Raw genomic sequence first — 54,772 nt, 5'->3', positions numbered from 1 at the left:
CGGAAGCCGATGGCGTCGCCGTCCGCGGGGCGGGCCGTGGCCGGACCCTGGGTGGCGTACGCCCAGCCGCCGCCGGAGCCGTCCCAGAAGGACCAGTAGCGGTAGCCGACGGCGTGGGCGGGCGCGGTGGTGAGCACGGCGAGGAGCCCGGCGAGCAGCAGGGCGGTCAGGGCCCCGGCCGCCGGGCGCACCCGGCGGCGGTGTCCCGGACGACCGGCCCTCACAGCTGGTTCTTCTTCTTGCGGCCGCTCAGGAGGAAGCCCGCGCCGACGCTCGCGACGAAGAAGACGCCGACGACCCACCAGACGCCCAGCCCCTTGTTGTCCTTCGCCTTCTTCTCTTCCTGCTTCTCGTCCTTCTTCTCCGACGGGGAAGCCGCGGCCTCCGCCTTCGGGCCCGTCGCGCCGAGCTGGGACACCAGGTCCGCGCCGCCGAAGTCGCGCGGGTCCGCGCCCGCCGCGTGGGCGGCGAGTACGAGCTGGGCGTACGCGGCGGGGCCCGCCTGCTTGGCCCAGGCGGCGGAGTTCTGCTGCAGCCACTTCAGCGGCTTCGCGGCGGCGTCGCGGTGACCGCCCGCGGCGAGGGCGATGACGGTCTCGGCGGTGTTGCCGAAGTCGGGGGCGGGCTTGTCGGCGCCGGGCTGGACGGCGGCCAGGTGCGGGCCGTCCTTCTCCTTGTCCATGATCCGCGCGAGGTACGCGGACGCGGCACCCGCGGCGGCCTTCGGGTCGGACGTCCCGGCCTCGTCGCCCTTGCAGGGCAGCGGCTTCGCGTCCACGTTGTCCTTGCCCGCGGGCTGTGCCGCGTAGCCCTTGCCGAGCCCGGCGAGGGCGACCGCGGCCGTGGCGTCGGCGTTGGCGGCGAGCTTGCCGGACTTGTCGGGCTGGTAGGCGAACGCGCCCCGGTCCGCCTCGTCGACGTCGCAGCCCAGCTGGAAGGCGACGAGACCGTCGTAGGCCGACGTGCCCCTCTTGGAGGTGACCTTCGCGGGGTCCTCGCCCGCGGCCGCCAGCGCGCCGATCACGATCGACGTGGAGTTGGCGTCGCTCGGGCCGCCGGGGCTGTAGCCCCAGCCGCCGTCCTCGTTCTGCGTGGACTTCAGCCACCCCACGGCCTTGGTCACGGCGGGGCCGTGCCCGCCGAGCGCGGCGAGCGCCTGGACGGCGGCGGCCGTCGCGTTGCTGTCGAGCGGGGTCTTCGCGTCGCACGCCTTGCCGGTGTCGGCGCGGTAGGCGGTGAAGCCGCCGTCCGCGCACTGCTGCCCGGCCAGCCAGCCGACGGCCGGCTCGGGCGACGCGACGCCCGCCGTGTGCTGGGCGAGGAGGGCCAGGGACTGCCGGAAGACACCGTCGAACTTCGGGTCCGAGGCGCCGAACAGGCCGGGGGCCGCCGGGGACGGGGAGGCGGCGGACGCTGCCGGTGCCAGGCCCGCGCCGAGTACGGCGGCGGTGGCCAGGGCCGCGGCGCCGCGGCGCGCGTGGACGGCGAAGGAGGGGGCCATGGGGTCGGTGCCTCTCGGTGGGTGTCACTGCGGTGGTCCGGCGACGCCGGGATACGGGGTGGTACGGGCGGTCACAGCCGCGCACGGCAGCCCCTCCGCGCCTGTCACCGCGCGGTGGCACCGGGCTCGGCTCCGTATACCTCGACGGTGCCGGTGGACCGGGCCGTGCCGTGGTCGGCGCGACCGGATCCGGGAGCCTGCCGCCTGGGCCCGGGTGGTCCGGCTCGTACGGCCGCGCCGGGGCGGGGCCGTACTTCACGGTTGCGGGTCAGCGCCGGATTCGCACCGGCTTTCCCCGTTCCGAGGCGGGATGAAGTTGTCACGGACACTTTAGCCGCCGGTCCGGCCGCGGCCCGTACCCCCGCACGCCCCGGTCACACGGCGACGTAGGTCACCGGCGGGCCGCCCGGCACGGCCTCCGCGTGGCCGAGGGCCACCAGGTGGCGCAGGTGGGCCTCGGCCTCGGCGACGGCGATGTTGCGGGAGCCGTAGGGGATGCGCGACCAGGGGCGGTTCCACTCCATCGACTCGGTGAGCTGCCAGAGCGTGCGCGGGGTGGCGAGGAGCGCGCGCAGCGACGCGAGCCGGGCCCGGTGGTGGGCGAGGAGCGTGGCGACGCGCCCGGGGGCGTCGGTGAAGGCGTACTGGTGGGCGGGGAGCACCTCGGCCGGGCCGAGGAGGGCGACACGTTCGAGGGAGGCGAGGTAGTCGCCGAGCGGGTCGGTGGCGGTGGGGCCGCCGGGGAACTCGTACAGCCCGATGTGCGGGGTGACGCCCGGCAGCAGATGGTCGCCGGAGAAGAGCCGGCCGCGGCCCGCGCGGCCGAGCGGGTGGGCCTCCTCCAGGTGGAGGCAGACGTGGCCGGGGGTGTGGCCGGGGGTCCAGATGGCGCGCAGCCTGCGGCCGGGCAGGTCGAGGAGCTCGCCGGGCGCGATCTCGCGGTCGGGCAGCGCGGCCCGGCTGCCCGGCAGCGGGCGGGCGCGGCCCCGGGCGCGGGCCGCCTCGACGGGGGCCAGGTGCTCCTCGGGCGCCCCGGCGGCGACGAGCTTCGCCACGAGCTGGTCGAGCCACTGCCCGGGCGGGGCCGCGCGCAGGCGGCGGACCAGGTCCGCGTCGGCGGGGTGCATCGCGATCCAGGCGCCGGAGACCTCGCGGACCCGGGCGGACAGGCCGTGGTGGTCGGGGTGGTGGTGGGTGACGAGGACGCCGTGCAGCTCGGTGACGGACGTGCCGCACGCGCCGAGCCCCGCGACGAGGGTGTCCCAGGAGGCGGGGTCGTCCCAGCCCGTGTCGACCAGGACCGGGCCGCGGTCGGTGTCCAGGAGGTGGACGAGGGTGTGGCCGAGGGGGTTGTCCGGGATGGGGACGGGGATGGACACCACCCCGCCGCCGTGGTCGGTCACCTGAGGCATGGCTCCCCCCGTCGCCGACGGGCGTCGGCCATTGCCCACTATAACGAGAACTGGTAACAGTTCTGACGTAGCGTCAGAAGAGCCGCCGGGCTCGGCGGCCACGCGGGAGGCGACCGGACATGGCGCAATTCATCGAGCACGGAAAGCTCTTCATCGGCGGCACCTGGGCCGACCCGGCAGGGACGGACACCATCGACGTCGTCTCGCCGCACACCGAGACCGTCATCGGACGCGTGCCCCACGCCTCCCGCGAGGACGTCGACCGGGCGGTCGCCGCCGCCCGCACCTCCTTCGACTCCGGCGTCTGGGCACAGACACCGCTGGCCGAGCGGCTCGACGTCGTCACCCGCATCAAGGACGGCATCGCCGCCCGCCACGAGGAGATCGCCCGGGTCATCTCCGCGCAGAACGGCTCCCCCTGCTCCTGGAGCGTCCTCGCGCAGGCCCTCGGCGCGATGATGGTGTGGGACTGCGCGATCGGCGTCGCGAGGGACATCCCGTACGAGGAGCGGCGCGCCGGGGTCCTCGGGCCGCTGCTCGTACGGCGCGAGCCCGTCGGCGTGGTCGCGGCCGTCGCCCCGTGGAACGTCCCGCAGTTCGTGGCCGCCGCCAAGCTCGCGCCCGCGCTGCTCACGGGCTGTTCCGCGGTGCTCAAGCCGGCGCCCGAAACCCCCCTGGACGCCTACATCCTGGCCGAGATCGCCGCGGAGGCCGGGCTGCCGGAGGGCGTCCTGTCCGTCCTGCCCGCCGGGCGCGAGGTCGGCGAGTACCTCGTCGGGCACCCCGGCGTCGACAAGGTGTCCTTCACCGGCTCGGTCGCCTCCGGCAAGCGCGTCATGGAGGTCGCCGCCCGCAACCTCACCCGCGTCACCCTCGAACTCGGCGGCAAATCCGCCGCGATCATCCTCCCCGACGCCGATCTGGAGGCCGCCGTCGCGGGCATCGTGCCCAGCGCCTGGATGAACAACGGGCAGGCGTGCGTCGCCCAGACCCGCATCCTCGTCCCCCGCGTCCACTACGACGAGCTGGCCGGGCGCTTCGCCGCGGCGGCCGACGCCCTCGTCGTCGGCGACCCCCTCGACCCCGCCACCCAGGTCGGCCCCCTGGTCGCCGAGCGGCAGCGACGCCGCTCCCTGGACTACATCGCGCTCGGACAGCGCGAGGGCGCCAAGGTCCTCGCCGGCGGCGGCCGCCCGGCCGCGCCCGGCCACGGCTGGTACGTCGAGCCCACCCTCTTCGGCGAGGTCACCAACACCATGCGGATCGCCCGCGAGGAGATCTTCGGCCCGGTCATCTGCCTGCTGCCCTACGAGGACGAGGAGGAGGCCGTGCGCATCGCCGACGACTCCGACTACGGCCTCTCCGGCAGCGTCTGGACCTCCGACGTCGAACGCGGCATCGCCGTCGCCCGGCGCGTGCGGACCGGCACCTACTCCGTGAACACCTTCAGCCTCGACATGCTCGGCCCCTTCGGCGGCTACAAGAACTCCGGCCTGGGCCGCGAGTTCGGCCCCGAGGGCTTCGCCGCCTACCAGGAACACAAGATGATCCACCTGCCCGCGGGGTACGAGGGCTGATGCCCGCCGACGCCGAGCGCTGGCGGGTGACGGTGGACCGCGCCGTATGCGTCGGCTCGGGCCTGTGCGCGGCGACGGCGCCGGGCGCCTTCCACCTGGACGAGGCGCGCCGCTCCCACCCGGTGGAGGAGGAGACGCCCGCGTCCGAAGCGGTGCTGGAGGCGGCGGAGTCGTGCCCGGTGGAGGCGATCACGATCCGGAGCGCGGAGGGAGTGGTCTTCCCGCCGGAGGAGTGAGTTCCCCCTTTTGGAGCCGCTCGCGCTGCGCGCGCACCGCTGCCGACCTACGGTCCCGGCAGGTGCTGACAGTTGCTCAGTGACCCGGCAGGTCGGGAGTGTGGTGGTAGTCAGCCGGTGTTCGGTCGTCGGAGGGCAGGGCTACATGGTCAGGACACGTCGGCACCAGAGGTCCCTGGCCATCGTCGTCAACCAGCAGCGGGACTCCGTCACCGCGGTCGACATCATTCCGCCCCAGCCCGTCGACCGCCGGAAGACGGGCAGTAAGCACCATCTGATCTGCGACGGGAAGGGCGCCCCGCTCAAGGTCATCACCACCGCGGCCAACGTCAACGACGTCACACGGACCCTCGCCCTCGTTGATGGCATCCCGGCTGTCGCCGGACGGCCCGGACGCCCGTGCAGACGCCCCGCTGCCCTGCTGGGAGACAAGGGGTACGACAGCAACCCCAACCGCTGGGAACTGTGCAAGCGGCGCATCCTGCCGGTCATCTCCCGCAAAGGCCCCCGAACATCGGGGGCCTGGGAAAGCTCCGGTTCGATGTCGAGCAGACCTTCGCGCTGCTGCACCAGTTCAAGCGCCTGGCCGTCCGCTGGGAAGGGGGCCCCGACACTCCGGGACGCAAGATGGGCTTTCCGGCCTTGTGTGCGATGTCTGGATGCTGCCTTCTAAGCGTAACGAAGAGCTGCTTCCGTGGAATTGAGTCCATTGTCTGCGCAGAGGAGCGGAAAATGTTCAAGAGCAAGGATGAGTTCGTAAAGGCGGCGAAGGCGGCCGAGAAGATCTACAAGGAAGCGGGGCTCGGTAAATCCTGGGACGGGCACGACGCCTTCAGCGCAGAAAGGGTCGGCGTCGCCTGGTGCGTCTACAGCGCGGTATTGAAGGCGCGAAAGGATCTCGGCCCGCAATTTTTAGGGCTGGTCATAGGGGGCTTGCGCACCGAGGAAGACCCAGAGCAGCAGGGGGCTGGCATTGATCCGAAAGTGAAGAAGAACTTTGGAACGATGGATGAAACGACAAAGCAGTTCGCGCAAATGGGCTGTGTGCTCGATTCGAAGCGATGGTCGGTGTTGGTGAACGATTCCTGGCTGCTCGCAGGTGTGCATGACGCACAGGAGTTCTTCCTGGCTTCGCCGCGGACGGAGGCCAACGTTTTCGACTTCGCCGAGGGGAGGCTCAGGGTTTTCGGACGCGAGCTGGCTGGCCTCAGGGCGTTTGGTTATAAATTCATGGACAGTCCTTGGCCTCGCCTCGGCGAAGTCGAGGCGAGTGGCGGGGGTGGTCTCACTGCCGATTTTATTGAGTACCAGAAAAAGGCTGCGGAGTATCAAAAGAACGATAAATGGCGCGAACTGCTCAAGAAGTAGAGCCTGTCACTGGCCCACCCGGAAGCCGCGACGAGGGCCCGTCTGTGGCCAAGGTTGCGTTCTCGGCCTGCCGGGGGGATGGCCGAACTTCTGCTTCCGGGGCGGCTGGCTGTCCTGGCAGTGTCTGGGGCGGCGCGAGGAGAGGTGAACTCTCGTGCCATACATGGGACTTCAGCTTGGGAGAGGGACAGTATGAAGCGCTTGGTCATGGCTGCCGCTGCGGTCGGCGCCGCCGCCGTGCTGGCTGTTGGGCTAGCCGGAAGCGCGCAAGCGGCCGAGGGAACGTTCGTATATACCACCCCTAAAGGCGACACGGACAGCTTGTCGAACCCCAGGAACGACCACTGTTTCAACATCGTCGGGGACGGTCACACGGTGAACAGCACCGACAAATTGGCTCTGCTGTATGACCGTGCGGATTGCCATGGGGAGGCAAAGCACCACCTCGACAGGGACAAGCAGGGGTGGATGAAGTTCAAGAGCGTGGAATTCGTCAGTTGAGGCTACGGTTCGGCGTCCTCGCAGTTGCCGCTGCCCTGGGGGTGGGGCTCGTAACAGGGGCTACACCCGACGCCGTGGCCGCGCAAGGTGAATTCATCTACACCGAGCCGTCCGAGCCGCGGGTGCTGCCGGACCCGGAGGCAACCTGCTATCCCTACCTGGGGGCCGACGGCCTGGCGAGGAACGAGACCGACCAGGTAGTGGAGCTGTTCGACGAGAACAACTGCTCCGGCATACCGCAGCACATGGCGCCACGGGATCACCGGGAAGTGGCTTTCAAAAGCCTGCGGTTCCACCACCGGGCCAGGGGCGACTTCGAGTACACCGTTCCCGGCAAACAGAAAAGCAAGTACGATCCGAGTGACAACCACTGCTACGACATAGCAGGCCAGGGGTACACGGCCAACCTCACGAATAGGGACGTCCTGCTGTACCCGCGTGCAGGCTGTGTGGGCTCCTCGTATGCGCTCAGGCGCCATGAGACGACTCGTGGAGCCGACTTCCAGAGCATGGAGTTCGTCAACTGAGCCCGCCCTGTGCTGCCGTCCGATGGACCGACGTAGGGAGACAGGGCAAAACCTCCGTGGCGATCGGGTTGTTCGTCGGAGCCTCGAAACGCAGCTATGAGCTCGTAACACGATCAACAAGATCGTGTTACGAGCTCCATGGAAGGCGTTCTCGTCAGGAAGGGATGATGCCCGGTCGTGGGGCAAGCGGTGTTCCCGCTGGAGGAGCATGGCGATATGTGAGGTTCAGCCTGTGAGAGGGCCGCCGAGCGCGGCCAGGGGCAGAGGCTTGGCACCTCCCGGGGCGACCGGTGCCTCCACGGGCTTCCCGTGGTCCGTCAGGTACATCGTGGTCGTGACACTGCCTGTCCCCATGATGAGCTCGAAACGGATGCGGGCGACGCGCCCGCTCCGGTCGATCCAGACATCCGCGGAGGCGGGAAGGTCGCTGCCCAGCCCCTTCCGGGCGATAGAGATCTCCTCGCGTCTGTCCTCGGTCAGCCGGAGTGTGAGCGTCTCGTTGTCCAGCTTGCCGCGGTAGCGCACGGTCGGCGCGCCGTCCACCTGCTCCTCGCCGACCTTCGAAGTCTCGCGCATCCGTGCCACCTGGCGCAGGACGTGCTCGGGGTCGTTCACTGGCGCGCGAAGGACGTTGTGGGTCTCGACCTTGTCCCGGGAGACCGACCACCAAGCGGGATCGTCGTTGATCTCCAGAGGCATTCTGAGATAAACGGTGTCCCTGGTGAAGATCTCGTCGTAAGGCCCGATGGTCGACTGGCCCGGAATTTTCGCTGTCAGACGCCCTTTGCCGCTCGCAAGGTCGAAGCCGCCCTTGACGATCACTGTGTAGCCGCGGGTGCCGTCGGTCCATTCGACCTGCTCGTCGATCCGGGCGCTGCTCTTCGTCGTCGCACCCACTGCGGCCTGCACTGCGGCGTCGTGAACACCCGCCGCGCCGGCTGCGGGCCGCTTCGTCTCCTTCGACGCGGCACCGGAACCGGAACACGCCGAGCACAGTAAGACCACGGCACCGGCAAGAATGATGGAACGTCGCACTTGTCCCCCCCCTGGGAAGTTCATGGCGAGGGGCCTCCCCGATGCGTCCGGGGAGGCCCCTCAGTCAGATCATTGCTCAGATCGACGACTACAAAGTGCCGTTGATTATTCCTGAGCGGAAGGCGGCCCACTCGTCTGCGGTGTAGCGCAGGTCGGGGCGTTCGGGGTTCTTCGAGTCGCGTACGGCCATGCCGCCGTCGGGGAGATCGGTGATCTCGACGCATGACTGGCCACCGTTGCTGTCGGGCGACTTGCGCCAAGTGGCTCCGCACAGGTCGAGTCCGTAGAGGTCTTCCTTGTGGTCCATTCCTAACCCTTCTCCATGATGTTCTTGATGATCTCGCGCGAATCATCCACGGGAAGTGCGGCGGCAACGATGCGCTCAAACGCCTTCTCGAAGAGGCCCACGTGTTCGGTGCCCTCCACGAACTGCCCGCCCACCAAATTTTCCGTGAGGATGACTGTTGGCCACGGAGCAGGGAAGCGGACGACCTCGAACAGGCCGACCATCCCGGGGTGCGGTGCCATGGCCATGGGCAGGAGCTGGATGGTGATGTTCGGCAGTTCGGCCATGTCCAGCAGGTGTCGCAACTGATCACGCATGATGGTCGGCCGGGACGCGAACCGTTGGTGCAGTACCGACTCATGGATGACAGCCCAGAAATTCAGCGGTGGCCTGCCGTCGCGGGTGGTGAGTACGGACTGACGCGCTTTGCGGACTTCAGCGAGGGCAGTTACTTCTTCCTGGGGCCGCCAGAATGATGAGGCGGCGATGATCTCTCGTGCATAGCCGCCTGTCTGCAGCAGGCCAGGGATCAGGCCCATGGAACAGATGCGGGTGCTCTCGGCATCCGATTCCAGTGACAGGTAGTCCTTGATGTGCGCGTCAACCACGCTGCCGTAGGTCGTCCACCAGCCCTTCTTTCCCGCGTCTTTGGCCAGTATCTCGATCGCCATGAGGATGTCCGGCGCGTCCACGCCGTAGGTGCCGAGGAGCTTCGCGGCCTCGACCGGGCGGATGTGGACCTTGGCGTTCTCGATTCTGGAGAGCTTGCTGTTGTCCCACCCCATGAGGGCGGCAGCTTGTTCGATGGTGAGACCGGCTTCGTTGCGGAAGCGGCGGAGGGCCTCACCGAGACGCCGGCGACGAAGGGTGGGGACCAGCGGCACTGTCGGCATTCTTCTGTTTCGCCTTCCGGTTGACTGCTGGGTGCTTGGCAGCCCTCATGGGGTCTCATGGTGGGGCAACTGGGTGCACTCGCAGGAGAGTTGGGGGCTGCAACGCGTCATCCGGGTGCAGTGTGCCGCGAAGTGGGTTTGCAAGTCGATAGAACAGGCTTTCTTTCTTTGTCTATTGGCACCCCAATATTGCGCGCCCCTCGCGCTTACCGGCATGCTGCCTGAGTCGAGGTGGGGCGCTTCGCGTAAGCGCTCGCCCGGCCGTTTCCGTGTGCGGCGACCGCCGCGCCCACCCGCCCCGCTCAGATACGGAGCCGCCCCATGCCCTGTTTCCCCGGCACCGCCGTAGCCCCACCGCTGTCCCGCCCGACGCTTCAGCAGCGGCTCAAGTCCCAGCACCCCCTCGTCGAGGAGCCGCCGGAGGCTCGTACCGAAGAAGAGGGCGACGCCAGCCCGGCCGAGACCGACGCGCCGTGAGGGCGCTCATCCGGCTGGGGCGCCGCCTGCTGCGCCTCGCGAGGGTCCAGGGAGAGAGTGCCCCCATGGTTGAACTCCCGCCCTTCCACGGCCTGGTGGACGCACCGCCCGTGCCCCACACCGGCGGCCCGCCCTCCTGGCCGACCCGGGAGGAGTGCGGTCTGTGCTCCCGGTACCAGGCCACCGTCGAGCAGGCCGACGAACTCGGCTACCCCGCCCACGCCGCCTCGTACCGCACGGCGTGGGACCGGCACTGCGCGGAGATCGCCCACAAAGAGATGGCCGTATGAGCCTGCGCCCGTAGGAGCGCCCGGGTAGACCCCGTGCGCTCTCGGACGGACCGTCCGCCCCCGGTTACGCGTGCGTATCGCACTGCCTGTTCATGACAGCTGTGACTGTTCCGTCCCCTCGGGCCGTGGAAATCTCGACGCATCGCAGCCGAGGGGGAATCGATGGACAAGCGGTACGAGGTCTACTGCCTGGCCGACAGGCACTTCTACGAGACCCCGGACCGCCTGTCCGCAGCCGGGGAGGGCGCCGAGGGGACGGGTCCGGGCGCGCTGTTCGAGACCGCGCGGCGCCCGGTCCCGGCCGGCTGGGACACCGCCCGCAGCGGCGACTGGCTCCACCTCCTGCCGCTCGACGACACCGGCGGGCCCCGCCCCGGACAGCCGCTCCAGGGCTGGAAGATCCATGTGTCCGCCACCGCGGACACCGCGGACAAGACCGCCGCCGACGTCTGGGACTACTGCGTCGAACGCGGCATCCCCTTCAAGTTCGTGCCGGGCCCGCACCTGCTGCACCTGCGCAACACCAAATACGCCGGGCGCGACCACAGCGGGAAGTTCATCACCGTCTACCCCGCCGACGAGGAGCAGCTGCGCACCACGCTCACCGAGCTGCACGGGATCGTCGGCGGCAGGCCCGGCCCGTACGTCCTCACCGACCTGCGCTGGCACGAGGGCCCGCTCTACGTCCGCTACGGCGCCTTCGCCCGGCGCTTCTGCGTCGACGAGCGCGGCACGCTCGTGCCCGCCGTCGAGAACGGCGAGGGGCAGCTCGTGCCCGACCCGCGGACGCCCGCGTTCCAGGTGCCCGCGTGGGTCACCCTCCCCGCCTTCCTCGAACCCCACCTCGCGGCCCGCAACGCCACCACCGTCGGCGACATCCCGTACCGCATCGAGAAGGCCCTGCACTTCTCCAACGGCGGCGGCGTCTACGCGGGCACCGACACCCGCGACGGCCGCAAGGTCGTCCTCAAGGAGGGCCGTCCGCACGCCGGGCTCGCCTCCGACGGTGCCGACGCCGTGGCCCGGCTGGAGCGCGAGAAGGCGGCGCTGGAGCGGCTGACCGGCCTCGGCGTCGCCCCCGAGGTGCGCGACTGGTTCACGCTCGGGGACCACAGCTTCCTCGTCATGGACCACATCGAGGGCCGCACCCTCAACTCCTTCTTCTCCGAACGGCACCCGCTGCTCGCCGCGCAGCCCGACCCCGCCGCCACGGCCGACTACACGGCCTGGGCGCTGCGCATCCACCGCGCGGTCCAGGAAGCGGTCGACGCGGTGCACGCGAGGGGCCTGGTCTTCAACGACCTGCACATGTTCAACATCATGGTCGCGCCCGACGAACGCTCCGTCGCCCTCATCGACTTCGAGGCCGCCGCCCCCGCCGCCGAGCACGGCCGGCAGGTCGTCGCCCACCCCGGCTTCTTCGCGCCGCCGGACCGCAGGGGCGCCGACGTGGACCGCTACGCCCTGGCCTGCCTGCGGCTCGCGCTGTTCCTGCCCGTCACGATGCTGTTCGTCATCGACCGGGGGAAGGCCGCGCACCTGGCCGAGGTGATCGCGGAACAGTTCCCCGTGCCGCGGGAGTTCCTCGACGAGGCGGTCGCCGAGATCACCCGCGACGCGCCTGTTGCCGAAGTGCCCGGCAAGCAGGCCGGCATGGCGCCCCGCGCGGGCCGGGCCGACGACGCGCCCGTGCTGCCCGAGGCGGGCGACTGGCCGCGCAGCCGGGACTCGATGGTCCGCGCGATCCTCGCCTCCGCTACGCCCGACCGCGACGACCGGCTCTTCCCCGGCGACGTCGCCCAGTTCACCGACGGCGGCGGCCTCGGGCTGGCGCACGGCGCCGCCGGGGTGCTGCACGCCTTCGCCGAGACGGGCGCCGAGCGCTACGAAGAGGGCGAGCGGTGGCTGCTCGACCACACCGACCCGCTGCCGCCCGGCACCCCGCTCGGCCTCTACGACGGCATCGCCGGGGTCGCCCTCACCCTCGACCGCCTCGGCCACACCGGCCGCGCCCTCGACCTGACCACGACCGTGCTCGGCGAGAAGTGGCAGCGCCTCACCTCCGACCTCAAGAGCGGCCTGGCCGGGATCGGCCTCGCCCTCGACCACCTCGCCCGCACCACGGGCGAACGGCAGCTCCACGACCGGGCGTTGGAGGCGGCACAGCTCCTCGCCGACCGGCTGGCTGCCGACGCCGCCGCGCCCGGGGACCGCACCCGCCGGCGCGCCGGGCTCACCCGCGGCGGCGCGGGCCAGGCGCTGCTCTTCCTGCGGCTGTACGAGCGCACGCGCGCCCCCGCCCTCCTCGACCTCGCAGGAACGGCCCTGCGCGCGGACCTCGACCGATGCGTACGGCGCGAGAACGGCGCCCTCGAAGTCGACGAGGGCTGGCGGACCATGCCCTACCTCGGCGACGGCAGCGTGGGCATCGGCATGGTGCTCGACGACTACCTCGCCCTGTGCCCGGACCCCGACCCCTCCTTCGCCGAGGCGCGCGAGGGCATCCTCACCGCCGCCCGGTCCCGCTTCTACGCGCAGCCCGGCCTCTTCCAGGGCCGCGCCGGGATGATCCTGCACCTCAGCCGCACCACGACACCGGGCGCCGACCCGGAGCACCTGGCCGCACAGGTGCGGGCGCTGTCCTGGTACTCCATGGCCTACGAGGGCGAACTCGCCTTCCCCGGCAGCCAGATGATGCGCCTGTCCATGGACCTCACCACCGGAACAGCGGGCTGTCTGCTCGCCCTGGGCGCGGCCCACGGCGACGCCCGCCTGCCGTTCCTCGCGCCCCCGCGGGCGCCCAGGAGCCGGCTCCATGCCGTTGTGGAGCCGTGACAGGAAGAACCCGTCCCCATGAAAGGAACGACCATGGCACTTCTCGACCTGCAGAACATGGAATCCGAAGAGCTGCACGGCGGCGGTGGCGGCGAGGGCGGCGGCGCGAGCACCGTCAGCCTGCTCTCCTGCGTCAGCACCGCGAGCATCCTGCTCTGTCTGTGACGAGACCTCGGGCGGGCCCTCCCCACGGGGAGGGCCCGCCCGGGCGTACTGCGGAGGTGACTGCGGGTGGTGTGGACGGAGAGCGCGCGCGGCCCGCGCCTCGACGGCCGGGGTCGGGAGCGGCGCCCCGGCCAGGCACGAGGGAAGCACGCGCGCACGTCCCCCCGCGCCGCCGGGGACCAACTGCTGCTCGACACCGCCCGCCACAGCGCCGCACGGGCGCTCACCCTCACCCTCCTCGGCCTCGCCTCCACCGCCGTGGCCCTCGCCCTGCCCGCCGCCCTGGGCCACACCCTCGACCTCCTCCTCGCCCGGCGCGGCGGCGCGAGCGGCTGGGTCCTCCTGTGCACCGCCCTCATCTGCGCGCCCGCCGCCCTCGACGCCCTCGACGGACTGCTCGCCGGCACCACCACCGCCCGCGCCACCGCCCGGCTCCGCCACCGCCTGCTGTGCCACGTCCTCGCCGCCGGGCCCCGAGCCACCGCCCGCTTCGCGCCCGGCGACCTCGTCACCCGGCTCGTCGGCAACGCCGCCGACGCGGGCACCGCCCCCGGCACCCTCGCCGGGGCCGCCTCCTCCGTCGTGGCCCCCCTCGGCGGCATCGTCGCCCTCGGCCTGATCGACCCCTGGCTCGCCGTCGCGTTCCTCGCCGGGGCGCCCTTGCTGGCCCTGCTGCTGCGGGCCCTCGCCCGCGCCTCCTCCGACTGCGTCGCCCAGTACCAGCGGCTCCAGGGGGACATCGCCGGGCGCCTGGTGGAAGCCGTCGGCGGGGCCCGTACGATCGCCGCCGCCGGGACCGCCGACCGCGAGCGGGACCGCGTCCTGGAACCCCTCCCCGCCCTCTCCGGCCAGGGCCACCGCATGTGGCGGGTCCAGGGCAGGGCCGCCGCCCAGGCCGTCACCGTCGTACCGCTCCTGCAGATAGCCGTCCTCGCCGTCGCCGGACTGCGCCTGAACCAGGGCCTGTTGAGCGTCGGCGACCTGTTGGCCGCCTCCCGCTACGCCGTGCTCGCCACGGGCATCGGCATGCTCGTGGGCCACCTCAACGCCGCGGTCCGCGCCCGCACCGCCGCCGGCCGCCTCGCCGACGTCCTCTCCGTACCCCTCCCGCCGTACGGTCCTGACGTCCGCCGACTGCCGCCCGGGGACGGCACCTTGGAGCTGCGGGGGGTCGGCGCCGTGCGCGGCGGCAGGCACATCCTGCGCGACCTGGACCTGGTCGTGCCGGGCGGTACGTCACTGGCCGTCGTCGGCCGCTCGGGCACCGGGAAGTCCGTCCTCGCCGCGCTCGCCGGGCGGCTGGCCGACCCGGACTCCGGCGTGGTCACCCTCGACGGGGTCCCCCTGCCGCGGCTCGGCCACGACGAGCTGCGGCGCGCGGTCGGCTACGCCTTCGAACGGCCCGCGCTGCTGGGCGGCACGATCGGCGGGACGGTGGCCTTCGGCGTGAGCGACCCCGGGCCCGACGCGGTGGCGGCCGCGGCCCGCGCGGCGTGCGCGGACGGCTTCGTCCGCAGGCTCCCGCGCGGCTACGCCACCCCCTGCGCCGAGGCCCCCCTCTCCGGCGGCGAGGCCCAACGCCTGGGCCTGGCCCGCGCGTTCGCCCACGCCGGGCGCGTCCTGATCCTGGACGACGCCACCTCCAGCCTCGACACGGTCACGGAGCACGAGGTCGCGACGGCCCTCGTCCGCGACGTCGCCGCACGCACCCGGCTCGTCGTCGCCCACCGCGCGTCGACGGCGGCCCGCGCGGATGCTGTCGCGTGGCTGGAGGGGGGTCGCGTGCGGGCGGTGGGCACGCATGAGTCGCTGTGGCGCTGTGCGGCGTATCGGGCGGTGTTCGGTGGGTGAGCGGCTGCGGGTGCGGCGGGTTTTGTTCCCCGCCCCGCCCCTTCCCGAAACTGGGGCACGTGCCCCAGGCCCCCGGCTGTCCCGCCGTTGCCGCCTGCGGCGGGAGCGGCCTGCGGCCGCGCCCTCAAACGCCGGACGGGCTGGATTGCGCACCCCCGGGGGTCCGGGGGCGGAGCCCCCAGTTTCGGGAAGGGGCGGGGCTGGGGAAAGAACGCCGCCGTTGCCCGAGCCGCCACCCCGAAGGGAGCCCCGGATGACCACAGACACCCCCTCTCTCATCCGGCGAGGCGTGACCTTCCTCGCCGCGCACCGCCGAGCAATCGCCCGCCTCACCGCCTGGTCCGCCGTAGAAGCCGCGCACACCTTCGCCATGGGATACGCCCTCGCCAAGGCCCTGGACGGCGGCTTCCTCGCCGGCAAGCCCGGCGAGGGCCTCGCCTGGCTGGGACTCGCCGCGCTCGCCGTCGTCGTCGGCGCGTTCGGCACCGGCCGTACGTACCGCGGCGTGGCCGCCCTCGTCGAGCCGCTGCGCGACCGGCTCGTGGGCCGCGTCGTGACGCGCGCCCTGCGGGAGGCGGACGGCGCGGCCGTCTCCCGGCTCACGCACCAGGTGGAGATCGCCCGGGACACGTTCGCCGGGCTGGTGATGGTGTCGAGGTCCTTCGTCTTCACGGCGGCCGGCGCGCTCGTGGGTCTGTGCCTGCTGGCGCCCGTCCTGCTCGTGGTCGTGGCGCCGCCCCTCGTGCTCGGGCTCGGGCTGTTCCTGGCGACGCTGCGGCCGCTCGCCCGCCGCCAGGAGACGTTCCTCGCCACGGACGAGGCCATCGCGCAGTCCCTGGGCGAGGTGTCCGGCGGCCTGCGGGACATCACGGCGGGCGGGGCGGAGCCGTACGTCCGGGAGCAGACCGGCGCCCTCGTCGACGCGGAGTTCCGCGCCTCCCTCGCCCTGGCCCGCTGGTCCGTCCTGCGGGTCGTCGCGCTGGCCGTCGCGGGCCGGCTCCCGCTCGTCCTGCTGCTGGTCACCACCCCGTGGCTGCTGGACCGCGGTGTCACCCCGGGCGCGCTCGTCGGCGCGCTCGCCTATCTCACGCAGTCGCTCCTGCCCGCCCTGCAGGCCCTCGTCCACGGCCTGGGGGCGAGCGGTTCGCGGCTGGCGGTGGTGATACGCCGCCTGACGGACGGGCCGCCCCTGCCGCCGCCGCCCGCCGTCGAGTGGGCACCGCCCGAGTCCTCGCCCGCGGCCGTCGAGCTGCGGGGTGTCACCTTCTCCTACGGCGAGCACGCCGAGCCCGTGCTCCGCGACCTCGACCTCGTCGTGCCCGTCGGCGGCCGGCTCGCCGTCGTGGGGCCGTCGGGGGTCGGCAAGTCGACGCTGGCCGGGCTCGTCGCGGGGCTGCTGGAGCCGGGGAGCGGCGAGGTGCGCGTGGCCGGGGGGCGCGCGGGGCGGGTCCTGATCCCGCAGGAGGCGTACGTGTTCTCCGGCACGCTCGCCGACAACCTCGGCTACCTCCGACCGGACGGCGTCCCCGACCACGAGCTCCACGCCGCCGCCGACGTCCTCGCCATGACCGAACTCGTCGACCGGCTGGGCGGTTTCGGCGCCCCCGTCACCCCCGCGGAGCTCTCCGCGGGCGAACGCCAGCGCATCGCCCTGGCCCGCGCCTATCTGGCCCCCGCGCGGATCGCGGTGCTGGACGAGGCGACGTGCCACCTCGACGCGGAGGCGGAGGCCCGGGTGGAGAGCGCCTTCGCGCGCCGCACCGACGGCACGCTGATCGTCATCGCCCACCGCATGGGCTCGGCGCGCCGCGCGGACCGTGTGCTGGTGATGGACGGGGCGCGCACGGTCCTCGGCACGCACGAGGAACTGCTGGGGGAGTCGGAGCTCTACCGCGACCTGACGGCGGTGGTGCGGCCGGACAGGCTGGGTTCGACGCCCTGAAGCGGGCCCGGGGGACGGCACGGACAGACGGCCCCCGGGCAGCTCCTCAGACCCACCCCGCCACGCGCGAGATGCGTATCGCGTCCACCCGGTTGCGGGCGCCGGTCTTGCGGGTGATCGCCGCCATGTAGTTGCGCACCGTCCCGTTCGACAGGTGCAGGCTGCGGGCTATCTCCCCGATGGACGCGCCTTCCGCGGCCAGCGAGAGCACGGTCAACTCCCGTCTGGTCAAGGGGATGTCGGAGGCCTGGAGGAAGCTGTAGCCGAGGGACTCGTCGATATAGCGCTCGCCCTTCGCCACATGCCTTATTCCCTCGATCAGCCGACCAGGTGAAGCGTTTTTGCTCAAGTACCCCAAGACCCGCTCCTCGTACGCCCGGCGCAGGGGCCCCGGCCGTTCCGCCGTCGCCAGGGCCAACAGGGCCGATGTGCCGTCCCCGGCGTCACACCAGGCCGACAGCTCCCGCAGGCCGTACGGTCCGCCTGCTTCGGGGCTGTCCATGTCCACCACGCACACATGGGGGAGCAGCACGCGCGACTTGGCCACCGAGTGGGTCCAGGAGGACGCCGAGACCTCCAGGTCGGGTTCTCTCGCGATCAGCGCCGCCAGGGCCGCGCGCAGCAGATGGGTGTCGTGCACCAGCAAGACCCGGATCACGGTGTCAGTCCCCGCCCTCCCACTACCCCGGGCGGCGAACGCCGCGCCGGGTACTTCGTCAAATTCATACCGGCGTGTGCCACGGTCACGGGCGCGGATAACTGACCTGCGGGGGGCGCAAGGGCGCACACTTCGAGCCATGCGCGCCCCAAGTTCACTCGAACGCGCCCCCCGGAACCTCTTGTTACCGGGAGTCGGGGACGGGCGATCCGGGCCGAAGTGGGGCAGGGCGGGCGGTCAGCGGGGAGAGTTGGGGTTGGTGAGGTCGATGAGACGGCAAACCGTCTCGATGTCGATCTTCACCTGGGCGATGGACGCCCGCCCGGACAGCCAGGTGATCAGCGCCGAGTGCCAGGTGTGCTCGATGACGCGCACGGCCGAGAGCTGCTCGGGGGTGGGCGGTCCCGACGCGCCCGCGGGGCCCATCGCGTCCAGGATGATCGCCGTGGTCAGCCGGGAGACGGTGTCGACCTCGGAGCTCACCGACCGGTCGGCGAAGGTCAGGGCGCGCACCATCGCGTCGGCGAGGTGCGGCTCGCGCTGCATCGCGCGGAAGGCACGCATCAGCGTCTGGGCCACGCGCGCCGCCGGGTCCTCGTCGGTCAAGGGGCGCTTGCGCAGCGTCTCGTGGAGCTGTTGCAGCTGGTCCTGCATGGTGGCGACCAGCAGATGGATCTTCGAGGGGAAGTAGCGGTAGAGCGTGCCGAGCGCGACGTTGGACGACTCGGCGACCTCCCGCATCTGCACGGCGTCGAAGCCGCCCCGGGTCGCCAGCCGGGTGGTGGCCTGGAGGATGCGCCGCCGCCGGGCCTCCTGACGCTCGGTCAGCAGGGGTCTGGGCAGCGAGGAAGGGGCGGTCGGTGCCGACCTGGAGTCCGTAGTCATATGTCCCATTCCGTGGCAATCCATCCAGCGGTGTCCGTGGGGCTCGGACGGCACAGCATGGCAGGGGGCGAGCCGTGGCGCGAATCACCCGATCCGGTACGCCCGACTGGCCGTCCGGCCGGTAGATTCGAGGCTTCCGGACGACTCAGTCTGAAACTTGTTCTAGATTAGCGCGACCGGTTACGCTCCGGCGGGACAGCAGCGAGAAGGAGGCCCGGAGTGACCGCTGAGGCCACGGAGGCAGCGCTCGCGCACGACGACCACCCCGTGGACGGGGGCGGCGACGGCCCGCTGCGGATCGCCCTGCTCACCTATAAGGGGAACCCGTTCTGCGGCGGCCAGGGCGTCTACGTACGCCACCTCTCGCGAGAGCTCGCCCGCCTCGGTCACCACGTCGAAGTCATCGGCTCGCAGCCCTACCCCGTCCTCGACGGCGACGGCGCGGACGGTGCCGTCGGCAGCGGCCGGGTGAGCCTCACCGAGCTGCCCAGCCTCGACCTCTACCGCCAGCCCGACCCCTTCCGCACGCCCGGCCGCGACGAGTACCGCGACTGGATCGACGCGCTGGAGGTCGCCACCATGTGGACCGGCGGCTTCCCGGAACCGCTCACCTTCAGCCTGCGGGCCCGCCGTCACCTCGCCGCGCACCGCGGGCGGTTCGACGTCGTGCACGACAACCAGACGCTCGGCTACGGACTGCTCGGCGGCCCCACCGCGCTCGGGGCGCCCCTGGTGACCACCATCCACCACCCCATCACCGTCGACCGGCAGCTCGACCTCGCCGCCGCGGCCGACTGGAAGCGGCGCATGTCCGTGCGCCGCTGGTACGGCTTCACCCGTATGCAGAAGCGGGTCGCGCGGCGGCTGCCGTCCGTGCTGACCGTCTCCGGCTCCTCGCGGCAGGAGATCGTCACACACCTCGGGGTGTCCCCGGGCCGGGTCCACGTCGTCCCCATCGGCGCCGACACCGACCTCTTCTCGCCGGACCCGTCCGTCGCCGAGGTCCCCGGCCGGATCGTCACCACCTCCAGCGCGGACGTGCCGCTCAAGGGCCTCGTCCACCTCGTCGAGGCGCTGGCCGCCGTGCGCGCGCAGAACCCCGGCGCACACCTCGTCGTGGTCGGCAAGCGCGCGGAGGACGGCCCGGTCGCGAGCGCCATCAGGCGGCACGGGCTCGAAGGCGCGGTCGAGTTCGTCAAGGGCATCACCGACGCGGAACTGGTCGACCTGGTGCGCTCGGCGCAGATCTCCTGCGTCCCCTCGCTGTACGAGGGCTTCTCCCTGCCGGCCGCCGAGGCGATGGCCACGGGCACGCCGCTGGTGGCCACGACGGGCGGGGCGATCCCCGAGGTCGCCGGGCCCGACGGCGAGACGTGCCTGGCGGTGCCGCCGGGCGACCCAGGGGCACTGGCCGCCGCGCTGAACCGGCTGCTCGGCGACGAGGCGCTGCGGCGCAGGCTCGGAGCGGCGGGCCGCGAGCGCGTGCTGTCCCGCTTCACCTGGCGGCAGGCGGCGATCGGGACGGCCGAGCGGTACCGCGCGGCGATCGCCCTCTCGGCCGGCGCGTCCGTGCCGACGGGGCGGCGTGGGTGATGTCCCCCCTGCCCCGGCCCTTCCCGCACCGGGGCTTCCGCCCCCGGCGGGCCTGATCACGCCAACACTCCACGCCCCATCGACCTGCCCCGCCGGACGAAAGCAAATATTCGTGCTGACCGTCGATTTCTCCCGCTTTCCGCTCGCCGCAGGCGACCGCGTCCTCGACCTGGGCTGCGGCGCGGGCCGGCACGCCTTCGAGTGCTACCGGCGCGGCGCGCAGGTCGTCGCCCTCGACCGCAACGCCGAGGAGATACGCGAGGTCGCCAAGTGGTTCGCGGCCATGAAGGAGGCCGGTGAGGCCCCCGCGGGCGCCACCGCCACCGCCATGGAGGGCGACGCCCTCGCCCTGCCCTTCCCCGACGAGAGCTTCGACGTCGTCATCATCTCCGAGGTCATGGAGCACATCCCCGACGACAAGGGCGTGCTCGCCGAGATGGTCCGGGTCCTCAAGCCCGGCGGCCGGATCGCCGTCACCGTGCCCCGCTACGGCCCCGAGAAGGTCTGCTGGACGCTCTCCGACGCCTACCACGAGGTCGAGGGCGGCCACATCCGCATCTACCGCGGCGACGAACTCCTCGACAAGATGCGCGAGGCGGGCCTGGCACCGTACGGCACCCACCACGCACACGGCCTGCACAGCCCCTACTGGTGGCTCAAGTGCGCCTTCGGCGTCGACAACGACAAGGCGCTGCCCGTCCGCGCGTACCACAAGCTGCTGGTCTGGGACATCATGAAGAAACCCAAGGCCACCCGGGTCGCCGAGCAGCTCCTCAACCCCGTCATCGGCAAGAGCTTCGTGGCGTACGCGACCAAGCCGCACGCGCCCGCGGGCACGCAGGACCGGGACACGGCCGCCGCCGCGTCCGCCGAGGAGCGCGCGTGACCAGGGCCGGCCGCAGGCCGGACCGCACCGAGCGCCTCGTACTGCCCGGCGTCCTGACCGCCGACCAGGCCGCCCGCACGGTGGCCGGCATCGCCGCCGTGCAGCGCGAGGACGGCGCCATACCCTGGTTCCGGGGGCACCACCTCGACCCCTGGGACCACGTCGAGGCCGCCATGGCCCTGGACGCCGCAGGAGAGCACGACCGCGCCGAGGCCGCCTACCGCTGGCTCGCCGACCACCAGAACCCCGACGGCTCGTGGTACGCCGCCTACGCCGACGGCGACGCCGCCGAACCCACCGACCGCAGCCGGGAGACCAACTTCGTCGCCTACGCCGCGGTCGGCGTCTGGCACCACTACCTCGCCACAGGCGACGACGCCTTCCTCGACCGCATGTGGCCGACCGTCTTCGCCGCCGTCGAATTCGTCCTCCAACTCCAGCAGCCGGGCGGCCAGATCGGCTGGAAGCGCGAGGAGGACGGCACGGACGTCACCGACGCGCTCCTCACCGGCTGCTCCTCCATGCACCAGGCGCTGCGCTGCGCCCTCGCCATCGCCGAGCACCGCGAGGAGCCGCAACCGGACTGGGAGCTGGCGACCGGCCTGCTGGCGCACGCGATCCGCAAGCACCCTGAGCGGTTCCTCGACAAGAGCCGCTACTCCATGGACTGGTACTACCCGGTGCTCGGCGGCGCGCTCACCGGCCCCGCGGCCAAGGAGCGCATCGAGGAGGGCTGGGACGACTTCGTGGTGCCGGGCCTCGGCGTGCGCTGCGTCCTGCCCAACCCCTGGGTGACCGGCGGCGAGAGCTGTGAACTCGCCCTCGCGCTCTGGGTGATGGGCGAGTCCGACCGCGCGGTGGAGATCCTCCAGTGGATCCAGCACCTGCGGGCCGAGGACGGCCTCTACTGGACCGGCTACGTCTTCGAGGACGACGCGATCTGGCCGCAGGAACTGACGGCGTGGACGGCGGGCTCCCTGCTGCTGGCGGTGGCGGCACTGGGCGGCGACGAGGCGACGACGGCGGTCTTCAGCGGCGAGCGTCTGCCTGTCGGCCTGGACCCGGATTGCTGCTAGGTCCGTTCTGAGGGCACGGGCCCGTTGCCACTCGAACGGGTCTTCCCGGTGGCGGAGCGTGCGGCGCGGGCGGGACCCTTTCCGGAGGGATACCGCACCCACCGGAGGTCACCGTGAATCGCCGCTCCGTCATCGCCGTGCCCCTCGTCTGCGGTCTTCTTCTCGTCGGTACGGGATGCGGCGGCGGCGGGAAGAAGAAGGAGGCCGAGAGCACCGGCGGGCCCACCCCCACCAGCTCCGCGGAGCGGCAGAAGTTCGCCAAGACGCGCTTCGTGACCAACGCCGGGCTCGCCGCGGGCGCGGCGTACCAGTGGGTCATCAAGCCCTACCGGAACGGCGCCTTCAAGAAGGGGGCCGACGGCCGCACCGTCGCCCTGGTGAAGGCGGGGCTCGCGGGCACGTTCTCGTACAACCGCTTCAAGGCCGCCGTGAACAACGCGAAGGGCGACCCGACGCTCTCCAAGGCCGTGGCGCCGCTCAGCGCGGGCATCGACTCGCTCAAGGGGCTGACCACGAAGTTCCGCAAGGGCGACGCGACCGACAACGACGCCAACGACTTCGACAAGGTCATCAACAACGTGAAGGACGCGGGCAAGGGCGCGGGCGCCCCGGTCACCGACCAGGTGCCGTCCTACTCCGACATCCAGAAGGGCTGACGGCGCGAACGGCTTCCCTGGGCAAGGGCGTTGTCAGTGGCCCTCTTTACAGTGACGGCATGACGACTTTCACCCACGACCATTACTGTTCCGAGGTCCTCGCCCAGACCGCGCTGCTGCGCGACGCGCTGCGTGGCGCCGATCTCTCCGCCACCGTGCCCACCTGCCCGGACTGGACGCTGGCCCAGCTGGTGCTGCACGTGGGCCGGGCGCACCGGTTCGCGGAGACGCTCGTGCGGACGAGGGCCACCGAGTTCGAGGCGCCCGCCGGGGGCCTCACCGTCGAGTTCGGTGCGGGCGACCCGTCGCCCGACGACGAGGAGGGCCTCGGGGAGTGGCTCACCGCGGGTGCCGAGGCGGTGGCGGAGACGCTGCGCGAGGCGGGTCCGGACGTTCCGGTGTGGACGTACGCCGTGGACCAGCGCAGCGGCTTCTGGGCCCGTCGGATGACGCACGAGACACTCGTCCACCGCGCCGACGCGGCAGGCACGGCCGGCGTCGGATTCACCGTCGATCCGGTGCTGGCGGCGGACTGCCTGGACGAATGGCTCGGAATGTCCACCCACCCCGCGATACTGGAGTACAAGCCGGAGCTGAAGGAGCTGCTGGGCCCCGGCCGCACGCTCCAACTGCAGGCCACGGACACCGCGACCGAGTGGTTCGTCGACCTCACCGGCGACCGCTTCGCCTGGCACCGGGGGCATGAGGAGGCGGCCGTCACCCTGCGCGGTGCGATGACCGACGTGCTGACCGTCGTCTACCGTCGGCAGCCGGTGGACGCCGGCCGGGTCGAGGTGCTGGGCGACCGCGCGGTCCTCGACCTCTGGCTGGAGACGACCAGCTTCGGCTGAGCGGCGGCCGGGTGAGAGCATCTCGGGCATGACCGGTATACCCAGATCCTCCACGCGGCGTGCGGCCTCGCGCCGTCGGCCGGGGCGCCGGGCGCTGCTGCCCGTGGCGCTGGTGCTCGTCGCCTCCTGCTCCGGCGGGAGCGACAGCGGGAAGGCGGGTGCCGACGGGGTCGGCGATCCGCTCTTCCCCCGCCTGGGCAACGGCGGTTACGACGTCCGGCACTACGGCCTGACGCTGGACTACGAACCCGAGGGCAACCACCTGCACGCCACCGCCGTCATCACCTCCCGCGCCACCCAGGATCTGGACGCCTTCAACCTCGACCTCAAGGGCATGCGGGTGCGCAGCGCCCGCGTCGACGGGAAGCCGGCGGGCACGGCGAGGAAGGGCACCGAGCTGACGGTGACGCCCGGCGCGACGGTCGGCAAGGGGAGCGAATTCCAGACGGTCGTCGTCTACGAGGGGGTGCCCGAGGAGATCACGGACGCGGACGGCGAGTCCGTCGAAGGGTGGGTGGAGACGGACGGCGGCGCCGCGGCGCTCGGCGAACCCGCCGGCTCGATGGCCTGGTTCCCCGGCAACCACCACCCCTCCGACAAGGCCACGTACGACATCGCGGTGACCGTGCCCAAGGGCTACACCGCCGTCGCCAACGGCGAGTTGAAGCGCGAGGAGGTGCGCGGGGACCGCGCCACCTTCTCCTGGCACAGCGCCGAGCCGATGGCGAGCTATCTGGCGAGCGTCGTCGTCAATGAATTCAAGGTCACCACCACCAAGGTCGGCGACCTGCCCGTCTATGTCGCCACCCACCCCGACGAGGCCGCCGCCGGACCGAAAACGGCCGAGCTGCTGCCCCGCGCGATCGAGTGGGCGAGCGGGCTGTTCGGCCCGTACCCCTTCTCCTCGGCGGGCGCCGTGATCGACCACAACCCCTACGTCGACTACGCGCTGGAGACCCAGACCAAGCCGTATTTCGACGAGGCGCCGACCGACGCGATCGTGGTGCACGAGGTCGTCCACCAGTGGTTCGGCAACTCCGTCACCCCGCGCACCTGGCGCGACATGTGGCTCAGCGAGAGCTTCGCCCAGTACGCGGAATGGATGTGGGAGGAGAAACACGGCGGCCGCTCCGCCCAGCGCATATTCGACGACTTCTACGACGGCAAGGACCCGGAGAGCGAGGGCATTTGGGCATTCCCGCCCGCGGATCCCACCCCGGAGACGATCTCGGATGCGCCGGTGTACGGTCGCGGGGCGATGCTGCTGCATGAATTGCGGCGGGGGGTGGGGGACGATGCGTTCTTCGCCATCGCGCGGCAGTGGGTGGCGGATCATCGGTATGGGAATGGGGATACGGGGGAGTTCATCGCTCTGTGCGAGCGGAAATCCGGGCGGGATTTGGGGGAGCTCTTCGATAAGTGGCTGAGGGCGGAGGGCAAGCCGCGGCGATAGCCGGTGTTCGGGTGCGGGTCCGTTGCCGCCTGCGGCGGGAGCGGCCTGCGGCCGCGTCCTCAAACGCCGGACGGGCTGAAATCAGCCCGTCCGGCGTTTGAGGACAGCGCACGGAGCGTGCTTCGGGGTCTGGGGCGGAGCCCCGGTTCGGGAAGGGGCGGGGTGGGGAACAAAGCCCGCCGCAGGCGCTAAGCGTTCAGTTCCGCCAGCACGCGCAGCGTTTTCACGTCCCCTGCTATCACCAGCAGATCCGTGATCGGCCCCGCGCGCCACAGCGCCAGCCTCTCCGCCAGCCTCCCCCGCGGCCCCACCAGCGAGATCTCATCCGCGAATTCGGACGGCACGGCCGCGATCGCCTCCTCCCGGCGACCCGCGAGGAAGAGTGACCGCACCCGCTCCGCCGCCCCGGCGAAGCCCATCCGTGCCATGAGGTCGGCGTGGAAGTTGCGGGTCGCGTGCCCCATGCCGCCGATGTAGAAGCCGAGCATCGCCTTCACCGGGCGCAGTCCTTCGGCCACGTCCGCGCAGAGGCGCGCCTGTGCCAGTGGCGCGACCATGAACCCCTCGGGCGCGGCGGCGAGCGCCGCCGTGTGGAGTCCGGTGCGCAGCGGGGACCAGTACAGCGGCAGCCAGCCGTCGGCGATGCGCACGGTCTGGGCGATGTTGCGGGGGCCTTCGGCGCCGAGCAGGACGGGGAGGTCCGGGCGCAGGGGGTGGGTGATCGGTTTGAGGGATCTGCCGAGGCCGGTGGCTCCGGGGCCGTCGTAGGGGAGGGGGTGGTAGCGGCCGTCGAGCGCGACCGGTGCCCGGCGGCGCAGCACCTGCCGTACGACCTCGACGTATTCGCGCGTCGCGGTCAGCGGGCTGTCCGGGAAGGGCCGCCCGTACCACCCCTCCACGACCTGGGGGCCCGACAGCCCGAGGCCGAGCAGCATCCGCCCGCCGGACAGGTGGTCGAGGGTGAGCGCGTGCATCGCGGTCGCGGCCGGGGCGCGCGCGGCCATCTGCGCGACCGCCGTGCCGAGCCGGACGCGCCGGGTGTGCGCGGCGATCCAGGTGAGCGTGGTGAAGGCGTCGGAACCCCAGGACTCGGCGGTCCAGACGGAGTCGTAGCCCAGCCGTTCCGCCTCGACGGCGAGCTCGACGTGGCGGGGGTCGGGGCCGCGTCCCCAGTAGCCGAGCGCGAGTCCGAGCCGCATGGCCACCCCCGACGAGAACTGACGGTATGTCAATTACGGGACTGTATGGCTCCGTCCAGCGCCCGGCAAGACGACGGCCCGCCGGGAAGAACCCGGCGGGCCGTCGAGGAGGTCGGTCGCGCGTCAGCCGCGCTGGATGCCCGTGGTGTCCTGGAGCACACCGCGGCGGCCGTCCTGCGTCTGCGCGACGAGGGCCGGACCGCGCTGGTCGACCGCGAGGTACCAGGTGCCGGGCGCGAGCTCGGCGACCGGGGTCGGGGAGCCGTCCTCCGCGTACAGCGGACGGGCCACCGGCACCGCGAACCAGAACGGGGCGAAGTCCGCGGCCGGAGCCGCGGCGGGCTGCGCCGCGGCCTGCGGAGCGGCGGCCGCACCGCCCATGCCGTGGTCCTGCTGCTCCGGCTGGGGCTGCTGCGGCTGGCCGCCGTACGAGGGCTGGCCGCCGTACGGACCGGCGGCACCGGGCTGCTGCATGCCGCCCGGGTAGCCGTAGCCCGGGTTGGGGCCGGCGCCGTACGGACCCGGGGCCTGGAGGCCCGGGGCACCCATCAGCGGGGCCTTGAGCGCCGGGGTGCGCGGCGTGAGCAGCGCGGCGGCGGCGAGCGCGAGGTTGGCGATCAGGCCGAGGATCTGGCCGACACCCGCGGACACCTGGGAGCCACCGCCGACGATCGTCCACAGCGAGGACCACGCGGCGAACACCGCGAACGCGGTGCCCCACTGGTCCAGGCCCATGCCGACGACCTTGCGTCCCTCGGGCTGGAAACGGGCGGCGACGATGAGCGCGGCGGCGATGATCCCGGCGAGGAAGATCGACGGCAGTACGGGGAACAGACCGGACTTCCAGCCGTTCGGCTCCGTGGGGCAGAGCGACGACTGACCGCAGTCGTACGAGTAGAAGCTGAGGAACGAGGCGATGAACAGCAACACCGCTGCTCCGATCACCACGCCGTCGCCTCGAGTGAGGGAGCGGATGTTCACCTGAAATCCTTTGTCAGTGTTGATCAAGTTCGTCGCTGTCGCCGGTACGCGAGATGCGAGGGGGCGCGGGGGTGGCCCCCCATCGTACGGGTGAACCTATCGCCTGAGCGGTCGGGGCGTCTCCTTCGTATCACCCTCGTGACATGCCTGTGGCCTGCTGGTACTTACCTCCGCAGGAAGTCCGCGATGCCGTTCGCGATCCCTTGCGCCGCTTTCTCACGCCATGTCGGGTCGGTCAGCAGAGCGGCGTCCTGAGGGTCGCGCATATTGCCGCATTCGATGAACACCTTGGGGATCGTGGAGAGGTTGAGGCCGCCGAGATCCGAGCGGGTGTCGAGCCCGGTGCCGCCGCCGATGTAGTTGGACGGCGCGCTTCCGGTCGTCCGCACGAAGTTCCCCGCGATCCGCGCGCCCAGCTCCTTCGACGGCCCGGCGATCGGACCGGTGTCCGCCCGGCCGCCCTTCACCGCCGCGGGCAGGATCACATGGAAGCCGCGATCGCCGACGGCCGCGCCGTCCGCGTGCACGGAGACGGCGGCGTCGGCGTGCGCCTTGTTGCCGATCTCGGCCCGCTCGTCCACGCACGGCCCGAACGGCCGGTCGCCGTCGTGGGTGAGCCGCACCGTGGCGCCCTGCGCCTGGAGGATCCGGCGGAGCCGGTGGGAGACGTCGAGGCTGAACGACGCCTCCGCGTAACCGGCGTCCGTGGACGTGCCGGTGGTGTCGCACTCCTTGCGGCCCGTGCCGATGTCCACGGAACGGTCGATCTCCGCGGTGTGCTCGCTGTTGTGGATGTTGTGCCCGGGGTCGACGACGACCACCTTGCCCTTGAGCGGCCCGTCGGCGCTCGGAGTGCCCTCCGCCTCCGGCGCGGACGGCGACGGCTGCTCCGGCGCGGACGTACGGGGCCGCGGGGACGGGCTCGCACGGTGCTCCGGCGGCGGCGCGGACGATGCCGCGGCGGCCGCCGGGCGCTTGCCGTCGTCCGCCGCGCCACCGCTCCCGTCCCACAGCAGCCAGCCCAGGAATCCGACCGGGACCACCGCCGCCGCGGCTATGAGCAGCGGGGTGCGGCCGCCGCCCGGCGAGCGGGGCATGCGGGGAAAACTGCCTCTGGACACCCGGCGATGCTAACGCCGTGGCTCAGACCCCGAGGCCCGTACGCTGCAGAACGTGCAAGGAACGGGTTACTGAGACTTCGGTGAACGCGCCGGACTCCAGGGCCCTGCGGTACACGCGGTACGGGGCCTGGCCGCCGTCCGCCGGGTCGGCGAAGACGTCGTGGATGACGAGCAGTCCGCCCTCGGCGAGGTGCGGGGCCCAGCCCTCGTAGTCGGCGGTGGCGTGCTCGTCGGTGTGCCCGCCGTCGATGAACACCAGCCCGAGGGGCGTGCCCCAGACCGCCGCGACCTGCGGCGACCGGCCGACGACCGCGATGACGTGCTCCTCCAGACCCGCCTTGTAGAGCGTGCGGCGGAAGGTGGGCAGCGTGTCCATCCGGGCCACGCCGGGGTCCGGGTCCACGACCGTCGGGTCGTGGTACTCCCAGCCGGGCTGCTGCTCCTCGCTGCCGCGGTGGTGGTCGACGGTCACGACCGTCGTCCCGGCCTCCCGGGCGGCGTCGGCGAGCAGGATGGTGGACCGGCCGCAGTACGTGCCCACTTCGAGGAGCGGGTGCGCAAGCGCTGCCGCTGCCGCTTCGGCGGCGGCGTGCAGGGCGAGCCCTTCGTCGAGCGGCATGAAGCCTTTCGCCGCTTCGAAAGCGGCGAGGGTTTCGGGTTTGGGCGGCACGGTTTCCTCCTGCGGCGGTGGGTTGCTGCGCTCATGCTCTCTTACCGGGGGGCTGGCACCTGCGCGGGAACGGTCTCTTTCCCCGGTCCCGCCCCTTCCCGAAACTGGGGCGCGTGCCCCAGACCCCCGGCCGCGGATCCGTTGCCGCCTGCGGCGGGAGCGCCCTGCGGGCGCGTCCTCAAACGCCGGACGGGCTGATTTTCGCGGACCGTAGCCAGCGAATTCAGCCCGTCCGGCGTTTGAGGACAAGCGGCGCAGCCGCTTCAGGGGGTCCGGGGTCTCCCCGGTTTCGGGAAGGGGCGGGGCTGGGGAACAACGCCCGCCGGGCCGCACCCGGTCACGGGTCCGGGGCGGAGCCCCGGCCTCGGCGGAGCCGAGCATCAGACGCTGCGGGAAGGGGCGGGGTGGGGAACAAAGCCCGCCGCAGGCGGCAGCGGAGCTACAGCCAGCCGTTCTGGCGCGCCGCGCGCACCGCTTCCATCCGGTTCCGGGTGGACGTTTTCCCGATCGCCGCCGACAGATAGTTCCGCACCGTCGCGGGCGACAAGTGCACCTTCGCCGCGATGTCCGCCACCGTCGCCCCGTCCACCGCCGCCGCCAGCACGTCGCGTTCGCGCTGCGTCAGCGGGTTCGGGCCCGCGCCGAGCGCGGCCGCGGCCAGGCCCGGGTCGATGACGCGCTCGCCCGCGAGCACCCGGCGGATCGCCGCGGCGAGGTCCTCCACCGGGCCGTCCTTCACCAGGAAGCCGCAGGCCCCGGCCTCCATCGCCCGGCGCAGATAGCCGGGCCTGCCGAACGTCGTGAGTATCAGCACCCGGCACTCCGGCAGCCCCGACCGCAGGTCCGCGGCGGCGTCCAGGCCGCTGCGGCCCGGGAGTTCGATGTCGAGGAGCGCGATGTCGGGCCGCGTCTCGAGCGCCTTGGGCAGGATCTCGTCGCCGTTGCCGACCTGGGCGACGATCTCGATGTCCTCCTCCAGTCCGAGCAGCAGCGCGAGCGCGCCCCGCATCATGCCCTGGTCCTCGGCGAGCAACACCTTGATCATCGCTTGCGGTCCTCCTCGAACTCCGAATCCACCGGCAGTTCCGCGACGAGCCGGAAGCCCCGGCGCCCGTCCGGCCCGGACGTCAGGGACCCGCCCGCGGCGGCCAGCCGCTCGGTCAGTCCCTTCAGCCCCGTGCCCCCGGTGCCACCCTTCGTCGTGGGTGGGGCCGAGCCTACGCCGCGCCCGTTGTCCGTGATCTCCAGGTGCACTTGGTCGGTCTCGCCGCGCACCTCGACCGTGCAGCGCTCGGCACCGCTGTGCCGTACGACATTGGTGACGCCCTCGCGCACCACCCAGCCGAGCAGCGCCGCGGACTGCGGCGGCAGCGGGGGGCCGGACTGGCGGATCTCCGCCTCTATGCCGGAGGCTTCGAGGAGGGAGCGGGCGCCGTCGAGTTCGGTGGTGAGGCTGCCCTCGCGATAGCCCGTGACGGCCTCGCGGATCTCGGTGAGCGCCTGCCGCCCGACGGCCTCGATGTCGGCGGCCTGGCCGAGCGCCGCGTCCAGGTCGCGGGGCGCGAGCCGGCGTACGGCCTCCGCCTTGACCACGATCACGGACATGGTGTGGCCGAGCAGGTCGTGCAGGTCGCGCGAGAAGCGCTGCCGCTCCTGCTCGACCGCGCTGCGGGCCAGCTCCTCGCGGGTGGCGCGCAGTTGGGCGACGGTCTCGAAGAGGGTGAGGATCGCGGCCGTGACGAGGCCGGAGAGCATGGTGCCGTAACCGATGGTCAGCGATTCCGAGGGGCCGCCGCGGAAGCTGCCGATCAGCCCGGCCGAGCCGGAGAGGGTGAGGACGACGAGCCCCAGCCGGCGCCCGTTGCCGTCGCGTTCCCTGAGCACGATCCCGCTGGTCAGCGACAGCAGCGGGAAGCACAGCAGCCAGTCGCCGCCGTAGCCGATGGTCAGCGCGTAGGTCACGGCCGCGAGCCCGGAGAGCAGCACGTGCGGCGTACGGGTGTGGCGGCGCCGCTCGTCGAGACCGGCGAAGACCGTCGCGCCGTACAGCACGGCGAAGGCCAGCACGCCGGCCCCGCCCAGCCACGGCAGCGGCACCTTCCCGGTGAACAGCCCCTGGACGTCCCCGGTGAGCATGAAGAGCCACGGCAGGAAGGCGAATTTCCTCGGCGGCTTGTGCCGCTTCATCGAGTCGGCGCTGTGCTTCATGCCTCCGACCTTAAGGAACACCCCGGTGACCTGGGCAGATGCAAGTGTGTGCGGTGACCCGTGACATTTGTCCCAGGGCTCCGGCGCCGCCTCGGCCGTCCGGTCGGCGGCCTTCCCACCCCCACGGCGTTCGGCTATACATGGGTGCCTACGGGTCGACTGGAACGTGTTCTACGTTGCCGTGAAATCGCCGTGAAGGAGCCCTGCCCCGATGCCCATCGACGCAGCGCAGGCGGTCGCCGCCGAGCCCCGCTCCACCGAACTCTCCTGGGACCACAAGGACATCCAGCTCTACCACCTGGGCATCGGGGCGGGCACCCCGGCGACCGACCCCGCCGAACTCCGCTACACCCTGGAGAGCCGGCTCCACGTCCTGCCCAGCTTCGCGACCGTCGCGGGCGGCGGCATGGCCCTGGCCGGCGGCCTCTCCGCGCCCGGCATCGACATCGACCTGGCCGGAGTGCTGCACGGCGGACAGCGCGTCGAACTGCACCGGCCCATCCCCGTCCGCGGCTCGGCCACCCACACCTCGCGCGTCACCGCCGTCCACGACAAGGGCAAGGCCGCCGTCATCGTCCTGCGCTGCGATGTCGCCGACGCGGACGGGCCGTTGTGGACCAGCGAGAGCGAGATCTTCGTCAGGGGCGAGGGTGGCTTCGGCGGCGAGCGCGGCACGACCACCCGGCTCGACGTCCCGGCGACGGAGCCGTCCGTCACCGCCCTGCGCCCCGTCCGCGAGGACCAGGCCCTCCTCTACCGCCTCTCCGGCGACTGGAACCCCCTGCACGCCGACCCCGAATTCGCCGCCGTCGCGGGCTTCGACCGGCCCATCCTGCACGGCCTGTGCTCGTACGGCATCGCCCTCAAGACGGTCGTGGACACGGTCCTCGGGGGCGACGTCACCCGCGTCCGCTCCTACGCGACGCGCTTCGCCGGCGTCGTCTTCCCTGGCGAGACGCTGCGCATCCGGGCGTGGAGCCTGCCGCCCGGGCGGGTGCAGGTCCTGGTGACGGTGGTGGAGCGCGAGGACGCGCCCGTGCTGACCGACACGGTGGTCGCCCACGACTAGCAGCGCCCGGGTTCCGGGTGCGAAAGCCAGTGAAGGAGCCCCACATGCGCGCAGCCGTACTGCACCGGACGGGCCAGGACAAGCTCGACGTCCTCGACTCCGTCGAGACCGCCGGATTCGGCCCCGGCAAAGTGAGGATCCGGATGCGGGCCACCGGGCTCTGCCACTCCGACCTCTCCGCCATGTCCGGCGTCCTGCCGCAGCCCGCCCCCTTCGTCCCAGGCCACGAGGGCGCGGGGGACGTCGTCGAGGTCGGGGACGGGGTCACCGGCCTCCGGCCCGGCGACCGCGTACTCGTCTGCTGGCTGCCCCCGTGCGGCAGCTGCCCCGCCTGCCGGCGCGGCCAGGCCCAGCTGTGCCTGGCCGGCTTCATGAACTCCGGCACCCCCAACTTCCGCCACGAGGGCACCGACGTCTTCGGGTTCGCGGGCACCGGCACCTTCGCCGAGGAGGTCGTGGCGGGCGCGGGCTGTGCCGTACCCATCCCCGACGACCTGCCCTACGACATCGCCGCCCTCATCGGCTGCGGCGTCACCACCGGCCTCGGCGCGGCCCTCAACACCGCCGACGTGGCCGCCGGTTCATCGGTCGCCGTCATCGGCTGCGGCGGCGTCGGGATCTGCGCCGTGCAGGGCGCACGGGTCTCCGGGGCCGCGCAGATCGTCGCCGTCGACCCCGTTGCGTCCCGGCGCGAGGCGGCCCTGCGCTTCGGCGCCACCGAGGCGGTCGCGCCCGACGACCTCGGCGACGCCGTCGCCCGGATCACCGGCGGCGAGGGCTTCGACTACGTCTTCGAGGTCGTCGGCAAGTCCGCCACCGCCCGTGCCGCGTACGGGGCGACACGGCGCGGCGGCACGCTCTGCGTCGTCGGCGCGGGCGCGATGGACGACCACTTCCGGCTCAACATGTTCGAGCTGTTCTTCGACGAGAAGCGGATCCTGCCGTCCCTCTACGGCGGCGGCGACATCATGCGCTCCTACGAACGGGCCATCGCCCTGTGGCGGGCCGGGCGGATCGACCTCGCCGGGCTCATCACCCACCGGGTCCCGCTCGCCGGGATCAACGACGCCCTCGACCAGATGCGCAGCGGTGAGGCGCTGCGCACCTGCGTCGAGATCTGAAGGAGGGCAACCGTGCCGACATCCCTGGCGGGCCGCACCGCGATCGTCACCGGTGCGGGGCGCGGCCTCGGCCGGGCCGAGGCACTCGAACTGGCCCGGCTCGGCGCGCACGTCATCGTCAACGACCTCGGGCGCCCGGGCCGCGACGGCTCCGGCGAGGCGTCCGCCGGGCCCGCGCAGGAGGTCGTCGCCGAGATCAGGGCGGCCGGCGGCCTCGCCACCGCCCACACCGGTGATGTGGCGGACTTCGCGCAGGCCCGGGAACTGGTGGAACTGGCCGTCGGCACCGGGGGATCGCTCGACATCCTCGTCAACAACGCGGGCATCCTCCGGGACCGGATGGTCTTCTCGATGACCGAGGACGAGTGGGACTCGGTGATCCGCGTGCATCTCAAGGGGCACTTCAACACCACGCGCTTCGCCGCCGCGTACTGGCGGGAACGGTCGAAGGCGACCGGCCGCGCGGTCTACGGGCGGATCGTCAACACCATCTCGGAGGCGTTTCTCGTCGGATCGGCGGGCCAGCCGAACTACGCGGCCGCGAAGGGCGGGATCCTCGGCCTCACCACGTCGACGGCGGAGGCCCTCCGCAAGTACGGGGTGACGGTCAACGCGATCTGCCCCCGGGCGCGGACCCGGATGACGGAGGACGTCTTCGCGGGCGTCGGCACGCCGGAGGGCGAGCCGGACGCGCTCGCTCCGGGCCATGTGTCACCACTTGTCGCCTACCTCGCGTCCCCCGCGGCCGCCGGGGTGAACGGGCAGGTCTTCGTGGTGCACGGCGGGATGGTCGCGGTGGTCGAGCGCCCCCGCGTCGCGGCGAAGTTCGACGCGGCCGAGGGAACGTTCGGGGTGGAGGAACTGGAGGGCGCCCTCACCCCGTACTTCGCGACGCGCCCACTGGGCGAGACGTTCGCGGCGAGGGAGCTTCTGGGTTTGAGACGCCGAACGCCGGACGGGGGAGACTCCAGCCCGTCCGGCGTTTGAGGACGCGCCGTCAGGCGCTCTGCCCTGAGGGAAACGTGCTCGCCGGACGGGGCGAAAACCAAGCCCGTCCGGCGATTGAGGACAGCGCCGTCAGGCGCTTGCCGTGACCGGAACTTGCCCACAGAGCGGACAAGAACAGGCCAGGCTACGGCCTGTCGGTTCGGCGGTGCTTGCCGTGCGCGGGAGCGCTGGCGTCTTGCGGTGAGGCCGGGCCGCGGTGCCTGCCGGAGCCGGCGGCTGCGGCCTGGGCGGACGCCTCAAGGGGGCGCGCCTCGGTCGTGTCGGTTCGGACGTCGGGCATGGGGAAAGTCACTCCGTCGGATGGGATCTGCGTGCTCTGCGCTCGGGGGCCATGGCAGTGGCGCACGGCGTCGACGGAAGTCAACACGCTTTCCGCGCACGACCGTCCGGTTCACTCCGGTGTCCGTTCGGTACAGCTGCGCAGCCCCCGCCCGATACTAACGGGACCTTGATCGCCTAGCTACCCGGTCCATCGGCGAGTCGCCCCTCTCAGGGATGGGGATTGCGCCCGAGCGGTGCCTGTTGCAGGGGCACGGGCCGGGACGGGCCGGTGGTGGCGCGTACGGACTCGTACCCCTGCACTGCCCGCACGGGCGGGGCGGGACGGGCGGCCGCCGACCACGCGTCCGGCATCGCCGCCGGGCGCCCGGGATACGCGGACGGCGGCACCGCGGTCCACACCTCGGGTTCCACCCGCTGTGCCGGCGGCCCGAGCACGGGCCCCTGCACGGGAGGCGCCTGCGCGGGGACGGGCGCCAGGGCCTGCGGGGGCACGGGGGTCAGCGCGGGGGAGTGGGACCGCTCCTGCTCCGGAACGCGCCCCGGGGGCGCGGCCGGTGCGGCGGTACGGGCCTGCGCCGCCGAGTCGAACGCGGCCGCCCGTACGGGATCCGGCTCGGCGAGCGGCCTCCGCGCGGGCGCCGGGACGGCGAAGCCGCCTCGTGCCAGGTCGGAGGCGGCCGGCCATGACGGGTGATCGGCCGACGGCTGCGCCGGTGCCGGAGAACCGTTTCGCGCGGGCGTGGAGGCGGCCGCTTGCGAGAACCGCGCCGGGTCGTACACCGGCGCCACGGGCCGCGCCGGGCCCGAGGCGGCCGGTCGCGTCACGGTGGTGTCCGGCTGCTGAGGGTCCGTCATCGTGACGGTCGCGGCCGGTCGCGGCTCCGCCGGCCGCAGGGGCGGCTCCAGCAGGTCGAGGCCCGGTTTCGGGGCGGAGGCCGGGGGCTCGGCCAGGTCGCGCATCCCGCCCCGAGCCGGTGGGCCTGCTGGGCCGGGGGGCCGGGGCGGGGTGGAGGCGGCCGACGGTCCGGCGGGGTCGGGGTGGAACGCCCGGGCCGGGGCAGGGATCGCGCCCCCGGCCGGGGCGGGAGCCGGAGGCCCGGCCGGATCGGGAGGCTGCCGCCGGGGCAGGGGCGAGCGCGGGGGACCCGCCGGATCGGGGTCCGGGACCCGGGCCGGGGCGGGGTCCGGGGGCAGGTGCCGGGGCGGGACCGTGGTCGAGGGGCCCGCCGGTTCGGCGTTCAGCACCCCGGCCCGGGCAGGGGCGGCGGGGTCGGGGGGCATGCCCCGGGTCGGTGCGGGAGCCGGTTCCGTCGGCGGGGCGGTGGCCGGGGGCCGGAGCGGGTCCGGTGGCAGGTGCCGGGGTGGCGCGGAGCCGGAGGGGCTCGCCGGGGCGGGGCCCGGCAGCCGGGTCCGGACGGAGGCCGGGTCCGGGGGCAGATGGCGGGTCGGGGGCGGCGTGGGCGACGGGCCCGCCGGGTCGGGGTCCGGTGGCAGGTGGCGGAGCGGTGCGGAGCCGGAGGGGGCCGTCGGGTCGGGAGGCGGAACCCGGGCGGGGGCCGGGCCGGCGGGCGGGGGTGTCGGGGCGGGGGTGCGGCTCGTATCCCGGTCCTCGCCGCGCGCCCGGTCGCGGTCCGCGTCCGGCAGGCGCAGCCGGGCCAGGCCGCAGCGCACGTAGGGGGTCACGTACGGCAGGCGGAGTTCGCCGCCGGCCGTCCACAGGCCCGTGCCCACCAGCCAGCCCGCCGGGGCGGGGAACTGCTGGAGGCGGCGTGCCGCCGGGCGCCACACCCCCACCCAGCTGCCGGTCGGGCCCTCGATGCGGAACGCCACCGCGCACCCCTCGGGGGCCAGCTCCTGGCCGGGCTGCGCGGCGAAGGGGGTCAGCACGGCGTTGGGCAGCCGCAGGCACTCGGGGAAGCGCACCGGCCGCGCCGAGCCCAGCACCCCCCAGCCCAGCCGTTCATGGCCGGGCGCGTCCGACCGCACGAGCAGCAGACCGCTGTACGGGTCGGCGAGCAGCAGCCGGTCGTCGCTCTCCTCGGTGATCTGGAGCAGGGGGCTGATCTCGCCACCGCGCCCCAGGTCGACGATCACCGTCTTCGTCCGGCCGTCCAGCTCGCGGTCGAGGGCCAGCAGCCGGCCCGTGCGGTCCAGCCAGGCGCCGCCGGTGCAGCGGCCCCCCACCTCCGCGATCTGCTCCGGCCCGAACGCGCCGCCGTGCAGCAGCCACAGCGCGGTGGAGCGCTCGCGGTGCACCAGTCCGTACGCCGCGGTGCCGCCCGGCGCCGGGGGCAGCAGGGACAGCCGGGCGCACTCGACCGCGCCGACCTGGAGCTCGCCGGTGCCGGGGCCGGTGGGGTAGAGCAGCGAGAGCGTGTGCCGCTCGGCCACCTTGCGCCGGATCAGGACCCGGCCGTCGGAGAGCGGCAGCACGTCGCTGTCGGGCTCCTCGGGCTGGGTGCCGGGCAGCGGCACGGCGTACGGTTCGGGGCCGTCGAGCGTCCAGCGCTCCGGAAACCAGCCACCGGTCCCGCCGTCGAGGGCCAGCCGCGCGGCGTACGAACCGTCCGCCGTGACCGTGAATGCCGCGCGTCTCATGTCCATCGACGCACTCCGGGTGCTCTGTGGAGTGCTCTGGGGGGCACAGACCGTCATGAGAAACGTCACCTCCGGCACTGAACGTAGTTATCGCACTACCAGCCGAACAATGAGAGCGGGTCCGCTTCACGCGTAAGGGTGGCCGATGTCCGATTCGCCTGAGCGATGGGGGGTGGGTGTGCTTCGTGCGGTCCCGTCCGCTTAAGGTAAGGCGAACCTAAGTGGCTGGGCAGGCTCTCTTGACGGCCGCTCGACGACATGCCCGCCGGACCCGTTCGTCCTCTCACCCCTGGAGCTCGTGATGTCCCTTCGCCGCCGCGGCACCGCCGCCGTCGTCCTCTCCACAGCCGCCGCGCTCACGCTCGCGGCCTGCGGCTCCTCCGACGGCGGCAAGGACACGGCGGGCAAGGACGGCGGCAACGGCTCCAAGGCCGTGGCCGAGGGCGGCAAGGACTTCGGCAAGGCGGGCGAGCAGACGAAGAAGATGGGCACGGACGCGGCCCCCGGACAGTTCCCGCGCACCGTCACCCACGCGCTCGGCACCACGGAGATCAAGGAGCGGCCCAAGCGCGTCGTCGTCCTCGATGTCGGCGAGCTCGACAACGTCGTCTCGCTCGGCCTGAAGCCGGTCGGCTGGGCGCCCACCGAGGGCAGCCAGGGCATCCCCGACTACCTGAAGAAGGACGCGGGCGAGCCCAAGAGTGTCGGCACCATCAACAACCTGAACATGGAGGCGATCAACGACCTCCACCCCGATCTGATCCTCGGCAGCAAGCTGCGCGCGGAGAAGAGCTACAAGGACCTGTCGAAGATCGCGCCGACCGTGTTCTCCGTCCGCCCGGGCTTCACCTGGAAGGAGAACTACCTCCTCAACGCCGCCGCCCTGGACCGGACCGCCGAGGCGAAGAAGAACCTCGACGCCTACGAGGCCAAGGCGAAGAAGCTCGGCGAGGACGTCGGCGCGAAGAAGCCGACGGTCACCATGCTCCGCTACATGCCGCAGTTCACCCGCCTCTACGCCGGGCAGTCCTTCATCGGCACCATCCTCAAGGACGCCGGCCTGCCGCGCCCGAAGAACCAGCAGGGCGACGAGCTCGCCAAGCAGATCAGCCCGGAGAACATCGACCAGGCCGACGCCGACTGGATCTTCACCGGCGTCTACGGCGACCCGGACAAGACCAAGCGCGACAGTGCCCAGGACAACCCGCTGTGGAAGGACCTGAAGGCGGTCCGCGACGGCCACGCCAAGGACGTCAAGGACGAGACCTGGTATCTGGGCCTGGGCGTCACCGCGGCGAACAGCGTCCTGGACGATCTCCGCGGCTTCCTCGTGAAGTAGACCGCGCAGTAGACCCCTGCCCGCGCGATGGCCGTGCGGGCACGCCGGACAGGTAGCCTTTCCCCCGTGCCCGCACTGTCTGAAGTCATCGCCGCCCTCGACGCTCTCTGGCCCCCGGAGCGGGCCGAGCAGTGGGACGCCGTCGGCACGGTCTGCGGCGACCCCGAGGCCGCCGTCGGCCGGGTCCTCTTCGCCGTCGACCCCGTGCAGGAGGTCGTCGACGAGGCCGTGAAGCTCGGCGCCGACCTGCTGGTCACCCACCACCCGCTCTATCTGCGGGGGACGACCACGGTCGCGGCCTCCACCTTCAAGGGCCGGGTCGTGCACACCCTCATCAAGCACGACATCGCCCTGCACGTCGCGCACACCAACGCCGACCGCGCCGACCCGGGCGTCTCCGACGCCCTCGCCGGCGCGCTCGACCTGCGCGTCACCGGGCCGCTGGTGCCCGACCCGACCGACCCCGCGGGCCGCCGCGGCCTCGGCCGGATCTGCGCGGTCGACCCGCCGATGAAGCTCTCCGAGTTCGCCGAGCGCGCCGCCCGGCGGCTGCCCTCCACCGCGCAGGGCATCCGCGTCGCGGGCGACCCGGACCGCACGATCCGCACGGTCGCGGTCTGCGGCGGCTCCGGCGACTCGCTCTTCGACGAGGTGCGCGCCGCCGGCGTGGACGCCTATGTCACCGCCGACCTGCGTCACCACCCCGCGTCCGAGGCCCAGCAGCACAGCCCGCTCGCCCTGGTCGACGCCGCGCACTGGGCCACCGAGTGGCCCTGGATCGAGCAGGCGGCCGCCCAGCTCGACGAGATCTCCGACCGCCACGGGTGGGGCCTGCGCACCCATATCTCCCGTACGGTCACCGACCCCTGGACCGCCCACGCGGCGTCCACCTTCCCGCACAAATAACCACAGGAGCCCCCAACTGAACGCCGCGCCCGCCGACCAGATCCGCCTCCTCGACCTCCAGGCCCTGGACACCCGCCTCGGACAGCTCGCCCACAAGCGCAAGAGCCTGCCCGAGCACGCCGAGATCGCCTCCCTGGAGGCCGACCTCACCCAGCACCGCGACCTCCTCGTCGCCGCGCAGACCGAGGAGAGCGACACCGCCCGCGAGCAGACCAAGGCCGAGTCGGACGTCGACCAGGTGCGCCAGCGCGCCGCCCGTGACCAGCAGCGCCTGGACACCGGCGTCGGCATGTCCGCCAAGGACCTGGAGAACCTCCAGCGCGAGATCGTCTCGCTCGCCAAGCGCCAGGGCGACCTGGAGGACGTCGTCCTCGAGGTCATGGAGCGCCGGGAGTCCGCGCAGGAGCGGGTCACCGAGCTGACCGGCCGCGTGGAGTCCGTCCAGGCCAAGGTCGCCGACGCCGTCGCGCGCCGCGACGCCGCCTTCGCGGAGATCGACACCGAGGCCGCCTCGGTCACCAAGCAGCGCGAGATCGTCGCCGGTTCCGTCCCGGCGGACCTGCTCAAGCTCTACGACAAGCTCCGCGTCAAGGAGGGCGGCGTCGGCGCGGCCCGCCTCTACCAGCGCCGCTGCGAGGGCTGCCGCGTGGAGCTCGACATCACCGCGTTCAACGAGGTCCGGACCGCCGCCCCGGACACGGTCGTCCGCTGCGAGAACTGCACCCGCATCCTGGTCCGGACGTCCGAGTCGGGCCTGTAAGTCCCATGGCGAATCGCTTCGTCGTCGAGGCGGACGGCGGCTCCCGGGGCAACCCGGGGCCCGCCGGCTACGGCGCGGTCGTCCTGGACCCGGCGACGGGCGAGGCCCTCGCCGAGGCCGCCGAGTACATCGGCACGGCCACCAACAACGTCGCCGAGTACAAGGGCCTCATCGCGGGCCTCCGGGCGGCGAAGGCCCTCGACCCGGAGGCCACCGTCCTGGTCCGGATGGACTCCAAGCTCGTCGTGGAGCAGATGTCCGGCCGCTGGAAGATCAAGCACCCGGACATGAAGCCGCTGGCCGCCGAGGCCCGTACGGTCCTCCCGGCCGGCCAGGTCTCCTACCAGTGGATCCCGCGCGAGCAGAACAAGCACGCGGACCGGCTCGCCAACGAGGCCATGGACGCCGGGCGGGACGGCAGGCAGTGGGAGCCCGGCGCGTCCACCGCGGCCGTCCGCTCCACCGGGTCCGGCCGTGAGCGGCCGGCACCGGAAACAGCCATACTGGCACGCGCGCCCGAGTCCCCGCTCGCCGAGCCCAAGGCCGCGCCCGTCGGCTGGGCGGCACCGGCCGACCTCGGTACGCCCACCACCTTCGTCCTGCTGCGGCACGGCGAGACGGCCCTGACGCCGCAGAAGCGGTTCTCCGGGAGCGGCGGCACCGACCCCGAACTGTCGCCCGCCGGGCGCCGCCAGGCCGAGGCGGCCGCGGCCGCCCTCGCCGCGCGCGGCACCGTCCAGGCCGTCGTGTCCTCGCCGCTGCGGCGCTGCCGCGAGACGGCCGCCGCCGTGGCCGCGCGCCTCGGCCTGGAGGTGCGGGTCGAGGAGGGCCTGCGCGAGACGTCCTTCGGCGCCTGGGAGGGCCTGACCTTCGCCGAGGTCAAGGAGCGCTGGCCCGACGACCTCGACGCCTGGCTCGGCTCCTCCAAGGCCGCGCCGACCGGTGGCGGCGAGAGCTTCGCCACGGTCTCCCGCCGGGTCGCGCTCACCCGCGACAAGCTCCTCGCGCGGTACGCGGGCCGGACGGTCCTGCTGGTCACGCACGTGACCCCGGTCAAGACCCTCGTCCGCCTCGCGCTGGGCGCCCCGCCGGAGTCGCTGTTCCGGATGGAGCTGTCCGCGGCCTCCCTCTCGGCGGTGGCCTACTACGCCGACGGCAACGCGTCCGTACGGCTGCTGAACGACACGTCGCACCTGCGATAGCGGCCGCGTCGGGCCCCCGCCGCGACGGGGGCCCACCGGCGCTACTCGGCGGCGCGCAGTGCTATCGCCTCGTTCAGGGCCGCGAGCGCCGCGAGGCGCTGCCGCTCACGCTCCTCGATGTCCTGGGCGCTCTCGCCCGTCGCCGCGACGCGCGGGCACGTCGGGCACTGCCAGCGGTCCGGGGCACCCATGGGCGGCGGTGTCATGGCGACAGCGCAGTGGGGGCACTTCACGATCACTCCTTCCACATGGCCGCACGACGCGCAGACCCACACGGGCCCCTCCGCGTCGTGCTGCCGCCACGCTGTCCGCAGACACCGCGGGCAGCCGGTGGTGACGATCCCGGCGCGGCTCATGACGGGCGGCTCCGGGGTGTTGTCCGCGTACTCGATGATCCGCGCCCTGATCCGGGCGTCCGTGGTGTTGGCCATCCTGAGCAGGTGTGCGACTCGCGAGCGGGCCTCGTCAACGAAATCGTTCATGGCGATCAGCAGGCTACGCGGAAGGAGCGCGGGTCAGGAGCCGGAAATCCGCGCGCGGTGCGTCGGGTACGGGGCCGCGGCCGGGCACCGGCGCAGGTACGGCGGGGCCATGGCGTTCGATGGCGTTCCATGGCGCGTTCTGAAGATTGACCCTTTCGGACGACACCGCATCGGTGGGGTGAGATGACCACTGCGTGACCGCCGGGCGCGCGGCGCCGGGTTCAGCCGCCCAAGGAGGCCGCCCCGCGGGCGAGTTCGGTCACCCGCGCCCAGTCCCGGTCCGCGAGCGCGTCGGCGGGCAGCATCCACGTACCGCCCACGCAGCCCACGTTGGGCAGGGCGAGGTAGTCGCGCGCGGTGTCCGGGCCGATGCCGCCCGTCGGGCAGAAGCGGGCCGCCGGCAGCGGCCCGGCGAGGGACTTCAGGAACGCCGTCCCGCCCGCGGCCTCGGCGGGGAAGAACTTCATCTCGCGCACCCCCCGCTCCAGCAGCGCCATCACCTCCGACGCGGTCGACACCCCCGGCAGGAACGGCACCCCGGCCCCGCGCGCCGCCCGAAGCAGCCGCTCCGTCCACCCCGGGCTCACCAGGAACCGGGCCCCGGCCGCCGTCGCCGCCTCCGCCTGACCGGGCGTCAGCACGGTGCCCGCGCCCACGACCGCCTCCGGCACCTCGGCCGCCACCGCCCGTATCGCGTCCAGCGCGCCGCCCGTGCGCAACGTGACCTCGATCGCCCGCAGCCCGCCCGCGACCAGGGCCCGCGCGAGCGGCACGGCGTCGGAGGCGTCGTCGAGGACGACCACCGGAAGCACGGGGGCGAGGCTGAGCACGTCGCGGGGTGGGGTCACGGTGGGCATCCTGCCGTGGGGGAGTGGGGTGCGCAATGGAGGTTGCGCAGGGTGCAACGCACGTCGGACCGTACCCGGTCGGCGTCTACGCTCGGCGTCATGACGACCCCTCCGTACGCCCTGGTGACCACCACCACCGACGCCGAGGTCAAGGCCCGGACCCTGGCCGCCGACGTCATCGGCTCCCGGCTGGCCGCCTGCGCCCAGATCCACCCCGTCTCCTCCGTCTACCGCTGGGAGGGCAGGGTCGAGCACGCCCAGGAGTGGCGCGTCGACTTCAAGACGCGCGGCGACCTGGTGGACGAACTGGCCGCGCGCCTCGGCGAACTCCACGACTACGAGACGCCCGAGATCATCGCCGTCCCCCTGCTCGGCGGGAGCGCGGACTATCTGGCGTGGATCTCGGCGGAGACGCGGGGCCAAAGTGCCCGACCATGACTGAAGCGGACTTTCTCGGCACCATACGGGCCTTTGCGCCGGCCTCTCGCACAGCATTCGGAAACAGCAGCACCAGCCGACGCTGAATAAACGTTTACCTTGGCCGAGAAGCTTACTGACGGTGGCTGGTTTCGCTACTCTGGCGATGCCTTGGCGGGGCCTGGCGATGCCCTGGCGGGCGAGCGCAACAACTATTCGGGGGAGGCTCGATTGTCTGAGCTGTTCATGCCGAGCATCTACGCTTTCGGCGTTGCTTTGGTCGTGGCGGTGGTGCACAGCGCTCTTGAGATCACCTCGCGCGTAACGCCGGACGGGAAGTGGGCGGGGGAGAAGGAAGACGCGCTCTGGTGGTCCGAGTGGGCTGCGACCGCCCTGGCCGGGCTGGTCGCCCTGCTGGTCACGAGCAGCAAGGCCCATAAGGTTCTGGCGACCACGCAAGTGGTGCTGGTAATTGCGTCGGTCACCTTCGTCTGCCTCATCCTGCCGCACTTCGTGAAGTATTTCTGCACCCCCAGAGACGGGAAGAAGAGAGGCTGGAGGCACATCATCGCAGCGGACGCGCTCGGCGTCCTTCCTCTGATTGCAGCCGCATCTGCGGGGGTGAAGATTCATGGATGACGAGGTCTGGAGTGAAGAAACAGGAGGGGCCTTGGTAGGTGAGCGCGGGAGCGCGAAAAGCGTCTTTGTGGCTGTTGCCACAGGAGTTGCGGGCATTGCGTCCGCGGCATCCGTGGTGACCTCCGTCGGATTCGCGTCGGGTGGGATAGCGCTCGCCATCGGAATCGTTGTGGCGGCAATTGCTCTGGCGATCGCGAAGTGGCGGGACCCGGAGAACTAGCCCAGAACAACAGCGCGCCCCCTGCCACGCGCACGGGGGCGCTTTCCGCGGCGCGGTCGTCCGTGACGTCACGTTCGACTTTTCGACTTGCTGAACCCACCGTGCGCTGTGAGACGAAAGCGGCAGAGCCATCCGTCAAGAGCCGCAATGCGGCCCGAGGGGCCGACGGTTTCGGACAGTTCACCTGCCGGTCGAGTGGTCTGTCCGACGGGTGGGGAGGATGCGTTCCCCTGAAGAGTCCCAGGAGGGAACATGGAACTTCCCACAGCAAGACGGATCAAGGTAATGGCCGCCGCTGCCTTCCTGATTGCGGCATCCGCGGTGCCGGCCGCCGCAGCGCAGAGCGCCCAGGTGCTGGACGTCCCCCTCGCCTGGCGCAACGTCAATTCAGGCAAGTGCCTGGAAATACGTGGAGACTCCAGGGAAAACGGCGCACTCGCGAACCAGTGGGAGTGCAACGACTCGTCCACGCAGAAGTGGTACGGCTTCATCTACGGGCCAACGACATTGGTCAACGCCAACTCGGGCAAGTGCCTTGAGATCCGCGGAGACGCCACCGAGAACGGCGCGACCGCCAACCAGTGGGAGTGCAACGGTTCATCCACACAGCTGTGGGAGCTCACGCAGCCGGGAGACGGATGGTGGCAGTTCCGGAACCTCAACTCGGGCAAGTGTCTTGAGATCCGCGGAGACGCCACTGGGAACGGTGCGACCGCCAATCAGTGGGAGTGCAACAGCTCGCTCACGCAGAGATGGCGGTAATCAGCACCAAGAGGCTGTCGACGCGAACCGTTCAGCCGTCGCCGATACAGGACGGCAAAAACCCTCCGACCTGCTGCTTCGCAGATCGGAGGGCCTCGCGTCAGTCGGCCGACGGACGAGACCGGCCTGTACGCCGGGTTCTGTCTCCCGGTCGCCTCGCGGCGGCCGGGGAGGCGGCCATCCATCTAGGCCTGCCGTTGCCGACAGGCTCGTGCGGTCTACCCGCGGACTCGGGCTGGCAGCCCTCGGTCGTCCGCGCAGGGCCGCCGTGAAGCGGCCCCTCTTGACCTTGCTCCGGGTGGGGTTTACCTAGCCGTCCGAGTCACCTCGGACGCTGGTGGTCTCTTACACCACCGTTTCACCCTTACCGGAAGCCTCGCGGCCCCCGGCGGTCTGTTTTCTGTGGCACTGTCCCGCGGGTCACCCCGGGTGGGCGTTACCCACCACCCTGCCGTGTGGAGCCCGGACGTTCCTCGGGGGATCCGAAGATCCCACGCGGCCGCCCGGCCGGCTCGTCCGCCGTGCCGACCATGTTACCCGTCGTGACGCAGCCCCCTTGACCTTGTCGCGGCGTCAACGTTTCTACTGGTCCCATGGTGATCGCATGAGGATCGGGGAGCTCGCGGCGCTGGCCGGCGTCAGCACGCGGACCGTGCGCCACTACCACCACCTGGGGCTGCTGCCCGAGCCCCCGCGGCGCGCCAACGGCTATCGCCACTACGGCCTCCGGGACGCCGTCGCCCTGGCCCGCGTCCGGCGGCTGACCGGGCTGGGGCTCGGGCTCGACGAGGTGCGCGACGTCCTCGCCGACGACGCCGGGCGCGAGCTCCGCGAGGTGCTGGCCGAGCTGGACGCCGACCTGGCCCGACAGGAGGAGTCGATCCGCGCCCGCCGTGCCCGGCTGGCCGCCCTGCTGCGCCGCGCCGACGAGGGCGGACTGCCCGCCGAGGGCCCCGTGTCGGACGAGCTCGCCGCGCTGTTCGGTGAGATGCACCGCGCGGCGGCGCACGCCCGCCCCGGCCCCGAGCCCGCGCCGGCCGCCAAGGAGCGGGAGCTGCTGGCCCTGCTGGAGGCCACCGCCCCGCCGGAGGAGCGCGAGCGCCTGCTCACGGTGGTGCGTTCGATGGCCGCCGCGCCGGGGGCCGTGCCGCGCGTGTACGAGGCGTACGCCCAGCTCGACGCGCTCGCCGACGCGGCGCCCGACGACCCCCGGGTGGACGCCGCGGCCCGGGCCGTCGCCGCCTGCATCCCGCCCGGTGTGCTGGAAACGGAGCTCCCCGGCGCCGCCGCGCCGCCGGGCGACGACCCCTTCCTCGCCGTCTTCCTCGCCGACTTCGCACCCGCCCAGGCCGAGGCCCTGCGCCGCGCGATCGGCCTGTTGGGAGAGGACGCCGGGAGATGAGGCTGCTCAAGGACTGGGGCACGTACGAGGCGCGCAACTGGAGGGGGCTCGCCCTGTGGGCGGCCCGGCGCCGCGACGGCACCGGCGGTGCGTCCGTCCAGGTCTTCGACTACGCCCGCGCCCAGGCGTCGACGATGTACGCGCTGCTCTTCGTCTGCGGGGTCGAGACCGTGGGCATGTCCTTCCTCACCGCCGCCCACCCCGTCCTCCACAAGGTGGTACTGGCCCTCGACATCTACACCGTGCTGCTCGTCCTCGGCGCGCACGCCGGATGCGTCGCCCGCCCGCACACCGTCGGGCCCGACGGCCTCCGCGTCCGCCACGGCGCGCTGCTGGATGTGCGCATACCCGCGCACCTCATCGCCTCCGCCCGCCGTGAGCTGCGCTTTCCCGGCGGGGACGGCTCGCCCGAGGGCATCCTGGACCTGCCGATCGCCTCCCAGACGTCCCTGACCGTCGAGCTGACGGAGCCGGTCGTGGTGAGCAGGCTCTTCGGGCGGAGCGAGGAGGTCCGCACGGTGCGCTGCCACGCGGAGGACGCGTACGGCGCGGTCGCCGCGATCCGCGCCCTGATCCCCGCGCCCGCGCCGGGCTGAGGCCCGCACGGTCACGCCGGGGCGAACCACACCTTGTCCCGGCCCGGGTCCGCCTCGATGACCCGGACCCGCATCCGGTGCCCCAGCGGCAGCGGCGGACCGTCGCCGTCGCCCTCGACATGACCGACCACCGCGGGCTCGTAGAGGTGGACGGTGCCCGCGGTGGGGCGCTGTTCCTGGACGTCCACGACGTACGCGTCGAAGACCTGGCCGATCCGGTCGCGCAGCAGCGCCGCCTCGACCAGGTCCACGCACTCCCGCTCCACCTGGGCGGCCCGCCGCGCGCCCGTCTCCATCTCGCCGGGCAGGGCGTCGAGCGCGACCCGCACCCACTCCGGCGGCTCGGTCCCCGCGGCCGCGGCCAGGCACAGCTCGCCCGTGTAGCGGTCGACGAGGCGGCGCAGCGGGGCGGTGCAGTGGGTGTACGGCGCGGCGAGCGCGGCGTGCGTGAGCGCGGCCGGGTCGGCGGGCAAGGGGTGGGCGGCGGGGCGCTCGCGGTCGAAGACCGTGTATCCGGCGCCGCGCAGGAGGGCGGTGCACTCCTGGAGGAAGGCGGCGTGCTGGGTGTGGGCGGGGTCGAGGGCGCGGACGACCACGGCGTACGGCATGTCCTCGGGCCAGTTGACGCCGAGGGCGCGGGCGACCCGGCGCAGCCTGTCGACGGCGGGCTCGGGCGCGGGCGGGAGGGTGCGCAGGACACCGGTGCCCGTGCGGAGCATCAGCTCGGCGGCGGCCATGCCGGTCATCAGGGATATCTGGGCGTTCCAGCCCTCGGCGGGCAGGGGCGCGCGGTACGCGAGCGCGTAGTGGTTGCCGCGGCGGACGATCTCCTGCTCGGGGACGTTGAGCGAGATCCCGCCGCGGGCGCGCTCCAGCTCCTCGCGCCGCAGGCCGATCTCCCGCAGCAGGACCAGCGGCTCCTCGGCCGTACCGGAATCGATGGCGCGCTGCACGCCCGCGTAGTCGAGCTTGGCCCGGCTGCGGACGAGGGCGCGGCGCACGTCGGTCCGTTCGACCTGGCCGTCCGCGTCCAGGTCGAACCGCCAGAGCAGGGCGGGCCGGGTGTGGTCCGGCAGCAGGCTGGCGGCGCCCTCGCCGAGGACGTCCGGGTGGAGGGGGACGTGCCGGTCGGGGTAGTAGAGGGTCGTCACCCGGCGGTGCGCCTCGGCGTCGAGGGCCTGCCCGGGGCGGACGAACGCGGCGACGTCGGCGATCGCGTAGTGGACGCGGAAGCCGCCCGCCCCTCGGCGCGCGAGGTACATCGCCTGGTCCAGGTCCATCGAGTCGGGCGGGTCGATGGTGAAGAGCGGCAGGTCGGTGGCGTCGTGCGCCGGGAGCTGGGGCCTCGCCGCCGCCTGCTCGGCCTCCGCGAGGACAGCGGCCGGGAAGGCCTCGGGCGTCCCCGTCCGCGCGCGCAACTCGCGCAGGGCGGCCCGCAAGGGCGTGCCGTCCGCGTCGGTCACGTGGATCGGCCGGCGGGGCATGACACCGAGCCTAGGCGGGGTACGGGCGCGGGGCACGGTGAGCGGTGCGCACGGCGTTAGGCTGCCCCGGGGCCGTTACCGGAGCAGAACCACTGGAGGAGATCGACGTGCTCGTGCTGTTGCCGCCGTCCGAGGGGAAGGCCGCGGCCGTCGAGGGCGGTGCCCGGGCCGCGCTGGACGTCGGGGCGCTGTCGCTGCCAGGGCTCGCCGGGGCGCGCGAGGCCGTGCTGACGGAGCTGGTGGAGCTGTGCGCGGGCGATGAGGACAAGGCCGCGGAGGTGCTGGGGCTCTCGCCCGGCCTGCGGGGCGAGATCGCGAAGAACGCGGGCCTGCGGACGGCGGGCACCCGCCCGGCCGGGGAGATCTACACCGGTGTGCTGTACGACGCGCTGGGCCTCGCGACCCTGCCCGCGGCGGCGCGCCGCCGGGCGGAGCGCTCCCTGCTGGTCTTCTCCGGGCTGTGGGGCGCGGTGCGGGTGGGCGACCCGATCCCGTCGTACCGCTGCTCGATGGGTGTGAGGCTGCCGGGGCTGGGCGCGCTCGGCGCGTACTGGCGCGGCGCGATGGAGACCCACCTGCCGGAGGTGGCGGCGGACGGGCCGGTGCTCGACCTGAGGTCGGCGGCCTACGCCACGGCGTGGAAGCCCAAGGGCGACATCGCGGCCCGCACCGCGACCGTGCGGGTGCTCCAGTCGAAGATCGTGAACGGGGTCGAGAAGCGGTCCGTGGTGAGCCACTTCAACAAGGCGACGAAGGGCCGCATGGTCCGCGATCTCCTGACGTCGGGCGCGACCCCGCCGGACGTACCGCAACTGGTGGACGCGCTGCGGGTCCTGGGCTACGCGGTGGAATCCACACCCCCGGCCCGCGCGGGCCGCACGTGGTCACTGGACGTGGTGGTGACGGAGGTCTAGGGGCGGCCGGGGGAACACCGGGCCGGCTGCCCCCGCCGTACCGCGCGGGGGCGGTCAGCGCACCGTCACCGTGAATTCCGGGGACGTCGCCTGGCCGCCCGTGACGCGGAGGGCGTTCTTGCCCTTGATTCCGAGCTTGACGCGCATCGCGTACATCGAGGAACACGGGAAAAGTGGGGGCCGGGTTGCCTGTGGATGCCATGGATTTCAGGGGGAGTTGACCTCCGTACGGCGCTTCGCGCCCCGTTCGAACGTGCGCGGGGCCCCTCGGCGGTCATGTCACCATGGTTGATCCGACAACGACCTGGAGCGCGACGCATGACGGACCCCGGCCGCGGCACAGCCGAGCCACAGCCAGACCTGCACGCTCCCCACGGCGACCGCGGTGAGCGAATAGCGGCGGCCCGGCGCACGGGCCTGCTCGTCACCCTCGTCCTCGGCGGCCTCACCGCCCTGCCGCCGCTGTCCATGGACATGTACCTCCCGGCCCTGCCGGAGGTCACCGACGCCCTGCACCGGCCCGCGGCGACCGTCCAGCTCACGCTCACCGCCTGCCTCCTGGGCATGGCCCTCGGCCAGCTCGTCGTCGGCCCCATGAGCGACAAGTGGGGGCGGCGGCGGCCCCTCCTCACCGGCATGGTGATCTACGTACTCGCCACCGCGGTCTGCGCCCTCGCGCCCACCGCGGAACTGCTCATCGGCTTCCGCCTCGTGCAGGGCCTGGCGGGCGCGGCGGGCATCGTCATCGCCCGCGCCGTCGTGCGCGACCTCTACGACGGCGTCGCCATGGCCCGCTTCTTCTCCACCCTCATGCTGATCTCCGGGGTCGCCCCCGTCGTCGCCCCGCTCATCGGCGGGCAGGTGCTGCGGCTCACCGACTGGCGCGGCGTCTTCGTCGTCCTCACCGCCGTCGGGCTGCTGCTCACCCTCGTCGTCTGGCGCGGCCTGGACGAGACGCTGCCGCCCGAGCGGCGCCAGGCCGGGGGGCTCCGCGAGACCCTGAAGGCCATGGGCGGGCTCCTCGGCGACCGGGTCTTCACCGGCTACATGCTCTCCGGCGGCTTCGCCTTCGCCGCCCTCTTCGCCTACATCTCCGCGTCGCCCTTCGTGATCCAGGACATCTACGGGGCCTCGCCGCAGACCTTCAGCCTGCTCTTCGGCGTCAACTCCGTCGGCCTCGTCCTCGTCGGCCAGATCAACGGCAAGATCCTCGTCGGGCGCGTCAGCCTCGACAAGGCGCTCGGCGCCGGGCTCGCCGTCGTCACCCTCGCGTCCGTCGCCCTGCTCCTGATGGCCTCCGGCGCCTTCGGCGAGCCGGGGCTGGTGCCGATCGCGGTCGGGCTGTTCGTGCTGATGTCCGCGATGGGCCTGGCCATGCCGAACACGAACGCCCAGGCGCTGATGCGCTCGCGCGACGCGGCGGGGTCGGCGTCGGCGCTGCTGGGCACGTCGACGTTCGCCCTGGGGGCGGTGGCGTCACCGCTGGTGGGGATCGCGGGGGAGGGGACGGCCGTGCCGATGGCCGTCGTGCAGGTTGCTTGCGCTGTGGCGGCGGTGGTGAGCTTCTTGGTCCTGTGCAGGCCCTGGCGGGGGTCGGCGCGGTCTTGAAGCTGCGGGTTCGTTGCGCCTGCGGCGGGCGGCCTCAAACGCCGGCCGGGCTGAGTTCGTGTACCCCGAGACGTTCGCCCCGGGCCCCGTTTCCCAGACCGTAGAATTTTGCGAATGCACGCCCCCCATCCCCTCCCCGTCGCCGACAATCTGCGCACCGCGCTCGCCTCGGTGCTCGACGGGCTGCCGCCGCGGCAGGCCTCGCAGGCCGTCGAGCGGCTGATCGCCAATTACCGGGGGCGCACCCCGACGCACACACCCGTGCTGCGGGACCGCTCCGACGTGGTGGCGTACGCCGCGTACCGGATGCCCGCGACCTTCGAGGCCGTGCGGTCCGCGCTGGAGGCCTTCCGGGACCGGCTCCCGGAGTGGGTGCCCGCCTCGCACGTCGACGTCGGCGGCGGTACGGGCGCCGCGAGCTGGGCCGTGGCCGCCGCCTGGGCGGGGCACGAGCGCCGGACGACCGTCCTCGACTGGGCCGAGCCGGCCCTCGCGCTCGGCGCCGAGCTGGCCCGCGCCGCCCAGGACGAGGGGCTGCGCACCGCGCAGTGGCGGCGGCAGACCATCGGCGGCGCCCTCGCCATCCCCGACGGCACGGACCTCGTCACCGTCTCCTACGTCCTGGGCGAGCTCACCGAGGCGGACCGCCGGGCGGTGACCGACGAGGCGGCCCGCGCCGCCCGCGCCGTCGTCATGATCGAACCGGGCACGCCCGACGGCTACCTCCGCGTCATCGAGGCCCGCGACCGCCTGATCGCGGCCGGGTTCCGGGTGGTCGCGCCCTGCCCGCACAGCGGCGCCTGCCCGATCGAGCCGGGCTCGGACTGGTGCCACTTCTCCGCCCGGGTGAGCCGCTCGTCCCTCCACAGGCAGGTGAAGGGCGGTTCGCTGCCGTACGAGGACGAGAAGTTCTCGTACGTGGCCGCGGTGCGCGACATGGACGTGCCGGCCGCGCCCGCGCGCGTCGTGCGCAAGCCGCAGATCCGCAAGGGCCAGGTGCTGCTCGACCTGTGCACCCCCGAGGACGGCCTCGCCCGGGAGACGGTGACCAAGCGGCACGGCGCCCTCTACAAGGCCGCGCGCGACACGGACTGGGGCGACGACTGGGCGTCGCCCCAGGAGGACTGACCGCCTCCTCCCGCAGCCGGGGGGCAAGCCCCCGGACCCCTGACGCGGCTTCGTCGCGTGTCCTCGAACGCCGGACGGGCTGGATCCAGCTGGTGCGAGTGCGGATCCATGCCCGCACCGGGCGCGACGGACCGGCGGTCGACACGCGATGTGACCCACCGTCAGCGCAGCTCCTGTGTGCAGCACTTGACGCTTCCGCCGCCCTTGAGGAGCTCGCCCAGGTCCAGCCCCAGCGGCTCGTAACCCCGGGACCGCAGCGGGGCGAAGAGGCCCACCGCGGCCTGCGGCAGGAACACGTGGCGGCCGTCGCACACCGCGTTCAGCCCCAGCGCCGAGGCGTCCTCCTCCGTGGCGATCAGCGCGTCGGGGAAGAGCCGCTCCAGCACGGCCCGGCTGCCGGGCGAGAAGGCCCCGGGGTAGTACATGACCTCGTCGCCGTCGAGCACGGACAGCGCCGTGTCCAGGTGGTAGTAGCGCGGGTCGACCAGGTCGAGCCCGATCACCGGCCGCCCGAAGAACTCCTGCGCCTCGGGGTGGGACAGCGGGCTGCTGCGGAAGCCGCGCCCGGCCAGCAGCCAGGACGCGGTGACGGCGAAGTCCCCCTCGCCCTCGTTGATGTGCTCCGGTTCGAGGACGTCGCGGTAGCCGTGCGCGCGGAACCACTCCGCGTGGACGGCCGCCTCGGCGGCGCGCTCGGGATGGGCGAAGCGGGCGCCCAGGACCCGCCCGTCGACGACGGTGGCGCCGTTGGCGGCGTAGACCATGTCGGGCAGGTCGGGGCGGGGCTCCAGCTCCTCCACGGTGTGCCCGAGGGAGACGTACCGGTCGCGCAGGTCCTCCCACTGCGCGAGCGCGAGGCGCAGGTCGACCGGTTTGGCGGGATCCATCCAGGGGTTGATGGAGTAGGTGACCCTGAAGTGGGCCGGGGGGCACATGAGATAGCGCCGCGGGGTGGCGGTCCGCCGGGGGACGGCGGCGGCAGGAGGAGCGATACGCAAGGAGAGCTCCTTACGGTGGTGTGGGGCACGTGCGGCGTTGTGGCACGTGCCCCAAATCGTCCTCGCTCCAAGGGCTTTGGCGCATGAACCGTACGGGTGGTTTACCACTGGCTCACTGTGCGCCGTTGGTTTCGTCCCGTCCTTCCCGCAACTTCCGCAGCAGTTCCCGCTTCTGGGCCTGTACGTCCGTGCCGCCCCCGGTGCGGCCGCCCCGGCCGCCGCGGAGCGCGCCGCGGGAGAGGTTGCTGCGGGTGCCGCCGACTCCGAGCATGTTGCCCGCGCTGCCCCTGCTCATGGGAATCTCCTCCCGATATGGCGAGACGTGCCGTCTCGCTTCACTCGTAAGGCTGAACGAGGCGCGATGGCTTGTCAAGACGATACGTCTCGCCTCGCGGGGTGTGAATGCTCGCTAGGATGCGGCCATGTCCCAGAAGGCACCCGCCCCCAAGAGCCCCGACGTCAGCCGCCGCAGCGAGCGCTCCCGCCGCGCGATCCTCGACGCCGCCCTCGAACTGGTCGGAGAGGTCGGATTCACCAAGCTCACCATCGAGGCCATCGCCGCCCGCGCGGGTGTCGGCAAGCAGACGATCTACCGCTGGTGGCCCTCCAAGGCGGCGGTCCTCTTCGAGGCGGTCGTGCCCGAGGGCATCGACGACCCGGCCGCCGTCGAGCTGCCCGACACCGGCGACCTCGAAGCCGACCTGAAGTTCGTCCTGCGGGCGACCGTGGACGGGCTCACCGGCGAACGCCTCGAAGCCGCGACGCGCGCGCTGTCCGCCGAGACGCAGAACGACCCCGAGCTCGGCCGCGCGCTCACCGAAAGGGTCCTCGAACCCCAGCTCCAGTCGTACGTCCGCAGGCTGCGCTCCGCGCAGGCGGCCGGACAGGTGGCCGAGGACGTCGACCTCCGGGTCGCCCTCGAACTGCTGGTCGGCCCGCTGTTCCACCGCTGGCACAACCGCACCCACCCGCTCACCCACGACTACGCGGACACCGTGGTCGACCTGGCACTGCGCGGCCTCGCCCCGCGCTGAGACCCGCGCCGGCACCCGTGCGGGGCCGCGCGAGCGGCCGGTCTCACACCACCTGGATAGGTCCGACGGTCACACCAGGAGCAGGATGGTGGCAGCATTGACGGATACCGCGGTCGAAGTGAGGGGATAGATGGAACGCAAGAGCAGGTTCTCCCAGTGGCTGCGCCGCCCCAGGAGCGGAGCGGGCGGCGATACGGGTACCGGAGCGGCCTTCGAGGCCGCCCGCGAAGAACTGCTCCTGGCCGCGGCAGCCGCCGGCTTCCCGCTGGCCCCCGCCGCGCACCCGTCGGGCTACGGCTGTTCCTGTGAGCGCATCGGCTGTCCGACGCCCGGCCGCCACCCCGTCTCCTTCGCCTGGCAGACCCTCGCCACCACCGACGCCGAACAGGTCACCAAGTGGCTGCGGGCCCAGCCGGAGGCCAACTTCATCACCGCCACCGGCATCGCGCACGACGTCCTCGACGTCCCCGCCGAGGCGGGCCGCAAGGCCCTGGAGCGCCTGGAGGCGGCCGGCGTCGAGGTGGGCCCGGTCGCCACCGTCACCCCCGACCGCATGCTCTTCTTCACCGCCACCCGCGGCACGCCCGACGACGAGGACGAGTGGTGGCCCTGCGAGCTGGACTGCCACCCGGAGACGATGGACGAGCATCCGGGGCTGCGGTGGCACTGCCGGGGGAGCTATGTCCTGTTGCCGCCCTCGCGGTTGCCGTCGGACGGCGGCGTCGAGTGGTTGTACGGGCCTGAGCGTCAGCTTCCGGATCCGCTGTCGCTGCTGGAGGCGCTGACGGATGCGTGTGCGCGGTACGCGGGGGACCGGCCCGA

At 72.6% G+C, this 54,772-nt stretch carries 56 protein-coding genes and 1 other RNA gene (2 of these 57 running past the window's edge); 36 read left to right on the top strand and 21 right to left on the bottom strand.

Annotation, left to right across the window (positions count from 1 at the left end; translation table 11 throughout):
- From DXZ73_RS14680 to DXZ73_RS14670, 3 genes are all read right to left on the bottom strand, one after another.
- Positions 1-224, bottom strand: the 5' end (the start) of a protein-coding gene (locus DXZ73_RS14680; RefSeq protein WP_240351343.1) for an SCO2322 family protein. 463 nt of this gene lie to the left of the window's left edge; 224 of the gene's 687 nt are visible here — the first part of the coding sequence; its start codon is at positions 222-224; the stop codon falls past the left edge of the window.
- The gene (locus DXZ73_RS14675) at positions 221-1,501 is read right to left on the bottom strand and encodes a prenyltransferase/squalene oxidase repeat-containing protein (protein WP_116211440.1); all 1,281 of its coding nucleotides are present in this window, start codon (positions 1,499-1,501) and stop codon (positions 221-223) included. Before DXZ73_RS14675 ends, DXZ73_RS14680 begins: the two co-directional genes overlap by 4 nt.
- 374 nt (positions 1,502-1,875) lie before the next feature.
- Positions 1,876-2,913: an MBL fold metallo-hydrolase gene (locus tag DXZ73_RS14670; protein WP_116211439.1), complete on the bottom strand. Its 1,038-nt coding sequence runs from the start codon at positions 2,911-2,913 to the stop codon at positions 1,876-1,878.
- Between the two features lie 119 nt (positions 2,914-3,032).
- On the opposite strand from DXZ73_RS14670, the gene DXZ73_RS14665 reads away from it, so the two are divergent.
- The 6 genes from DXZ73_RS14665 (at position 3,033) to DXZ73_RS14640 (ending at position 7,122) form a co-directional block, all read left to right on the top strand.
- The gene (locus tag DXZ73_RS14665; protein ID WP_116211438.1) at positions 3,033-4,490 is read left to right on the top strand and encodes an aldehyde dehydrogenase; all 1,458 of its coding nucleotides are present in this window, start codon (positions 3,033-3,035) and stop codon (positions 4,488-4,490) included.
- Positions 4,490-4,726 carry a ferredoxin gene (locus tag DXZ73_RS14660; protein ID WP_116211437.1) on the top strand — a complete coding sequence of 79 codons (237 nt, stop codon included), beginning with the start codon at positions 4,490-4,492 and terminating at the stop codon, positions 4,724-4,726. The genes DXZ73_RS14665 and DXZ73_RS14660 overlap by 1 nt, the downstream gene beginning before the upstream one ends.
- 145 nt (positions 4,727-4,871) lie before the next feature.
- Positions 4,872-5,399 carry a transposase gene (locus tag DXZ73_RS40600; protein WP_425315917.1) on the top strand — a complete coding sequence of 176 codons (528 nt, stop codon included), beginning with the start codon at positions 4,872-4,874 and terminating at the stop codon, positions 5,397-5,399.
- A gap of 59 nt (positions 5,400-5,458) precedes the next feature.
- Positions 5,459-6,094: a hypothetical protein gene (locus DXZ73_RS14650; protein ID WP_116211436.1), complete on the top strand. Its 636-nt coding sequence runs from the start codon at positions 5,459-5,461 to the stop codon at positions 6,092-6,094.
- 192 nt (positions 6,095-6,286) lie between these two features.
- Positions 6,287-6,595 (top strand): hypothetical protein, encoded by a 309-nt coding sequence (locus DXZ73_RS14645; RefSeq protein ID WP_116211435.1) that lies wholly within the window; start codon positions 6,287-6,289, stop codon positions 6,593-6,595.
- Positions 6,592-7,122, top strand: coding sequence for a hypothetical protein (locus tag DXZ73_RS14640; protein WP_116211434.1), 531 nt, complete (start codon positions 6,592-6,594; stop codon positions 7,120-7,122). Before DXZ73_RS14645 ends, DXZ73_RS14640 begins: the two co-directional genes overlap by 4 nt.
- Before the next feature lie 225 nt (positions 7,123-7,347).
- Here DXZ73_RS14640 and DXZ73_RS14635 read toward each other — a convergent pair whose 3' ends face one another.
- The 3 genes from DXZ73_RS14635 to DXZ73_RS14625 all read right to left on the bottom strand — a co-directional run bounded on the left by DXZ73_RS14635 (position 7,348) and on the right by DXZ73_RS14625 (position 9,336).
- Entirely contained in the window at positions 7,348-8,157 is an 810-nt protein-coding gene (locus DXZ73_RS14635; RefSeq protein WP_162890171.1) for a hypothetical protein, read from the bottom strand.
- Positions 8,158-8,245: 88 nt separating this feature from the next.
- A complete protein-coding gene (locus DXZ73_RS14630) occupies positions 8,246-8,464 on the bottom strand; it encodes a DUF397 domain-containing protein (RefSeq protein WP_116211432.1) in 219 nt (72 codons plus the stop codon).
- A 2-nt stretch (positions 8,465-8,466) separates the two neighbouring features.
- Positions 8,467-9,336 carry a helix-turn-helix domain-containing protein gene (locus tag DXZ73_RS14625; RefSeq protein WP_116211431.1) on the bottom strand — a complete coding sequence of 290 codons (870 nt, stop codon included), beginning with the start codon at positions 9,334-9,336 and terminating at the stop codon, positions 8,467-8,469.
- A 321-nt stretch (positions 9,337-9,657) separates the two neighbouring features.
- Here DXZ73_RS14625 and DXZ73_RS38110 point away from each other — a divergent pair, with 321 nt between their 5' ends.
- The 6 genes from DXZ73_RS38110 (at position 9,658) to DXZ73_RS14600 (ending at position 16,896) form a co-directional block, all read left to right on the top strand.
- Complete coding sequence (locus DXZ73_RS38110) at positions 9,658-9,813, top strand: hypothetical protein (protein WP_162890170.1); 156 nt, start codon at positions 9,658-9,660, stop codon at positions 9,811-9,813.
- 65 nt (positions 9,814-9,878) lie between these two features.
- Complete coding sequence (locus DXZ73_RS14620) at positions 9,879-10,103, top strand: hypothetical protein (protein WP_116211430.1); 225 nt, start codon at positions 9,879-9,881, stop codon at positions 10,101-10,103.
- Between the two features lie 162 nt (positions 10,104-10,265).
- The gene (gene lanKC / locus DXZ73_RS14615) at positions 10,266-12,938 is read left to right on the top strand and encodes a class III lanthionine synthetase LanKC (RefSeq protein WP_116211429.1); all 2,673 of its coding nucleotides are present in this window, start codon (positions 10,266-10,268) and stop codon (positions 12,936-12,938) included.
- Positions 12,939-12,971: 33 nt separating this feature from the next.
- Entirely contained in the window at positions 12,972-13,103 is a 132-nt protein-coding gene (locus DXZ73_RS14610) for a SapB/AmfS family lanthipeptide (protein WP_116211428.1), read from the top strand.
- Between the two features lie 183 nt (positions 13,104-13,286).
- Positions 13,287-14,954, top strand: a complete 1,668-nt coding sequence (locus tag DXZ73_RS14605) for an ABC transporter ATP-binding protein (RefSeq protein WP_116215623.1) — start codon at positions 13,287-13,289, stop codon at positions 14,952-14,954.
- A gap of 253 nt (positions 14,955-15,207) precedes the next feature.
- Positions 15,208-16,896, top strand: coding sequence for an ATP-binding cassette domain-containing protein (locus DXZ73_RS14600; RefSeq protein ID WP_116211427.1), 1,689 nt, complete (start codon positions 15,208-15,210; stop codon positions 16,894-16,896).
- A gap of 46 nt (positions 16,897-16,942) precedes the next feature.
- Here DXZ73_RS14600 and DXZ73_RS14595 read toward each other — a convergent pair whose 3' ends face one another.
- Together DXZ73_RS14595 and DXZ73_RS14590 are read right to left on the bottom strand one after the other, a co-directional pair.
- The gene (locus DXZ73_RS14595; RefSeq protein WP_116211426.1) at positions 16,943-17,554 is read right to left on the bottom strand and encodes a response regulator transcription factor; all 612 of its coding nucleotides are present in this window, start codon (positions 17,552-17,554) and stop codon (positions 16,943-16,945) included.
- 237 nt (positions 17,555-17,791) lie between these two features.
- Positions 17,792-18,439: a TetR family transcriptional regulator gene (locus DXZ73_RS14590; RefSeq protein WP_116211425.1), complete on the bottom strand. Its 648-nt coding sequence runs from the start codon at positions 18,437-18,439 to the stop codon at positions 17,792-17,794.
- Between the two features lie 219 nt (positions 18,440-18,658).
- Here DXZ73_RS14590 and DXZ73_RS14585 point away from each other — a divergent pair, with 219 nt between their 5' ends.
- From DXZ73_RS14585 to DXZ73_RS14560, 6 genes are all read left to right on the top strand, one after another.
- Positions 18,659-20,032 (top strand): glycosyltransferase family 4 protein, encoded by a 1,374-nt coding sequence (locus DXZ73_RS14585; RefSeq protein ID WP_116211424.1) that lies wholly within the window; start codon positions 18,659-18,661, stop codon positions 20,030-20,032.
- Between the two features lie 112 nt (positions 20,033-20,144).
- Complete coding sequence (locus DXZ73_RS14580; protein ID WP_116211423.1) at positions 20,145-20,918, top strand: class I SAM-dependent methyltransferase; 774 nt, start codon at positions 20,145-20,147, stop codon at positions 20,916-20,918.
- Entirely contained in the window at positions 20,915-21,994 is a 1,080-nt protein-coding gene (locus DXZ73_RS14575) for a prenyltransferase (protein WP_116211422.1), read from the top strand. Before DXZ73_RS14580 ends, DXZ73_RS14575 begins: the two co-directional genes overlap by 4 nt.
- Positions 21,995-22,107: 113 nt before the next feature.
- On the top strand, positions 22,108-22,650 hold the full coding sequence (locus tag DXZ73_RS14570; protein WP_116211421.1) for a hypothetical protein: 543 nt from the start codon (positions 22,108-22,110) through the stop codon (positions 22,648-22,650).
- Positions 22,651-22,709: 59 nt separating this feature from the next.
- Positions 22,710-23,501, top strand: coding sequence for a maleylpyruvate isomerase N-terminal domain-containing protein (locus tag DXZ73_RS14565; protein WP_116211420.1), 792 nt, complete (start codon positions 22,710-22,712; stop codon positions 23,499-23,501).
- Positions 23,502-23,529: 28 nt separating this feature from the next.
- Positions 23,530-24,954 carry a M1 family metallopeptidase gene (locus tag DXZ73_RS14560; protein ID WP_116211419.1) on the top strand — a complete coding sequence of 475 codons (1,425 nt, stop codon included), beginning with the start codon at positions 23,530-23,532 and terminating at the stop codon, positions 24,952-24,954.
- A gap of 188 nt (positions 24,955-25,142) precedes the next feature.
- Here the strand turns inward: DXZ73_RS14560 and DXZ73_RS14555 are convergent, their stop codons facing one another.
- The 6 genes from DXZ73_RS14555 to DXZ73_RS14530 form a co-directional block, all read right to left on the bottom strand.
- Positions 25,143-26,153 (bottom strand): LLM class F420-dependent oxidoreductase, encoded by a 1,011-nt coding sequence (locus DXZ73_RS14555; protein ID WP_116211418.1) that lies wholly within the window; start codon positions 26,151-26,153, stop codon positions 25,143-25,145.
- Positions 26,154-26,276: 123 nt separating this feature from the next.
- Positions 26,277-27,134 (bottom strand): DUF5336 domain-containing protein, encoded by an 858-nt coding sequence (locus tag DXZ73_RS14550; protein ID WP_116211417.1) that lies wholly within the window; start codon positions 27,132-27,134, stop codon positions 26,277-26,279.
- Positions 27,135-27,298: 164 nt separating this feature from the next.
- Positions 27,299-28,231, bottom strand: coding sequence for an N-acetylmuramoyl-L-alanine amidase (locus DXZ73_RS14545; RefSeq protein ID WP_116211416.1), 933 nt, complete (start codon positions 28,229-28,231; stop codon positions 27,299-27,301).
- A gap of 46 nt (positions 28,232-28,277) precedes the next feature.
- On the bottom strand, positions 28,278-28,874 hold the full coding sequence (locus DXZ73_RS14540; protein WP_116215622.1) for a class I SAM-dependent methyltransferase: 597 nt from the start codon (positions 28,872-28,874) through the stop codon (positions 28,278-28,280).
- A 490-nt stretch (positions 28,875-29,364) separates the two neighbouring features.
- On the bottom strand, positions 29,365-29,970 hold the full coding sequence (locus tag DXZ73_RS14535) for a response regulator transcription factor (protein WP_116211415.1): 606 nt from the start codon (positions 29,968-29,970) through the stop codon (positions 29,365-29,367).
- On the bottom strand, positions 29,967-31,133 hold the full coding sequence (locus tag DXZ73_RS14530; RefSeq protein WP_116211414.1) for a sensor histidine kinase: 1,167 nt from the start codon (positions 31,131-31,133) through the stop codon (positions 29,967-29,969). Before DXZ73_RS14530 ends, DXZ73_RS14535 begins: the two co-directional genes overlap by 4 nt.
- Positions 31,134-31,344: 211 nt before the next feature.
- On the opposite strand from DXZ73_RS14530, the gene DXZ73_RS14525 reads away from it, so the two are divergent.
- The 3 genes from DXZ73_RS14525 to DXZ73_RS14515 are packed head-to-tail and all read left to right on the top strand — an operon-like array spanning position 31,345 to position 34,310.
- Positions 31,345-32,202, top strand: a complete 858-nt coding sequence (locus tag DXZ73_RS14525; RefSeq protein ID WP_116211413.1) for a MaoC/PaaZ C-terminal domain-containing protein — start codon at positions 31,345-31,347, stop codon at positions 32,200-32,202.
- Positions 32,203-32,246: 44 nt separating this feature from the next.
- Entirely contained in the window at positions 32,247-33,323 is a 1,077-nt protein-coding gene (locus tag DXZ73_RS14520) for a Zn-dependent alcohol dehydrogenase (RefSeq protein WP_116211412.1), read from the top strand.
- Between the two features lie 12 nt (positions 33,324-33,335).
- On the top strand, positions 33,336-34,310 hold the full coding sequence (locus DXZ73_RS14515; RefSeq protein WP_116211411.1) for a 3-oxoacyl-ACP reductase: 975 nt from the start codon (positions 33,336-33,338) through the stop codon (positions 34,308-34,310).
- Between the two features lie 510 nt (positions 34,311-34,820).
- Here DXZ73_RS14515 and DXZ73_RS39450 read toward each other — a convergent pair.
- On the bottom strand, positions 34,821-37,217 hold the full coding sequence (locus DXZ73_RS39450; protein WP_240351342.1) for a hypothetical protein: 2,397 nt from the start codon (positions 37,215-37,217) through the stop codon (positions 34,821-34,823).
- Positions 37,218-37,512: 295 nt separating this feature from the next.
- Between DXZ73_RS39450 and DXZ73_RS14505 the strand changes: the two genes are divergently transcribed.
- The 4 genes from DXZ73_RS14505 to DXZ73_RS14490 all read left to right on the top strand — a co-directional run bounded on the left by DXZ73_RS14505 (position 37,513) and on the right by DXZ73_RS14490 (position 41,418).
- On the top strand, positions 37,513-38,550 hold the full coding sequence (locus tag DXZ73_RS14505; RefSeq protein WP_116211410.1) for an ABC transporter substrate-binding protein: 1,038 nt from the start codon (positions 37,513-37,515) through the stop codon (positions 38,548-38,550).
- A gap of 66 nt (positions 38,551-38,616) precedes the next feature.
- Positions 38,617-39,456: a Nif3-like dinuclear metal center hexameric protein gene (locus tag DXZ73_RS14500; RefSeq protein WP_116211409.1), complete on the top strand. Its 840-nt coding sequence runs from the start codon at positions 38,617-38,619 to the stop codon at positions 39,454-39,456.
- 16 nt (positions 39,457-39,472) lie between these two features.
- Positions 39,473-40,216 (top strand): zinc ribbon domain-containing protein, encoded by a 744-nt coding sequence (locus tag DXZ73_RS14495; RefSeq protein ID WP_116215621.1) that lies wholly within the window; start codon positions 39,473-39,475, stop codon positions 40,214-40,216.
- 5 nt (positions 40,217-40,221) lie between these two features.
- Positions 40,222-41,418, top strand: coding sequence for a bifunctional RNase H/acid phosphatase (locus tag DXZ73_RS14490; protein ID WP_116211408.1), 1,197 nt, complete (start codon positions 40,222-40,224; stop codon positions 41,416-41,418).
- A gap of 41 nt (positions 41,419-41,459) precedes the next feature.
- On the opposite strand, the gene DXZ73_RS39445 is transcribed toward DXZ73_RS14490, so the two are convergent.
- Positions 41,460-41,900 (bottom strand): hypothetical protein, encoded by a 441-nt coding sequence (locus tag DXZ73_RS39445; RefSeq protein WP_240351341.1) that lies wholly within the window; start codon positions 41,898-41,900, stop codon positions 41,460-41,462.
- A gap of 221 nt (positions 41,901-42,121) precedes the next feature.
- Positions 42,122-42,757, bottom strand: coding sequence for a bifunctional 4-hydroxy-2-oxoglutarate aldolase/2-dehydro-3-deoxy-phosphogluconate aldolase (locus DXZ73_RS14480; protein WP_116211407.1), 636 nt, complete (start codon positions 42,755-42,757; stop codon positions 42,122-42,124).
- 90 nt (positions 42,758-42,847) lie between these two features.
- Between DXZ73_RS14480 and cutA the strand changes: the two genes are divergently transcribed.
- From cutA to DXZ73_RS14465, 4 genes are all read left to right on the top strand, one after another.
- The gene (gene cutA / locus DXZ73_RS14475) at positions 42,848-43,186 is read left to right on the top strand and encodes a divalent-cation tolerance protein CutA (protein ID WP_116215620.1); all 339 of its coding nucleotides are present in this window, start codon (positions 42,848-42,850) and stop codon (positions 43,184-43,186) included.
- A gap of 99 nt (positions 43,187-43,285) precedes the next feature.
- The gene (locus DXZ73_RS14470) at positions 43,286-43,804 is read left to right on the top strand and encodes a hypothetical protein (protein WP_162890168.1); all 519 of its coding nucleotides are present in this window, start codon (positions 43,286-43,288) and stop codon (positions 43,802-43,804) included.
- On the top strand, positions 43,797-44,024 hold the full coding sequence (locus DXZ73_RS38105) for a hypothetical protein (protein WP_162890167.1): 228 nt from the start codon (positions 43,797-43,799) through the stop codon (positions 44,022-44,024). The genes DXZ73_RS14470 and DXZ73_RS38105 overlap by 8 nt, the downstream gene beginning before the upstream one ends.
- Before the next feature lie 252 nt (positions 44,025-44,276).
- Positions 44,277-44,786: an RICIN domain-containing protein gene (locus DXZ73_RS14465; protein ID WP_116211405.1), complete on the top strand. Its 510-nt coding sequence runs from the start codon at positions 44,277-44,279 to the stop codon at positions 44,784-44,786.
- A 112-nt stretch (positions 44,787-44,898) separates the two neighbouring features.
- On the opposite strand, the gene rnpB is transcribed toward DXZ73_RS14465, so the two are convergent.
- An RNA gene (rnpB, locus tag DXZ73_RS14460) (RNase P RNA component class A) lies at positions 44,899-45,301 on the bottom strand.
- Between the two features lie 89 nt (positions 45,302-45,390).
- Between rnpB and DXZ73_RS14455 the strand changes: the two genes are divergently transcribed.
- Positions 45,391-46,188, top strand: a complete 798-nt coding sequence (locus DXZ73_RS14455; protein WP_116211404.1) for a MerR family transcriptional regulator — start codon at positions 45,391-45,393, stop codon at positions 46,186-46,188.
- The gene (locus DXZ73_RS14450; protein WP_116211403.1) at positions 46,185-46,784 is read left to right on the top strand and encodes a hypothetical protein; all 600 of its coding nucleotides are present in this window, start codon (positions 46,185-46,187) and stop codon (positions 46,782-46,784) included. The genes DXZ73_RS14455 and DXZ73_RS14450 overlap by 4 nt, the downstream gene beginning before the upstream one ends.
- 11 nt (positions 46,785-46,795) lie before the next feature.
- Here the strand turns inward: DXZ73_RS14450 and DXZ73_RS14445 are convergent, their stop codons facing one another.
- The gene (locus DXZ73_RS14445) at positions 46,796-48,268 is read right to left on the bottom strand and encodes an RNB domain-containing ribonuclease (RefSeq protein ID WP_116211402.1); all 1,473 of its coding nucleotides are present in this window, start codon (positions 48,266-48,268) and stop codon (positions 46,796-46,798) included.
- A gap of 107 nt (positions 48,269-48,375) precedes the next feature.
- On the opposite strand from DXZ73_RS14445, the gene yaaA reads away from it, so the two are divergent.
- From yaaA to DXZ73_RS14430, 3 genes are all read left to right on the top strand, one after another.
- A complete protein-coding gene (gene yaaA, locus DXZ73_RS14440; RefSeq protein WP_116211401.1) occupies positions 48,376-49,182 on the top strand; it encodes a peroxide stress protein YaaA in 807 nt (268 codons plus the stop codon).
- A gap of 318 nt (positions 49,183-49,500) precedes the next feature.
- Positions 49,501-50,790, top strand: a complete 1,290-nt coding sequence (locus DXZ73_RS14435; protein ID WP_205519169.1) for a Bcr/CflA family multidrug efflux MFS transporter — start codon at positions 49,501-49,503, stop codon at positions 50,788-50,790.
- Between the two features lie 114 nt (positions 50,791-50,904).
- On the top strand, positions 50,905-51,918 hold the full coding sequence (locus DXZ73_RS14430) for a small ribosomal subunit Rsm22 family protein (protein ID WP_116211399.1): 1,014 nt from the start codon (positions 50,905-50,907) through the stop codon (positions 51,916-51,918).
- 161 nt (positions 51,919-52,079) lie between these two features.
- Here DXZ73_RS14430 and ddaH read toward each other — a convergent pair whose 3' ends face one another.
- Positions 52,080-52,910: a dimethylargininase gene (ddaH, locus tag DXZ73_RS14425; protein ID WP_338059157.1), complete on the bottom strand. Its 831-nt coding sequence runs from the start codon at positions 52,908-52,910 to the stop codon at positions 52,080-52,082.
- Positions 52,911-53,028: 118 nt separating this feature from the next.
- On the bottom strand, positions 53,029-53,211 hold the full coding sequence (locus DXZ73_RS14420) for a DUF6243 family protein (RefSeq protein WP_116211398.1): 183 nt from the start codon (positions 53,209-53,211) through the stop codon (positions 53,029-53,031).
- 127 nt (positions 53,212-53,338) lie between these two features.
- Here DXZ73_RS14420 and DXZ73_RS14415 point away from each other — a divergent pair, with 127 nt between their 5' ends.
- Both DXZ73_RS14415 and DXZ73_RS14410 read left to right on the top strand, forming a co-directional pair.
- The gene (locus tag DXZ73_RS14415) at positions 53,339-53,950 is read left to right on the top strand and encodes a TetR/AcrR family transcriptional regulator (RefSeq protein WP_116211397.1); all 612 of its coding nucleotides are present in this window, start codon (positions 53,339-53,341) and stop codon (positions 53,948-53,950) included.
- Between the two features lie 130 nt (positions 53,951-54,080).
- Positions 54,081-54,772, top strand: partial view of a bifunctional DNA primase/polymerase gene (locus tag DXZ73_RS14410; RefSeq protein ID WP_116211396.1) — the 5' portion only. 37 nt of this gene lie beyond the right edge of the window; 692 of the gene's 729 nt are visible here — the first part of the coding sequence; the start codon lies at positions 54,081-54,083; the stop codon falls past the right edge of the window.

This window comes from Streptoverticillium olivoreticuli subsp. olivoreticuli (assembly GCF_003391135.1).
In the GTDB taxonomy this organism is placed as follows: Bacteria; Actinomycetota; Actinomycetes; order Streptomycetales; family Streptomycetaceae; genus Streptomyces; species Streptomyces blastmyceticus.
This window is presented reverse-complemented; position numbering and strand designations above follow the sequence as displayed.

Excerpts from the sequence above, each read along its gene's own strand:
- DXZ73_RS14445 (WP_116211402.1), bottom strand. The coding sequence starts at position 48,268 with ATGCCCCGCCGGCCGATCCACGTGACCGACGCGGACGGCACGCCCTTG.
- DXZ73_RS14525 (WP_116211413.1), top strand. The coding sequence starts at position 31,345 with ATGCCCATCGACGCAGCGCAGGCGGTCGCCGCCGAGCCCCGCTCCACC.
- DXZ73_RS14645 (WP_116211435.1), top strand. The coding sequence starts at position 6,287 with ATGAAGCGCTTGGTCATGGCTGCCGCTGCGGTCGGCGCCGCCGCCGTG.
- DXZ73_RS14530 (WP_116211414.1), bottom strand. The coding sequence starts at position 31,133 with ATGAAGCACAGCGCCGACTCGATGAAGCGGCACAAGCCGCCGAGGAAA.
- DXZ73_RS14560 (WP_116211419.1), top strand. The coding sequence starts at position 23,530 with ATGACCGGTATACCCAGATCCTCCACGCGGCGTGCGGCCTCGCGCCGT.
- DXZ73_RS14660 (WP_116211437.1), top strand. The coding sequence starts at position 4,490 with ATGCCCGCCGACGCCGAGCGCTGGCGGGTGACGGTGGACCGCGCCGTA.
- DXZ73_RS14545 (WP_116211416.1), bottom strand. The coding sequence starts at position 28,231 with ATGCCCCGCTCGCCGGGCGGCGGCCGCACCCCGCTGCTCATAGCCGCG.
- DXZ73_RS14520 (WP_116211412.1), top strand. The coding sequence starts at position 32,247 with ATGCGCGCAGCCGTACTGCACCGGACGGGCCAGGACAAGCTCGACGTC.
- DXZ73_RS14675 (WP_116211440.1), bottom strand. The coding sequence starts at position 1,501 with ATGGCCCCCTCCTTCGCCGTCCACGCGCGCCGCGGCGCCGCGGCCCTG.
- DXZ73_RS14665 (WP_116211438.1), top strand. The coding sequence starts at position 3,033 with ATGGCGCAATTCATCGAGCACGGAAAGCTCTTCATCGGCGGCACCTGG.
- DXZ73_RS14430 (WP_116211399.1), top strand. The coding sequence starts at position 50,905 with ATGCACGCCCCCCATCCCCTCCCCGTCGCCGACAATCTGCGCACCGCG.
- DXZ73_RS38110 (WP_162890170.1), top strand. The coding sequence starts at position 9,658 with ATGCCCTGTTTCCCCGGCACCGCCGTAGCCCCACCGCTGTCCCGCCCG.
- DXZ73_RS14535 (WP_116211415.1), bottom strand. The coding sequence starts at position 29,970 with ATGATCAAGGTGTTGCTCGCCGAGGACCAGGGCATGATGCGGGGCGCG.
- DXZ73_RS14625 (WP_116211431.1), bottom strand. The coding sequence starts at position 9,336 with ATGCCGACAGTGCCGCTGGTCCCCACCCTTCGTCGCCGGCGTCTCGGT.
- cutA (WP_116215620.1), top strand. The coding sequence starts at position 42,848 with ATGACGACCCCTCCGTACGCCCTGGTGACCACCACCACCGACGCCGAG.
- DXZ73_RS14590 (WP_116211425.1), bottom strand. The coding sequence starts at position 18,439 with ATGACTACGGACTCCAGGTCGGCACCGACCGCCCCTTCCTCGCTGCCC.
- DXZ73_RS14490 (WP_116211408.1), top strand. The coding sequence starts at position 40,222 with ATGGCGAATCGCTTCGTCGTCGAGGCGGACGGCGGCTCCCGGGGCAAC.
- DXZ73_RS39450 (WP_240351342.1), bottom strand. The coding sequence starts at position 37,217 with ATGGACATGAGACGCGCGGCATTCACGGTCACGGCGGACGGTTCGTAC.
- DXZ73_RS14540 (WP_116215622.1), bottom strand. The coding sequence starts at position 28,874 with ATGCCGCTCGACGAAGGGCTCGCCCTGCACGCCGCCGCCGAAGCGGCA.
- DXZ73_RS14435 (WP_205519169.1), top strand. The coding sequence starts at position 49,501 with ATGACGGACCCCGGCCGCGGCACAGCCGAGCCACAGCCAGACCTGCAC.
- DXZ73_RS14415 (WP_116211397.1), top strand. The coding sequence starts at position 53,339 with ATGTCCCAGAAGGCACCCGCCCCCAAGAGCCCCGACGTCAGCCGCCGC.
- DXZ73_RS14630 (WP_116211432.1), bottom strand. The coding sequence starts at position 8,464 with ATGGACCACAAGGAAGACCTCTACGGACTCGACCTGTGCGGAGCCACT.
- DXZ73_RS14565 (WP_116211420.1), top strand. The coding sequence starts at position 22,710 with ATGACGACTTTCACCCACGACCATTACTGTTCCGAGGTCCTCGCCCAG.
- DXZ73_RS14555 (WP_116211418.1), bottom strand. The coding sequence starts at position 26,153 with ATGCGGCTCGGACTCGCGCTCGGCTACTGGGGACGCGGCCCCGACCCC.
- DXZ73_RS14610 (WP_116211428.1), top strand. The coding sequence starts at position 12,972 with ATGGCACTTCTCGACCTGCAGAACATGGAATCCGAAGAGCTGCACGGC.
- DXZ73_RS38105 (WP_162890167.1), top strand. The coding sequence starts at position 43,797 with ATGGATGACGAGGTCTGGAGTGAAGAAACAGGAGGGGCCTTGGTAGGT.
- DXZ73_RS14450 (WP_116211403.1), top strand. The coding sequence starts at position 46,185 with ATGAGGCTGCTCAAGGACTGGGGCACGTACGAGGCGCGCAACTGGAGG.
- lanKC (WP_116211429.1), top strand. The coding sequence starts at position 10,266 with ATGGACAAGCGGTACGAGGTCTACTGCCTGGCCGACAGGCACTTCTAC.
- DXZ73_RS39445 (WP_240351341.1), bottom strand. The coding sequence starts at position 41,900 with ATGAACGATTTCGTTGACGAGGCCCGCTCGCGAGTCGCACACCTGCTC.
- DXZ73_RS14650 (WP_116211436.1), top strand. The coding sequence starts at position 5,459 with ATGTTCAAGAGCAAGGATGAGTTCGTAAAGGCGGCGAAGGCGGCCGAG.
- DXZ73_RS40600 (WP_425315917.1), top strand. The coding sequence starts at position 4,872 with ATGGTCAGGACACGTCGGCACCAGAGGTCCCTGGCCATCGTCGTCAAC.
- DXZ73_RS14455 (WP_116211404.1), top strand. The coding sequence starts at position 45,391 with ATGAGGATCGGGGAGCTCGCGGCGCTGGCCGGCGTCAGCACGCGGACC.
- DXZ73_RS14420 (WP_116211398.1), bottom strand. The coding sequence starts at position 53,211 with ATGAGCAGGGGCAGCGCGGGCAACATGCTCGGAGTCGGCGGCACCCGC.
- DXZ73_RS14480 (WP_116211407.1), bottom strand. The coding sequence starts at position 42,757 with ATGCCCACCGTGACCCCACCCCGCGACGTGCTCAGCCTCGCCCCCGTG.
- DXZ73_RS14620 (WP_116211430.1), top strand. The coding sequence starts at position 9,879 with ATGGTTGAACTCCCGCCCTTCCACGGCCTGGTGGACGCACCGCCCGTG.
- DXZ73_RS14600 (WP_116211427.1), top strand. The coding sequence starts at position 15,208 with ATGACCACAGACACCCCCTCTCTCATCCGGCGAGGCGTGACCTTCCTC.
- DXZ73_RS14505 (WP_116211410.1), top strand. The coding sequence starts at position 37,513 with ATGTCCCTTCGCCGCCGCGGCACCGCCGCCGTCGTCCTCTCCACAGCC.
- DXZ73_RS14670 (WP_116211439.1), bottom strand. The coding sequence starts at position 2,913 with ATGCCTCAGGTGACCGACCACGGCGGCGGGGTGGTGTCCATCCCCGTC.
- DXZ73_RS14465 (WP_116211405.1), top strand. The coding sequence starts at position 44,277 with ATGGAACTTCCCACAGCAAGACGGATCAAGGTAATGGCCGCCGCTGCC.